This window comes from Shinella sp. M27, from assembly GCF_049199905.1.
GTDB lineage: Bacteria > Pseudomonadota > Alphaproteobacteria > Rhizobiales > Rhizobiaceae > Shinella.
In genome coordinates, this window is sequence record NZ_JBLZPK010000011.1 from 1 (window position 1) to 52,105 (window position 52,105).

The window sequence follows — 52,105 nt, forward strand, 5'->3', positions numbered from 1 at the left end:
CAGGAAAGGCCCTTCGTTGACCATCTGGTATCGCGTCGGCATGACGGCAACGGTGCGATAGCCACAGGTACCCATCGCCAGCGGCAGCGAATTCTTGATGTGCCCTTCCATGAAGATCGGCAGATACGGCCGCATCCAGCCAAAATCCGCTGCCGGCAGGCCCGTCATCAATGAGAGGGTTGTGGTCCAGGATGCGCCCGCGAAGGTCTCGACGCGCAGAGGCTTCCAGCTCGCGGTTTCGCTCCCAAGGTAGCCGTCCGGTCCGCCGTATTTCCAATCGGGATAGAGCGAAGGCGGGAACATCGATTCCATATGCACGACATAGAGATCCGGCGCCGATGTCATGTCGCCGCAGTTCTGCGCTGGGTTAAATCTCGCGGACACCTTCCGAGCGGCGACTTCGCGATTGAGTTCGATATCTTCGAATAGGAATGAGGCGTCGGAAAAGGAGACGAACAAAGATGAAGCGAAGTGCCCACCCATGTAATAGCCATGGTCGTTCGGCGCTCGAGGATAGGTCAGCGGCAAGAGCGCGAGGGTCGAGGCAAGTCCTGCCAGCCGCCAACCGGCAGCAAGGCGCAACGGCTTTTCGGCCCAAAACAGACCACGTACGACCCATCCTGTCAGGAAGAGCACGATCGGTAGGGGGATGAGCGTCTTCCAGTAATTCCCCAGCACGAAAAGCATGCTTTCTCGGTCGCCCGCAAACGTCATTAAGTCGAAGATATGCGCATTGAAGCCCATCAGCCGCTGTTTTGTCAGCGAAACTGCGGCAACGATGAAGACGACGCCCCAGGAAAGCAACAATGATGCTCCGGCCCGCCGTGTAAAACTGAAAAACAATGCGGCCATTGTCAGCACGACGGCGATTGTAAACGGAACACTGGCCGCGTCGCGCTCGAGGACGCAGAGAACACCAGTTCCCAGAAAACATATAAAGAAAACAACGGGTGAACGCGTCAAGAAATGGAACATTTAGGGATGATTTCCGTAAGTAGTATCTAGAATCGCTACAGTACAGAAAGCGCCTAAATTTCCGAGTCTATTATAATTCTAGGGTTAATCTAGACGCGCGCGCATAAATGTGAAAATATGCTACTTTAGATATGTTGAATTATAGGGGTCGAGCTATGTTAGTTCGGCCGAGACGTGATGTGCACCGTCCTCGTTGCCTAGGACGGTAACGGCGACGACCCGGCCGTACGAAACCATCCGGCCTTCATCGTCCTTTTCCTCCAGGAAGGCGTCCACGCGTTCCAGCGCCCGCTTGCAGACGCTGGAAGGTTGGCCCATCCAGATCGGCGCGCCCATGATGAGGATATCGGTCTCGAGAATCTTGCTGCGGATGGCGGGCCATGCGTCGCCATCGCCTTTGTTCGAGGTAACGCCGGGCTTGATGTCGAAATCAGCAAGCTGGAGGAACTCCGTTGTCACACCCAGCGGTTCCATCGCGACGGCGAGCAGCTTCAGCATGCGATCGGTGGAGGATGGGTCTTCGGCCCGCTTTGTCTTGAGTGTGCCGTTGAGCGCCAGCGCAGTCAGTGTCATGGTTGTCTCACGAGGTTGAGTTGAATACCCAACCGCTTCCCCTGCCGATTGTTTCCGCATCTCAAGACATTGGGATGCGCGGGCTGCATGTCGTTCGGCGAAGGCCAGCACGATTATCGCGCTGCCGGATCCTGACGCGCATCGCGCGCGGCGAAATAGGCGGCTAGCGCCGCAATATCCTCGTCCCGGAGATGGGCGGCTGCCTGCATCATCAGGGCCCTGAACGGGCCGCCACCGCGCTTCCTTCCGACAAAGAGCCGCAACTGATTGGCGAGATAGGCTTCGGTCTGACCGGAGAGCCGCGGATAGGCGGGGTTTGCATCTGCCTTGTCGTGGCAGGAGAGGCAGGCGGGAATGCGTTGCCCGGGATCCCCTTTCAGGGCGAGCAATTCTCCACGCCGCATGAGGATACCCTGCGCCGTCGATTGCAGGCTTGCCGAGGGTTGGCGCGCGAGATGGCCGGCGAGTGTTTTACGCTCGTTCTCACTCAATCCCTGGATTGCCACGGCCATCGTGCCGCTCGGCCGGGTTCCATCCGCATAGGCAGCGAGGGCCTGCTCGAGATAGAGCGCCGATTGTCCGGCGAGATATGGAATGAGGCTTTGGACTCCAAGGCGCCCCGGCATATGGCAGCCGTTGCATGCCTCAAGCGCCGTGTCCGCCGTCGTCGATTGCGTGGCCGCATAGCCCGCGAGAGCGCGGTATCGGTTCGCATCGAGATCGCCGTAGCGGCGCAGGAACGCGACCATGGCCCAGGCTTCATCCTCGCGATCCGCTACCGGCCAGGCTGGCATGCCGGTAAAACGGATGCCATGCTGCACGATCTGGAACAGCTCGGCGTCCGTCCAGGTCGCGATTTTGTCTTTCAGGTCGGGCGGCGCGGGCAGCATCCTGCCGACGCTTTCGGGCCGTGCCAAGGCCGGCGAACCGTGGCAGATGGCACAGCCAGCCTCGAAGTGGCCGGCCGCCATCGGCACCATGCCCTCCGTGAAGACAGGCACCTTCGTGCCGAGCGCTGCGGTGCGCACTGATGACCGCATGACCCAGTGCAGGAACCAGTCGGTCGCCTTCCAGTGGCCCGTGCTCGCGCCGACGCTGATGAAGCCTGACCAGGCGAGAAGAAACACGCCCAGGACTCCCGTAAGAAGGAGGCCGACGATGTGTTTGCGGCCGATCAGCATCGCGGTTTCTCCGTGGGTAGCGCTTCGCCGTCACGCAGCAGCCCGGCCAGAAGCACGATCCCTCCGAGAAGATAGGCGCAGGCGCCGACCATCAGCATGACGACCCCGCCGATCTGCTGGTCGGCGGCGGCCGAAATCGAAATGCCGAAGCAGGAGACATCGCCTTCGCCGTAGAGGGGACGCGGGGCGAGTGCCAGCAGGACGCCGAGCAGGGTCATGTGCATGGAGGTGAACAGCAGCCCGGCCGCGCCGGCAAGTCGGCCTTCCCCCGGCCGCAAGCAGACCCGCCAGAGCAGGATGCCCGCCGTAAGGAAGCTTGCCTGCTCGAGAAAGGAAAGTGTGAGACTCGCGTCGGCGAGCGCGCGCAACGCCGGCAGGTGCCAGAACCAGACTGCGACGAGCTCGAAGAACGATGCGAGCATGGGCGTCATCCGCGCCACGCCCAGTGCTGCATCGAGCCGGGTGCCGCGCATACCGTAGCCGATGAGCGGCGCGGCAACCGCGACGATGCCCATATGGACGATCATATGGACGGTGAACGAGCCGCCGCCGAAACTGGCCACGAGAACGGCGCAAAGCGCGATGAGGAGGAGAAGGCCGAGGAGGCGCGTGGATCTCTTCATGGCTGGCAGGCCTCGATGAAGACGAGCGGCACGGCGACGAAGACCACCCCCACGAAGCTGAGGCCGGAGAGCAGAAGCGTCGCGAAGCCCTGGAAGAGCAGGCGATCCCTGCGGGTCGGTTCGTCATGCGGCAGATCGCCGGAGCCGAAGCCTAATTGCCGCCAGGCGAGAAAGGCGGAGAGGACGATCCCGCCAAGGGCCAAGAGCGTGACCGCGCCGATTGCTAGGCGCATGGTTTCGAAGGAGAGCGATGTGGCGCTCGCCTTCGCGCAATAGGTCGCTGCGGTGATGTAGCAGGCAAGGAAATGCAGCGCCCAGATCGTCGGCGCGGTGAAGAGCGTCCAGAGGCTTTCGATTTCCTTGGGGATCAGACGCATGGCATTACCTCAAGCCCGGAAAGAGGCCGAGAACGCCGAAGGACGTGATCGCGGTGATGACGAGGAAATGCCAGTAGAGCACGACATTGCCCAGGTCCATGTCGTGGCGGGCGCTCATCCGGCCCGCAAGGCTCCGCGCCAGGCAATAGGCCTGCATGATCACGCCGACGCCGCCATGCACGACGGTCCAAAGCGTGACAACCCAGACGATGGCCGGATAGACATGCGCGGTCGGGTCCATCCCCGTGAGATAGGGGCCGGCAAGGCCGGCGCATCCTGCCGCAAGCGCCAACAGCAGGGAGGCGAGCAGCGACAGGCGGGTCAGTGCCGCGCGGTCATGTTCATTCGCCCGGCGCGCCAGCAGCATGGCGAGCCAGGCCAGCGTGAAGAGGCCGGCAGCGGTAAGCGGCCAGAGCATGCCGGGTCCGGCCTGGCCGCCGGTGAAGTCATCGTGGATGGTCCAATAGAAGAAGTAACCGAACATCAGGCTAGCATAGGCTGTGCCGTCGCCGGCCATGGTGATGAACATGGCCCACCAGCCGACCGATTGCGGCCCGGACGTATAGAGCGGCAGCGTCTTGCCCAGGCCGACATCGCGCATTTCCTCCCGGGGTATGACGGCGGTGCCCGTCCAGAGCCAGGCGACGATGGCGGCAAGCGTCATCACGGCTGAGGCGGCCGTCACGATCCACCAATGGAAGGTGAGCGCGATGAAGACACCGCCGAGCGAAAAAGCGGCGATGATGCTCAGAACAGAGGTGCCGCCGACGCGCAGGCACTGGATGGGCTCGGCGTCGAGCACGGAGGTGACGAGCGTCTCGCGCGCGCCGTCCTTCGCGTCGGGCAGATAGAAGCGCCCGGCCTTGATGTCTTCGATGATGTTTGGCTGATCCCAGATCGGATAGCGGCTCTTGATAATGGGAATGGAGCGTACGCCCCACTTCTCCTCCGGTTCGCTGATCCATTCCAGCGTGCCGGCGTTCCACGGATTCTGCTCGCCCTTCGGCTGGCGGTGCTTGGACCGCAGCACGTCGATCACCACGATGGCGACCCCGGCGGCAAAGACGAAGGCACCGATGGTGGAAATCAAGTTGAACCAGTCCCAACCGATCTCTGCGGGATAGGTGAAGACCCGCCGCGGCATGCCGCGAAGTCCTGCCAGATGCATGGGAAAGAAGGCGACGTTAAAGCCGACAAACGTCAGCCAGAAGGCGATTTTGCCGAGCCGGTCGGAGAGCTTTCGCGCGTTGAGCAGCGGATAGTAATAATAAACGCCGGCCACGACCGGAAAGAGCATGCCGCCGATCAGCACGTAGTGCAGGTGGGCGACAATGAAATAGGTGTCGTGCGCCTGCCAATCGAAAGGAACGAGCGCCACCATAACGCCCGTCAGGCCTCCGATGATGAAGATCGCGAGGCCCCCGGCGCCGAACAGCATCGGCACGGAGAAAATGACGCGGCCGGCGAGCATTGTGGCGATGAAGACGAAGATCTGCACGCCGGTGGGGATCGCCACGGCCTCGGAGGCGGCCGAGAAGAACGCGAGTGAAATTTGCGGCAGGCCCGTCGTGAACATGTGGTGTACCCACAGGCCGAAGCTCAGGAAGCCGGTGCCGACGGCGGCGAGCACGATCCACGAATAGCCGACGATGGGAAGCTGTGCGAAGGTCGGCACGATCATCGCCATGAGCGCGATGGCGGGCAGGAAGATGATGTAGACCTCGGGATGGCCGAAGATCCAGAAGAGGTGCTGCCAGAGCAGCGGATCGCCACCGCGCGTCGCATCGAAGAACGGCCAGCCGAACATCCGCTCCATTTCGAACAGGATGTCGCCGGCGATCAGCGGCGGAAAGGCAAAGAGGATCATGCCGGCGACGATCAGGAGGTACCAGGCAAAGAGCGGCATCATGTTGATGCGCATGCCGGGCGCGCGGCACTTCATGATGCCGACGATCAATTCCACCGCGGCGGCGATGGAGGCGACCTCGATGAAGGAAAGCCCGAGCAGCCAGATATCCGCGCCGATCCCCGAATATTCCTTGTCGGTGGCGAGCGGCGGGTACATGAACCATCCCGTATTGGGCGCCGCGCCGAAGAAGATGGAGCCACAGACGAAAACGCCGCCGAGCGCGAAGCTCCAGAAGCCGAAGGCGGAGAGGCGAGGGAAGGGAAGTTCCCGTGCGCCGAGCATCGAGGGCAGGAGGAAGATCGCCACCGCCTCGAAGATCGGCACGGCGAACAGGAACATCATGACGGTGCCGTGCAGGGTGAAGGCCTGGTTGAAGGTGTCGGCGGAGAGGAAGTCGTTGTCAGGAACGGCAAGCTGCACGCGCACCAGAAGGGCCAGCACGCCGGCGAACAGCATGAAGAGGAATGCGGCCGAGCCATACCACAGGCCGATCTCGGTATTGTTGACCGAGGTCCAGTAGCGCCAGCCGGAGGGCGTGCGCCAGACATCGCGGAGCTTTGCCTCCTGCGCCTTGCGTTCTTCGACGGAAAGCTCTGCCGTTTCGGTCATTTGAGCCCCACGAGGTAATCGGCGATAGCGTTGATCTCCGATTCGGGAAGCATGTCGAAGGCCGGCATTTTCGCGCCGGGCTTGACGACATCAGGGTTGCGGATGAAGCGCGTAACGTTCTCGACCGTATTGGCAAGCGTGCCGGCCCCGACCATCTGGCGCTGGCCGAAGAAGGTCAGGTCCGGGCCAAGGCTCGCGGCCTGTGTCATCCCCCTTATGCCGTGACAGCCGGCGCAGCCGTGGAAAGCAAAAAGCCGCTCGCCTTCGCTCCCGCGCGTTCCGTTGCCCGCAGCCTGCGCGCGTCGCCAGGCTAAGTAATCGGCAGGCTCCATGACGATGACGGAAAAGGCCATCAGCGCGTGGGATGTGCCGCAGAATTCGGCGCAGGGTGCGCGGAAGACACCCGTCTTCGTCGGCAGCAGCGAAGACGTATTCGTGCGGCCGGGGATCATGTCCATCTTTCCGCCAAGCACCGGAATCCAGAATGAATGAATGACATCGGCCGCCTCGAGCGAGAAGGCGACCCGCTCCCCCACTGGAAGGCGTAGCTCGTTCGCCGTCTCGAAGGCCGGCATGCCGTCAACGGCCGGATAGCGGATGCGCCACCAGAATTGTTCGCCGGTCACCTCGATCATTTCGGGCTGTGGTGCCTGCTGCGTGAACCACGGCCGGATCACCGGCATCAGCCAGACGGCGTGGGCGAGAAGCGCAAGCAGCATGACAACGGGAAAGGCAACGCCTCCGAACAGGATCAGCCGACCCGCCTGTTCTTCGGTCCACGGTGCTTTCCGCCGCCGTGCCGCGTGAAGGAGTAATCCAACGACGGCAAGCCACACCAATACCGCGCCAATCACCATGACGAGAAGGAGCTGATAGATCGCGGCCGCTTCCTCACCGGCGGGGGCGAGCGCCGACTGAACGCCGGAACAGCCGGTCAACGGCACCAGCAATATCGGAAAGATGCGCCGGAAAATTGCTCTCGCTCCCTTGAGGTCTTCTGAAGCGATATGGCCCGCATTTGCACGTCGGCAAGGGTGTGCCGGCGGTCGTGTCGCCAAGCGTCCGCGCCTTCAGCAGAAATCCCCAAACGGAACATTCCATCGCTTGGCGCGTAAGGTGAGAGTTCAAACACAAAAGAACCGCGCCGATGTCTCTTGACCACACCAAGCCCATGTCCCCCTGGCCGATGCGCGCCGCTTGCGGATTCTTCGCGTCGTTTCCGGTCGCCTGCTTCTTCCTCACCGTTCTGACTGACATCGCCTATTGGCAGACGTCGAACCTGCTCTGGCTTCATTTCTCCGAATGGCTGTTGTTGGCCGGGCTGATCTTCGGGCTTTTGGCCTTGGTCATAGCCGTGCTCGGCCGCGCCATCTGGAAGGACGGCCCGTCATGGTCCGCGCTTCTTGCCGGCGTATTCGTGCTTCTGGCGGCGACGTTGAACAGCTTCATCCACACTGCCGATGGTTGGACGGCTGTCGTCCCCTATGGACTGGCGGTGTCGATCGTCACGGTGCTGGTCATGGCCTTGGCTGCTTGGCTCGGCCGGCAGGAGGCTTCCCATGTCTAGGCGCGCAATCCTTCTTGTGGCTCTTCTGCTCGCCGGCTGCGGCGGCAACGACGATTTCGACGCCTCGCGCCAGATCGGCCCCGATCCGGTACTTCCCGAACCGTCGCAAAGCCTGTGGCCGGACCTCAAGGTGGCGACGGTCGTCGGATGGAAAGAAGGAGAGAAACCGGAAGTCCCAGCGGGTCTCGCCGTCACCGTCTATGCCAAGGATCTCGCCAATCCGCGCACCGTGCACACGCTTGCGAATGGCGACGTTCTGGTCGTGCAATCGAAAGCGCCTGAAGGCAAGCCGCTGAACCGGCCCAAGGATATCATCCGTGGCTGGATCATGGCGATGGCGGCCCACGGCGGAGGGGGAGGCAGCGAGACGAACCGCATCACGCTTCTGCGCGATACAAATCGCGATGGGGCGGTGGATGAGCGCCAGGATATTCTGGCCGATTTGAATTCGCCCTTCGGTGTCGCATGGCACGATGGAACGCTGTACGTCGCTGCGGCCGACGCCATCCTCGCCTATCCCTACGAACTCGGCGGCGGAAAGATTACGGCTAAGCCGAAGATTTTGACGCCGCTTCCCGGCGGGCCGATCAATCACCATTGGACGAAGGATCTCGCCCTCAGTCCTGACGCGCGGTTTCTCTTCGTGTCGATCGGCTCGAATTCCAACGCCGGAGAACGGGGTATCGAGGCCGAGAAGGGACGAGCGGCCATCTGGCAGGTCGACCGCCAGACCGGTGCGGCAAAGGTCTTTGCTTCGGGTTTGCGCAATCCCAATGGCCTCAACTTTCACCCGCAGACCGGCGAACTCTGGACTGTGGTCAACGAGCGTGACGAGCTCGGTTCCAATCTCGTTCCAGACTATCTCACCTCGGTGAAGGAGGGCAGTTTCTACGGCTGGCCCTGGAGCTACTACGGACAGCATGTCGATCCGCGGGTTCATCCGCAGCGTCCTGACATGGTCGAGCGGGCGATCGTGCCGGACTACGCGCTGTCGAGCCATGTCGCGGCGCTGGGCCTCGCCTTCACCGATGATTCCGCCATGCCGGAGGCTTTCCGCGACGGCGCCTTTGTCGGCAATCACGGCAGCTGGAACCGCAACGCCTTCAACGGCTACAAGGTCATCTTCATCCCCTTCGCCAACGGGCGCCCATCCGGCGCCGTTCAGGATGTCGTGACCGGCTTCCTGGCAGGGGATGAGGCCCGTGGCCGACCGGTCGGTCTTGCCATGGACGGAACGGGCGCCCTGCTTATCGCCGATGACGCCGGCAATACCATTTGGCGCGTCGCGGCCGCCGATGGGTCCATAACGGCGCAGCCGCTTTCGACGGACAAGGTTTCGGCATCGGTTGCAAATGATGCGACGTCGACGGGGACGCTGGACGAGAAGCCAGGGGATGCGGCGACCGCCGACGGATCTGCAACGCCCGCCCAGACCGATATCGCCCCCGCGGTTTCGTCGGAAGACGGACAATAGACGGTACAAGCGACAGGAGCGCACAATGTTCATCGTTCTGGGAGCAACGGGCCATATCGGGTCCGAACTCGTGAACCTGCTCGATGCGGCCGGCGAAACGGTCATTGCGATCGTGCACGACGCCGGCAAGGCCGACGACATCCGCACCGCGAATGTCGAGCCGATCGCTCTCGATGTGGGGAAGACCGCGCCGTTGCACGATCTCTTTCGTCGAGGCCGCCGCGCCTTTCTCCTCAATCCGCCGGCCGATCCGGGCGGCGATACGGATGCAACGGAAACGGCGACAGCGCGTGCCATCACGGACGCCTTGCCCGGTTCGGGCCTTGAAAAGGTCGTTGTCGCCTCGACCTATGGCGCCCAGCCGGGAGAGGGGATCGGTGACCTGTCCGTCCTGTTCGACTTCGAGCAGCAAGCCGAGGCAAGCGGCGTTCCCACGGCGATAAACCGTGCGGCCTACTACTACACGAACCTCGACATGCTGCTGGAGCCCGCGAGGGAAGGCGTCCTGCAGACACCCTTTCCGGGCGACATGCGTCTGCCGATGGTTTCGCCTGTCGACATCGCGAAAGCGGCCGCCAGCCGTCTTCTCTCCAAATCTGACGACGTCGGCATACGCTATGTCGAAGGGCCGCGTCGGTACACATTCGACGATGTCGCGACCGCCTTCTCGACGGCGCTCGGCCGCCCTGTGCGGCTGGAGACCATTCCACGCGACAAATGGGAGGAGAACTTTCGCGCCTTGGGCTTCTCGCCGGAAGCAGCCCGTGCCTATGCCCGGATGACCGCAGCGACGGCCGATGGGCCGCATCTGCCGGCCGATCCCCTGCGCGGTGACGTTGCCCTGCTCGACCATATCAGAAGCCTGAGCGGACAATAGGCACCCAAGCCTGCCCTCCGCCTCAATCCGGGTCACACGGCCGGGAACTTGTGGGGCGGCTGCGGGTTCTCACAAGGTCGAGATAGGGAGGTTACCATGAAAAAGCACATGATTATTGCCTGCGTCGGGTTATCGCTCGCCGCCTGTACCGCAACGGAACGGGGCGCCGGTGTTGGCGCCGCGACGGGCGCGGTTGTCGGTGGCGTTGCGACCGGCAATGTCCGCGGCGCCGCCGTTGGAGCAGCGGTCGGCGGTGTCGCCGGCGCGTTGATCGGCAATGTCGCGGATCAGCCAGGACGCTGCTACTACAGGGACCAGTACGGTAACAGATACGTCGATCGTTGCTAGATCAGGCTTCAGAGGCGTGGGCGCCGGACACGTTGCCGGCGCCAGTCTGTCTGGCGCTCATACCGTTTTACTTTCCGTAATCAGGTTTGGTCGGCTCGACCGCCGGTTTCCAGGTACTAGTTTGAAGGAACATCTTCATTGCCGCCGCGTTCGAAGCGAAAGCCGTTGTTGATGGAGACTAAGATGTCTGAAAGTGATGCGCGACGTCCAATGCCCCCTCAACCGGAGCAGGACCAACCCCCACCTGGTTTGACAGGCGTGATGAGGCCGATACCGGACCACGGGGAGGAGACCTATGTTGGTACCGAAAGGCTGAAGGGGAAAGTGGCGCTGATCACCGGAGCCGATTCTGGGATTGGCCGGGCCGTAGCTATCGCCTTCGCGCGCGAAGGCGCCGACATTGCAATTTCCTATCTCAGCGAAGATCAGGACGCCAATGAGACCGCCCGCTGGGTCGATGAAGCGGGCCGCAAGGCTCTCGTGCTCCCCGGGGATATAACCAGCGAGGATCACTGCCATCATCTCGTGCGTCAGTGCCTGGAAAACTTCGGCCAACTCGACATCCTGGTGAACAATGCCGCGTTCCAGCGGACCTATGCGGATATCGGCGATATTAGCACCGAGGAATGGGATCGCACGTTCCGGACCAATATCTATGCGCCGTTCTTCCTGGCCCGTGCAGCCATCCCGCATTTGAAGCCTGGCAGTGCCATCATCAACACGACATCGATCCAGTCGCGTCAGCCGTCGCCGCATCTTCTCGCCTACGCGGCGACGAAGGGAGCGATTTCAAACTTCACCGCGGGGCTCGCCGAAATGGTGGCGGAGAAGGGAATCCGTGTGAACGCCGTCGCGCCGGGACCGATCTGGACGCCGCTCATTCCTTCCACCATGCCACCCGAGAAAACGAAGGATTTCGGCAAGCAAACGCTCATTGGCCGCGCTGGCCAGCCCGCTGAACTGGCCGGGGCCTTCGTCCTGCTCGCCTCCGACCTCGGCAGCTACATGACGGGCGCGGTGATCCCCGTAACGGGTGGCGAGATCATGATCTGAGAGAGGAACGATGACCGATATACGCAAACATGGTTTCGAGAGCGATGCGCAATGGCGCGAATACCTGCAGGAGATCGAAGAGGCGGGACATCCGGCAAACATCCGGCCGGCAAGCGATCAGGATGTGCTTGACGACCTCGCCGCGCTGCGCGCTGACGTCGCCGCGCTGCGGGAGCGGATAGGCATGCGGCGCTGTGGCAACATGATGCGATGGAGGCGTATCGTCGGTGCGGCGGTCTTGCTTATGCTGGTCGCCGCTGCGGGCAGATAAGAAAAGCCAAGGGAAAGTCAACGGTCCACACTTGGAAAGCATCAAGCAGAACCACACCTGACAGGGGACGCGCGGCGCATGCGGGCCGTGTAGCGACGACCGCAACCGTCGGCGCCGCTGCAACGGCTGCGGGAAGCGACGCGGCGCCTGATCCTGCCACCGGATACTTTACGGACATGCTCCTCCGTCCGCAGGATGGGGCGGCGAGGGCACAATCTGACGATACGGCCGCGGCCGCGGAAGTCTCTGCATCCTAGTGCAGAGTGCAGCCAAGGGGGAGGTCGTCGAAGCGGATCGCGCCTATGTCGCCACCATCGTGGCGTCCCGTGCCAATATCCCTCCGGAAGAGGCCCGCGCACGCGTGGATCAGCGTCTATCGATCGCGAGACAACCACAAGCCCGCGGCATTTCCCATTCAAGGAAAGAGTGGTTTCGGTTGCCGTGGAACGAAACGAGCACGTTACAGTGATCGGGCGCCGATTTGTATGCAGCCTGATTTGCCCCTTACCCTCGTACTTTCCTTTATCGGAGACCCTGGGGGAAGGGGAGCGGCGTTCGGACTTCCAGCGCCTCATCGAGAGGTCGTGGAACGACCGTGGCTACTATGAGATCGAATATCGCACGACCGACAAGGCGAAAGTGGATATCAATATCGACGCCAAAAGCGGAACGCCGGTCGATCAGGAATAGGAGAACGTATAGAGACGATGGGTGTCAGGCTCATTCGCGATCAACTCCGTCCTCCGAAATCGTATTAAGCGTCTCGGAGCGCTTCTCTTTCAGCGAAATGCCCCCGTTCGCGGTTCAATGGGCAGGACATCGGTTCCGTCACCGGCATCGCATTGCGCTGAGAGCGGAATGCCGCCGACTTCTCATATGCCAATTTGCGTAGTCGCATGATTGAGCCGAGCGGCTGGTGGGCCTTGATACCGTTCCATGGACTGAACCGCATGCCGTCATCGACCGTGTTGGAGCGCTCTTCGCTCCATGCCTGTTGGGGATCCACGATGAGCCGGGCAACTGTGATAAATGGGCTGGTCTTCTCATCCCAGGGAGAGATGCCTTCGACGGGCATCGCATCAAGATCGGTACAAAGCTGGATCTGCAGATGCCAGATTGCCGTTTCCTCGACGAAGAACTGCTCGACTTCATGGCGTATGGCATCGGCATCCTTACCAATATCGACCTGTTTATTTGCGAGAGCCCGGAGATTGTCCGAGGCGGGTACGACGCCCACCTTCGCAACAAAGTCGCTGTATCGAATGGGCACTTGCGAATAGAAGCTCTCGCCGAGAATATGGGTTGGTGGATTATCTCCCAGCGACTTCAGCATCGAGCTCTGGCCGCCGACCGCCTCGACAACGGATTCCAGACCCCTGAACACCTTCGAGACAAGCTCCTTTAGGCCTTCAATCCGATCGGTGGTCAAAGCGAGCATCCTAAGGTTCTTCAGAAACGCCTTTCCGCTTGGCGAATTGAACTCCTTGCCGTTGGCCAGCACGAAGTCCTGATTGAATGATCCCTCGGAGCCAGCCAGCCGTGCGCCCTCGACATCAAGAACCTTTAAAGCCATACCGCGCGGCGTTGAGACGCTATCGTGCAGCAGATCACCGGGCGTCGTTGAAAGCCGCATGACGCAGTCGTAGGCCTGCGATTTGTCGAAAATGCCCTGTGCAAGTTCCGGTGGCAGATCGGCGAGCACCTCCAGACGCGCCGCAAGCAGGCCGTGGCGCTTGGCATGGACGCATCGCATTGCGTGGCCGCTGTCGGCATAGGTCTTCTGCGCGATAGACAGCATGGTCTCGGCAAGGTCGCGAGCGATTTGCGGTTCATCGGGTTCGATCTGCTCCAAGTCGGGACGGTAGCGGAGCGGGGTAACGGCAAGGCGTCCGGTCATTGAGCGGCCTCGCTTTGGAGAATCTTGTCTACAGTGATCGGCAGGTTACGGATGCGTTTCCCTGTGGCGTGGAAGATCGCATTCGACACGGCCGCGGCAACGCCGACGATCCCGATTTCACCGAGGCCCTTGACTCCGATCGGGCTTGCCATGTCGTCGTCCTCTTCCACGAAGATCACCTCGATATCGCGGATATCCGCATGGGCGGGCACATGATATTCGGCGAGATTGTGGTTCATGATCCGGCCGGTCCGGTGGTCGATCATGCCCTCCTCGTGGAGCGCCATGCCGATACCCATCACAATGCCGCCGAGAATCTGGCTACGGGCGGTCTTGGGATTGAGGATGCGTCCGGCGCCGATGGCGCTGACGACGCGGGTGACCCGCACGATCCCAAGCTCCTCGTCCACCTTCACTTCGACGAAGACCGCCGAATGGGTGTAGGAGGCATATCGCATCATGGTCAGCATATCCGGGCCGACCTTGGCATGCTCCTCGATCGCCTCGAGCCCCGCCGCCTGCAGGATGTCAGCCGTTGAAACGCCAATCTGGTGATTGCTTTCCAGGACGAGGCGGCCTTCGGCAATTTCGACCTGCTGCTCTTTCGCCTCCTTTAGCGGTGAATTCTCCATCGACTGAGCATGCGTGAGAAGCGTCTTGATGACCGCCTTCGCGGCGGCCTGCACAGCCGATCCTGTGGTCGCGGCCGTCCAAGAGCCGCCCTCGACGCCGGTCTTGGGAAGATCGGATGCGCCGATCTCGACCCTCACGGCGTTGATCGGACAGTCGAAAGCTTCCGCCGCGAGCTGGCCGAGGATCGTATAGGTGCCGGTGCCGATATCGGAAGCGGCGGCGCTGACGGTTACGCTGCCGTCGACCGACAGTCGGACCTTCGCCTCGCCCTTCGACATCATCGCCTCCCAGATGCCGCCTGCCATGCCCCAGCCGACGAGATCGTCGCCCTCGCGCATGGAGCGCGGCGCGGCAGAGCGCTCGGCCCAGCCGAACCGCGCTGCGCCTTCGCGATAGCAGGCGTGCAGCGCCTTGGATGTGATCGCCTTATCCTGGTTCTGGTCTCGGTGGATGAAATTGCGGATGCGCAGTTCCAAAGGATCGATGCCAACCGCATAGGCCAGCTCGTCCATGGCCGCTTCCAATGCGGTGACGCCGGTGGCCGCCCCCGGCGCGCGCATGTCGCCCGGCGTTGCGAGATCGAGCTTGGCGATCTCGTACGATATTTTGACGTTCTCGCATTTATAAGCGAGGCCCGACCAGTTCGCCACGTTCTCCTGATAGTCCTCATGGCGCGATGTGGCATGAACGGCATGGTGCATCACCGCCTGCAGATGCCCCTCGGCGTCGGCCGCGAGCGAGACGGTCTGGATACAGGACGGGCGCCATGTCAGGTAGAACATTTCCTGTCGCGTCATCTCTACCTTCATCGACCGGTTCAGATCGAGGCTTGCCATGACGGCGAAGAAGAGTTGGTGCTTAGGTCGCAGCGCCTGGCCGAAGGCGCCGCCAACAAAACTGTTTTTCACGACCACTTTTCCCGGGTCGAGGCCGAAGACGCCGCAGATGTAGTCGCGGCTATTCTGCGAGCCTTGCGTCTTGTCGTGAATGGTCAGCGCGCCGCCCGTGTCGAGGAGAACGGTGGAGGCAAAGAGTTCCATCGGGTTGTGGTGCTCCCCGGAAAGAACATAGTCAGCGGAGACCTTGTGGGCGGCGGCGGTGAATGCTGCCTCGGCATCGCCTCTTGGCGGTGGCGGCATGAACTGCTTCATGCGCGGGACGGGCGGTTCGTAGCTTTCGTGACGCTGCGCGACAATGTCGGTGTGCGGCTCCTCCGAGAGGTATTCGATCTGGATCAGCCCGGCGGCGTCGCGTGCCGCTTCTGGGCTTTCAGCGACGACGAAGGCAACCGGCTGGCCGTCGAAGAGCACGCGGTCGTTTTCGAGCGGGCGGAATGGATGACCGGGTAGCGCGACCGCATCCTTCCACTTGCTGTCCCGGTAGGCCGTCTTGGGCCGGTTCTCGTGCGTGTAGATCTTGACGACGCCCGGGAAATGTTCGGCTGCTGCCGTATGGATGGCGCGAATGCGGCCAGTGGCGATGGTCGCAGGCACCACATGCCCGTAGAGCATGCCCGGCCCGAAATGTTCCGCCGCATATCGTGCCTGGCCAGTCACCTTCAGCGGGCCGTCGATGCGCGAAACCGGCAGGCCGACGGTTTTGGATTGATTGAGCATGTTCGCCTCCTACTGGATCGCTTTAACGGTTTGATCCTGCGGATGGCCGCTCACGGCCTGCCGCAGCGCGCGCACAATGGCGCGGTGGGCGAGAGGAATCTTGAAGTCGTTATGGCCCCGGCCTTCCGCTCCTGCCAGCAAGCGATCGGCAAGGCGAATGAAGGCCTCTTCTCCGGCTGGCGCGCCGGCAAATTCCGCCTCGGCCAGTGGATCGCGCCATGGCTTGTGGGCAACCCCGCCGAGCGCGACGCGCAGTTCGACGAAACGCCCGTCGGCAACCTGCACGGCCGCGGCGACGGAAACGAGTGCGAAGGCGTAGGAAAGGCGGTCGCGCAGCTTCAGATAGGTGTGATGCCCGGCGAAATGGTTGGCTTCGAGCCGGACGCCAGTGACGATCTCGCCACGGCGGAGCGTGTTGTCCCGATCCGGCGTGTCGCCAGGCAGGCGATGGAAATCGGCGAAGCCGATCTCGCGCGCGCCATCCGGCCCCTCGACCTCCACCGTCGCGTCTAGCGCTGCGAGCGCCACGCACATGTCAGAAGGATGCACGGCAATGCAGGCATCGCTTGTGCCGAGGATTGCGTGAATGCGGTTAAGGCCGCCGATGGCCGGACAGCCGCTTCCAGGATCACGCTTGTTGCACGGCGATGCGGGGTCATAGAAATAATAACAGCGTGTACGCTGGAGCAAATTGCCGCCGGTCGTCGCTGCATTGCGCAGTTGCGGCGAAGCGCCGGCGAGGATGGCGCTCGACAAGAGCGGAAAGCGTTGCTTGACGCGCGGATCGTAGGCGACAGCCGAATTGCTGACCAGCGCCCCGATCCGCAGGCCGCCGTCGGGCAATTCGACGATCTCCTTCAACGGCAGACGATTGATATCGACCACGGCCTCTGGCTCCGCGACATCGTATTTGATCAGATCGATGAGATTGGTTCCGCCAGCCAGCAACTGCGCCTGCGGATTGGCCATCAGAGCCGCGACCGCCTCGCGAACGGATTCGGCGCGGGTGTAGGAAAAGGGTTTCATTCGGCGGCCTCCCGTTGGGCGGTTCCAGCCTGGGTGGAGAGCACCTCCTCAATGGCATCCGCAATGTTCGTGTAGGCGCCGCAGCGACAGAGGTTGCCGCTCATCAGTTCGCGGATCTCGTTGCGGCCTTGCGCATGGCCTTCGTTGATCAGGCCGACGGCCGAACAGATTTGACCGGGTGTGCAATATCCGCACTGAAAGGCATCGTGCTCGACGAAGGCCCTTTGCAAAGGGTGCATGTCGCCAGGTGTGCCGAGACCCTCGATCGTGGTAATTTCCGCGCCATCGAGTGTGACGGCGAGCTTGAGACAGGAATTCATCCGCTTGCCATCGATCAGCACCGTGCAGGCGCCGCATTGCCCGTGGTCGCAACCTTTCTTGGTGCCGGTCAGCTCAAGCTCGCTGCGCAACAGGTCGAGCAGGGTTGTCCAGGGGTGGACCTCTACGTTCTGAGCAATGCCATTGATATCTAGGATGAGCGAAGAGGTGGGGAGGCCCGATTGAGCGCGCGGAGTGTCCATGTCTTCTGCCTTTTCATTGCGGGAACTGTTCGCTAACGAGAGGCATCCTGTATTGTTCCGGTGCGCGCTATATGCTCGACGCGTATCCCGGCGGCACGTTCAATTCGGCCACGGATAAGCCTGTACTTGAGGCGACCGCAAGAGCGCACTACGGGCGTGACGGCGCATAGACCGCGCGCGCCGGTTCACGGTTGCCCGCTGGCCAAATGCCCTATGTCCCGTTGCCCGTAAGCACCAAGAGGAGGGCGACTTGAACAGCGAAAAATTGGATCAGCCTATCGATCGCGGAACAAAGGCACGCTGCCCTGCCGGTTCGGTCTGGGGCGACCCCAATGAAACGAAGAGGGTCGTGGAGGAAATGGCTGAGGCGGAGCGAAGAACGCGGCACGAGAAGACGCTGGCTTTGCGTGCTCTGCGCCTCTCTCAGGTCGCCTCCAAGAAGCCAAGGGAACCGACAGGATCGTAAACTCATTACTCTGTTGCACTGACCAAACCCCTTGCGCCGCCCACTGCGGGGCATTTCTTTGGAAGCTTGTAGGCAGGGCAAATCTTGCAGAGCGCGGCGTTACGCTGAGTTAAGTCACTCGAGGAAACAGAGCCTTCACACGGAACAGTGCTGCCTGCGCCAGCATTCTGATTGCGAAGATGGAGGCTGCCATGACCAAACCCGCAAATGACAAATCGACCATGTCGACGCCAACTGTCGAGGACCCCCATCCCGGCAGTATCTCTGATGGCACACATCCCGCAGCGACCGAGCATTCCCCACTGGGATCAGACCACAATAGCGGCAAGGCCGGATTACACATTACCGGCGTGGGCAAGCCCAAACACCGGCCTCATGTCAAAAATGGCAAAAGCCGTGTCAACACCGAAGCGCCAAGGCACCCCACCAAATCTGCTTATGGATCATGAGCGAAGGCTAGTTTGATGGGACGATTTTTTTTCAAAATCCAGGATCAAGAAGGCGTGCTACAGCCTGACCGCGGCTTCGACTTCCCAACCTTGGACGGTGCCATAGAAGAAGCTAGGAAACTACTGGCCGAGATGGCGGTCGATGGACTTCCCAACGGACCAGTCGACAGTATCGCGGTTGAGCTGCAGGATGCCAACCGAGTTCCGATTATTACCGTGCGATTGGTCCTCGAAACAATACCTCATGGCGATCGACAGCTGTAGACCGAGCTATGCAGACCTCGAAGACATTCTTTTCAGACGCCAGGACGACCGTCTTCGTTCAACAACGGGCGGATAACCCCTAGCACGTCGGACATGGACGGCGACCCGACACAATTCAGCCAAGCCCACTCATCAGACGACGATACTCTGCTTCCGGCCGTCCATAAGAATCATGCGCGAACTCCTCAAGTCCTGCACGATCCCTTATTACGACGCTGCCGCGTAATGAGCGAATGAAGCCGTCGCCTTCGAGAACGTGCAACGCGGTCGTGACACTCGGCCTTCTTACGCCCAGCAGCACGGAGAGGAGTTCGTGCGTGACCGCCATCTCGTCGCTCCGTGAACGGTCGTGGCACATGAGAAGCCAGCGCGCGAGCCGCTCGTTGACGTCGTGCACCGCGTTGGATACGGCCGTATGTGCCAGCTGCACGGCGAACCCCTCCATTGAGCGGTTCATGATTTGCACGAAAGGCTTGCTGTGGTCCATCCAGCGGCGAAAATCGTCAAAATCCATGCTGTAGCCCTCCGCGTCGATCTGGACCGCCACATCATAGGAACTGACGCGCGCGCCCGTGACGGCAGCTGTGGGAATGTAACCATCGAAACCGAAGATGCCCGCCTCCGCACGTCTGCCTTTCGGGGTCTTGATTACGACGGACCCTATGCCGGAGGTCAGAAAATATATGGCATCAATCGGCTGGTCCCGAATCGCCAGCATTGTCCCTCTCGAGAAGACGCCATATTTCAGATCGGGCGCCAGCATCTCGAAGTCGATAGCGGGCAGAAGCTGCAGGAGATTGTTAGCAGGGGCAGAGCGCAACGACGCGGACATGTCCATGCCTCCTGTTCTTGGATCGAAGCAATAACCAGCACCTTGATAAATCGTTTATGAATGGTGCCGCCAATCTGGCGATGATTACGCCGTCCGGTGGGAGACGCAAGAGCGAGCATGGGCGGTAGCAAATACGATTGGGCTAACGCAAATCAGCCGGCTCGAGTCTGGGAGCCGGCCTCTTAGCTCGGCGGCCTCGCGGGTCGAAAACGTCGCCCATAGGGTCTTCGTGATGGCATCGGACATGGCACCTTCTTCTCTTGTTCAGGGACAAGGCGATGGTTTCAGTTTTTGCGATCAGGCGCTGTCGCGGGTGTAGAACATGCGGGCGGAGGCCTCGATGATCGAACGGTGCTTGACCGGATCGAAGGTGACGGCGGGAAACGTCTCGAAAAGATACTTGGCAAAGCTCTCCCTGGCGTCCTCAGACGTATCGAACCACGGCTGCGCGGTGAGTTCGTCGAAGATCAACTTCAATGCGCCCAATTCGTCCGGTTCGAACGTTCCCTTGGAAGTGTAGTTGCCCATGCCCGCCTCCTATGTGCGATAGGCGCGAGTCTAGGATCGCATAGGCGCGTTTCAAAGCGGTATCATGGTACGAAATCGTACGGAGAAGTTCTCGTCCACCATGTCGGGGGTGGAAGGCTGTCGCATGCGCCGTTATTCCCGTCACTGCGCGCCGGGGCGGCCGATCTCGTCTTCGAGCATCTTGCGTGCACGATTGACCCGGCTTTTCACCGTGCCGATCTCGCAGTCGCATAGCCGCGCCGTATCGATATAGCTGACACCCATTGCCACAAGCAGCAGTGTACGGCGCGAGCGTGGCGGGATGCGGCCCAGCGCGCAACGCAGTTCGCTGCGGCGAACCGCCCACTCCTGCGGTGCCGTTATGCTGGCCCGTTCGAGAAGCCCATCATCCAGCCCAACAGGCTCCCGGCAGCGCCGACGATATTCGGTGTTGAAGGTGTTGCGCATGATTGTGAAGAGCCACGAACGGAGTTTCGTATCAGGGTGAAACTGGTGTGAGGAACGAAGCGCCCGCATGACGGTTTCCTGGACTAGGTCCTCCCGGTCGCTCGCCGAGCGCGTCAACTGCTGGGCGAACCGCCTCAATGCGGGCAACTGGGCCTCGATCCCGGTGTGAACCGTCTGAGGCACGGATAGAGAGACCACGGCGTCCATTCATTCCTCCATTTCGAAGGGGAACGACGCGGGGTCGCGGAGGTTGCCGTACGGTAGCGTACCGATGTCCGCAGAAAGAAAATGGAACACTTGGCGATTTCGCTGGTCCCTGTCGAAGCAATGACGCTGCGAGGCGACGATGACCCACTACTTTTTTCATATCTGCAGCCGGACGGAGCGGATCGAGGACCGGGAAGGCGCAGATTTCGACACGCTGGAAGCAGCCATAACGGAAGCCCGCCTTGCAGCACGCGAGATTCTGGCCGAGGACCTGCGCAAGGGGCATCTCGATAAAACACGCTTGTTCGAGATTTTCGATGACCGGGGAGATCTGGTGGCGCGGCTGCCCTTCCAGGATGCGTTCAGCTAGCGGGCCGCGACAGGGCGGCACCAATGAGCCGCTCGTATTCCTTCTCGCATTCGCCGTAGGCATCCCGCGCAAATGCCTCAAGGCCTCCCCTGTTTCGCACGCTGACCATACCGCGTTCGGAATAAATGAGCTTTTTGCCCTCAAGCACATGAAGAGCCGTCGTCACGCTTGGGCGCCGGACTGCAAGCATGACCGACATGAATTCATGGGTCAGGCTGATATCGTCTCCGTCCACCCGATCATGGCACATCAAGATCCACCGCGCGAGCCGTTCATCAATGTGGTGCGCCGCGTTGGACAACGCCGTATAGGCCTGCTGGACCGCTAGGGCCTGGGTGTATCGGGAGAAGAGGCTATGCACTTCGCGATCCTCCAGCAGGACCGCTTTCAAGGCTTGGGCGGGAATGCGATAGGCTTCGCCCTGAATCTGCATATGAACAAAAAAGGGATCGGCGTCCACGCCGAGTATTGCCGAAGCCGGACACATGCCATCACGCCCGATGATCCCGATTTCGCTGTGCTGACCTTCCGGCGATCGGACGACCACGGACGCAATTCCGCTCTCGAAGAAATAAGCGAACTCCATCGGCTGATGAGGTGATGAGAGGTGATACGAACGCGGGAGAGGTATCCGCTCCAACTGCGGGGCGAAGCGTTCGAGGCTCGTTTCTGGCAAACGCCGAAGCAGGTTGTTCCTAAACCTGCTCTGCCAAACGTCCACCATCCAACAATCCTATGCGATTCAGCGACCGCATATCTGCCAAAGGCTTCGGTCTCTCCTACACTCAATGGCTGTCCATCTATGATCATAAAATAGATGAGACAACCCGACGGCGGGCCTCGGTACGGAAGCGGACAAAGCATGATTGCCTGGCGCGGCAGATCGGCCCGGCGGCGCGGCACCGGGGTGGCATGCATCGCAGGGGCGGCGCTCATGCGCGCCTCCGGGTCTTCGGGTCGCATCGATCGACAAGGCAAGCTTCGGGAACTGGTTCAAGGAGAGGTACACAGAGACGGGGGTGACAAAGTTAGCGCATAGGCTGCGGAAGCTGAGCGCGACGCTGGCGGCCGAAGGAGGCGCGACACACCAACTGTTCGCCCAGTACGGCTGGACGAACATCGCGACGGCCGAGATTTACACGCGAGGCGTGGACCGGAAGCGGCTCGGCATTGCGGCCAGCCGCATCGTCGCAGATCAAATTGGGAACATAAAAACCCCTCACCCTGAATCAGGTGAGGGAATTATTCCGAAAAACACAATGAAAAAAACACCAAAATAGGTGAATGTTAGGCCGTCATCATCCACCACTTTTCGTAGTAGTTACGCCACATGCCCGTGGCATCGGTCGCGCGGGCGGGTAGGAGAAACCGGGACAAGATCGTGCGCTCGGCATGGCGGCCCACGACTTCCAGGACTTCTGGCGAGACCCGCTCCATCCAGGCGACTTTCCAGGGCGTGTCTTCAGCGAACATGCGCTGCATATCCACGCAGATATGTCGCCACTCGCCGTATCTCCACTCCCGTTGCTTCGCATCGGATCGGGCATCTTTCGCCGTGAAGGGGACGGGCGGAGAGCCGCTTCTCCGCCCGTTCCGCGTCATGCCGCCTTGGTCTTTCCTTCGCGGTTGACCTTGGCCTCTGCAAGCTGCGTCAGCGCCTGGTCGGTCTTGGTTTCCTCGGCGAGCGTCTGGTCGAGGAGCTTGGCGACGTCGTTCTTGCCAAGCTGAACGGCCCAGGACTTCAACGTGCCGTAGCGGGCGATCTCGTAATGCTCGACGGCCTGAGCGGCGGCGAGAAGGCCTGCATCGAGCGCGGGCGAGCCCTTGAATTCCTCGAGGATCTCCTGACCCTCTTCGAGAATGCCATCGATGGCCGGGCAGGTCTTGCCACGCGCCGGTTTGCCGAGAAGCTCGAACACCTGCACGAGCCGTTCGACCTGGCCCTCGGTTTCCTGGAGGTGCTTGTCGAATGCGGCCTTCAGGTCCTCGGCCTCGGCGCCGCGGATCATCTTCTTGAGGCCGGCAATGATCTTGCGCTCGGCATAATAGATATCCTTGATACCGTCGAGAAACAGGTCTTCCATTGTCTTGGTGGGCATCGATCTCTCCTATTTTGTGAACATTTGCCTAGATGGCAGGCGCGATCGCGCGGGGAGCTAACCAGCCTTGTGGACCTTTGTTCCCCGCCGATGCTTCAAGGCAGGCCATCTGCTATGCGGACGGAACGGATGCCTTGCCGAGCTTGACGCAAGGCTCGCGTGCCCAGGCGCAGCTTGCGGAGTTCCGCAACGAAGGCCGAGAGGCCTCCTTCGCCCGGCAGTTCGATCACGCCTTCATCAAGCTTGTCGGCGATCCCGGCCTTCTCCAGAAGCGGGAAGGCATCGGCGACGAAGTCGCGCGCGGTCGCCTCCTGCAGAAGGTCGTCCATCGCTGACTTGGCCGGCAGCAGCGCACCCGCATCGAAAAGCACGGAAGGGCCGCCGTCGATAATGAACTGCGCCGGCACCCATGATCCGTCGGACGCTGTCACGCCACCAACTTTCAGGGCGATCAGGGCGATCAGGGCGGCCTCGGCCTTTTCCGCCACAATGGCGTCCTGCAGGCCGGTCAAGAGGTCGATATCGACTCCGTCCGTGATGAGGATGCCGAGCTTGCGCCCCTCGAAGCGTTTCGGTCCCCGCTCCACGATGCTGAGCACCGGCGAGGGCTCGAGGTCCTGCCGTGTCGGCATTGCGGCATCTGCGGCTTTCGGCATGGATTGGAAGCCGAGCTTTTCGCCGCCGGCTGGTCGGCCACTATAATAGGGGCAGCAGCCGCGGCGATGATAATCTATCGGTGATGCTGTCAGAACGGTGCGATTTCGCGACGGATCAATCGAACGAGCCGATCGCGGTCACGACCTGTCTTCTTCATATTGTTCGGCGCCATCGATAGGCCGAAGCCAGGGTTCACGGCGCTTGACCCACAGTTCGTAGCTGGGGGTGAGGGGTGAAGGCGCATCGCACAGAATACCGAGCTTGACCTCTGCTTCGTGTGTATCGAGGGAGAAGACACGCCCGCCGCAGTGCGGGCAAAAGGACCGCCCGAAAAAGCTGGCGGTTTCTCCTGTATGTTCGAACTGTCCAGCAGGCCAGACCCCGAAAAACGTGAAGGCCGAGCCACTCTCCTGCCGACAATCGGTGCAATGGCAGATGCCGACCCGGTCGGGAGCGCCCCGTACTGTGATCCTTACCTGTCCGCAAAGACATGATCCGATGAGGAGCTTCACGTCGGTCGCCTTTCCGTGTGGCGGCCATCTGCGCCGCGCGGTAGCTTTGTCTCGGAAGCTTCCGGGTGGGTGCCGACCGATACGCTGCCGGGATGCGGGTCGGAAACCGCCTCACCGCCTGTTCGGGCGGCCTGCTCAGGGTTTCGGTGTTCAATCCCCGGATTTTTACTCTTGTTCATGGCCACCTCCTTTCAAGACCGGTCGGGTTGGCGGTCGTCGAAGCCGACGTCCCAATCCTTCTGGCGTTTCTTGCCAGGGGGATCGCGGTGCGCAGTGGCATCCTCGGAACCGGTGACGACCGTTGGCTTCGCGCTTGCGACGCCGTCTGCCGACCGGTCGGCCTGCAAGGGGGCATACTGGCCGGCGGCGTCGAGCCTGGGATCTTTCGACCCTTTTGCGGATTTGTGCGGATTCATTGGAATTTACTCCATGACCGAGCGCGCAATGGTGCGGGCTAGTCGTCCAGGTCTTCGGCCATTTTCAGGTGGTGTTCGAGGGCCGGAAGCGTCTTTGCGGCCCATGCCTTCAGGTCGGCGTTGTCACCTTCGGAAGCGTAGCGCTTGAAGACATCGACGGCGTCCTCATGGGCGTCTTCCTGATCGTCCTGGTAGGCATCGTCGAACTCCTTGCCCGAGAGATCCTTAAGCTCGTCGAACGATTTCTTCTGCGCGTCGGACATGCCCGTAGCCGCAGGCGCCTTCACCTTGCCGCCGTCGATCAGTTCCTTCAGTTCGCTCGTCGTCTTCTCGTGAGCGTCGATCATCTGCTGGGCGAAGGCTTTCGTCGCCGTGTTGCCCTTCTGCAGCGCGAGCTTGCTCGACTCGATCTCGAAGATGTCGCTCATCGAGACCTCCTTCACGAAATCCTCCGTTTTGGGAGGAATGTTCAAGGCGGAGTTGACGCCTGTGGTCTCGGCCGTCGATTGGGCAAAGGCGGTGGACGAAATCAGCAACAGGGCAAATGTGGCGGGTAGAGTTTTCATGGCAGGTCTCCTTTGTTGTTTGAACCTCGCAGCCCGCCGCTTGTTCCGAGCGCCTCGAGAGAAGAAGCCTAGTCACTGTTGCTCTTTATCGCGTCTGCCGTTGCTCCGAGCGTGTCGGCGACGAAGGCGCCACGTGCGCCCATGGCAAGCGGTGGACCTGTCGTGGTGTCCCGCGCCGTCTGATTTTCGATTTCCGCATTCAGCTCCGCCCCCACAATCAGAATGCCGACCGAAAGCCAAATCCAGATGAGGAGACCCATCAGGGCACCAAACGCACCATAGGCAGCGTTATAGTCGGCGAAATTGCTGAGATAGAAGGAGAAGCCGACGGACATGGCGATCCACGCGACCACCGTCAGCGCTGCGCCCCATGTCAGCCACCGTAGACGCGCCGGCGAGCGGCTTGGCCCATATCGGTAGATACAGGTCACGGCGGCAAAAGCGAGCCCCAGCAGGATCGGCCAGCGTAGGATCAGGAGAAGCCGCTCGTCGGCGCCGTCCAGCCTGAGATATGCCAGGATGGCCGGCAAGACAGCAACAACGCCGATCAAAGCGCTGAGCCCCAATACCCCGCCGATGGTGAACACCAGCCCGATCAGGTTCCGCTTGACGAAACCGCGCTTTTCTTCCTCGTCATAGGCGACGTTCATCGCGTCGAAGATCGCGAGAACGCCGTTTCGTGTACTCCAAAGTGCGATGATCAGGCCAACGAAGAAGATCAATCCGAGGGTTCGGTCCCGACTGGCGGCAAGATTGGCGATCTGATCGGCGACGATCTCGAAGGAACCAAGCGGAAGAAGCGAGGCCAAGGCGTTCAGGTGATCTGCCATGGTCGATGGATCGGCGACAAGGCCATAGAGCGACACCAAAGCCGCCAGGGCGGGAAAGATGGCGAGTAGCAGATGGAAGGTTGCACCGGCTGAGATAAGCATCACCCGGTCGGTCGAGACCTCATGGAACACCCGCCAGAAGACATCGCGAAGACCTCGGGCCGGGATTGATTCCGGAACCTCGGCTTCGCGGCCATGCGCATCGACTTCATGCTTATCAGGAACCAGTCCGGACGCCCGCCATGTCGGCGCAGCCACCCAGAGCGCCGCGCCGGCAAGTGCCATCAATGCGACTATCGATGTCAGCCGAGTCGAGCTGGCGCGATGACCTTTCGGCATCTCACTGACGACCGGGGCGGACTGTCATCGATAGTCTCTACTTCTGGCGCCATACCCGGCGCCGAGAATAAAAGACAGTGCGGTAGCGAGGCCGACGGTCACCAGAGGTCGTTCGCGCATTATCTGTTCGACACGGCGTTCGATCGCGCTGGCTTTGGCGCGTGCGGTGCCACTGACGTCGAAGGTAGTAGCACGGAAGCGGTCACGGAGGTTCTCCAGATCGCGTCGTATCTCGTGAAGCACGGCAGCATGATCATCTGTCGATGCCGAGGGATTGTTGGACGGGTGGAGCCCCAGACGTTCACTTTCGTGGGGCTCGGCCGGCGCCGCTATTGAATCGGTTGCAGTAGCGGTGTGCGTCACGGAAACCGGGTCGGATGCGGGAAAGGTATCCTCCAGTCCCTTGTCGAGCCTGGTCTTGCGTTTTGCCGTCTGTTCCGCCCGCTCGTTCAGCAACGATATCACGGCGGGTGAAACGGATTCATTGTCCATGCGTGCCTCCATAAATTCGAGTGGTCAGATCAGCTTGAGAACGGTCTGCCCTCGACAGAAGAGAGTTTTGAAACCGGCGGCGCGTCGCTTTGCAAATCGGGGAACGCCCATGCCTGCCAGGCGGCGGTGCTGGTTGTCACGAAACTGGCCCATGCGAGGGCGGGAAGGAAGGCGAGGCTCAAGCCGATATCAGCCAGTTCGTTCCAAGCCTGCAGCCCGCTTGGTGAGACGGCTTCCTGCGCATCGGATGTGGTGTCGGGGGAGGGGTAGGCTATCACACCGCGGGGGATGGTCTCACCGATTGGGTTTATGGTCATCGTCTGGTCTCCATCTCATGATCGCAAAGGAACCAAGGTCTTGGATCGGAAGTTCCCCACCGGGCAAATTTTGCGAGCAACGATCGCTGGCGCAGAGGGTTATTGCGCTTGCTCCTTGCGTCTGGGCGACGCTGTCCCGTCAGCGGATGTCAGTTGGATCAGACGTGTCGATAGAGCGGTGCGCGATGTTGTAGACTGGTCCTGCACTGTCTATCTGTCGTTGGGTATTTCAGAGGTCACGACATTGGCGAAACGCGCAGGAAGCGCCGATCTTCCCCTGCATGGCGGGAAAGTTCCGAGATGGCTCGGGGATCGTATGACGCGGCTCGGTGCGGTCATCACCGAGGCGATCGTTCATCACTATGGGCGTGATGACTATCTGCGCCGGCTGGCCAATCCGTTCTGGTTCCAGTCCTTCGGCGCCGTCATGGGAATGGACTGGCATTCCTCGGGGATAACGACCAGCGTTCTCGGCGCCTTGAAGCGCGGCCTGGTTCCGCTCTCCGGTGAGCTGGGCCTTCATGTCTGCGGCGGGCGCGGCGCCCAGTCGCGCAAGACGCCGGGCGAACTGATGAGCATCGGTGATCGCGTCGGCCTTGACGGTGTGAGACTTTCTACGACGAGCCGATTGGTCGCAAAGGTCGATAGTGCCGCAGTGCAGGACGGGTTCGACCTCTATTTGCACGGATTTGTGGTTGCCGACGACGGGAAATGGGTTGTCGTGCAGCAGGGCATGAACGGCGACAGACGTCAGGCTCGGCGGTATCACTGGCTATCCGAGGGGCTGAACGGTTTTCTCGACTCGCCGCATGCCGCCATCGAGGGGAGGGACCAGGGGGAAATCGTCAATCTTGCCGACACGCGCGCCAAGCCCTCGCGCGAGAGGCAACTCGATCTTCTTGCAACGCTCGGGCCGGACCGTATCATCCGCGAGCTGGCCTTGATCGAAAAAGCACCGGCAATCAGCGTGAAGAAAGGCGACGCCCAACTCACCTTGCCGCATCTTGTTATGCCGGCGCACCACGATGTCCGCGAAAGCGACATCAACATGCGGCGTCTGCATGGCAATCTCGCTGCGGCAGCGGAGCGCGGACCGGTCGACTTCGAGGGGCTACTCCTCACGCCGGGCGTGGGTGCACGCACCCTTCAGGCTCTCGCACTGGTGGCCGAGGTTGTGCACGGAGCACCCTGCCGCTTTTCTGATCCCGCCCGGTTTTCGCTCGCACATGGTGGTAAGGATAGACACCCGTTTCCGGTGCCATTGAAAGTGTATGACGAGACGATCGGCGTGATGAAATCCGCGGTCCGCAAGGCGAGGTTGGGGGTGGAAGAGGAATTGGAGGCGCTGAAGCGGCTTGACGAGCAAAGCCGTCAACTCGAACGCTATGTGACGGGGCCGGATTTGAAGGAGATCGTCGCCGGGGAATTTCGCCGTTCGGCCGCCATCGACGGACGCAGCGTGTTCGGCTGGGAACGTGATTTCGGGAAGTCGAATTCAGACGATTAGGCTTTTGTGAGCGCGATGTTGTCCATGCGACGAGGGATACTTCGGTCTGTCAGCATTTTTCCTGCCGGCAGTCTCGGAGAAAGAATGCAGTCAATGCTTCCGCCAGGTCCTCCGGCGCTTCTTCGGCTACATGGTGTGCACAATCGATGCCGTGGCCCGTTACCTGCAATTCCGCCCAAGGTTGCCACACGGCAAGGACATCGCCGTAGATTTTTCACAGGTCGTCTCGTAGCGACCAAATGACGTGCAACGGGCAGGCCAACTTCCGTCCTGCGGTCCGATCTTCGCGGTCATGAATATGGTCGATGAACAGACCAGCGCGATAGTCCCCAAGCATGCCCTTAACGGTGTCAGGGTTATTGATCGCTGCCATGAAGTCCGCGAAATTTTCCGGTCCGAGCTCATCCTTTGAGCCACCGTACCATGCGGCAGGGTCCGCCATGATCGCCTGCTCGGGCTTGTCTGGCTGTCCGAAAAAGAACCAGTGCCACCAGCGCGACGCAAACTCTGCGTTGCAGCGCTCGAGCGCCTCCAGGATCGGCACGCCGTCAAGGATTGCCAGCTTTGCTATGCGGTCAGGTCCATTGCGGCCCGAAACGCCGTGTAGCTACCCCGGTCGTGGCCAGCTAGGTTGAACGTTGGAAAGCCGAGGTGATCCATGAGCGCGATACAGTCGCGCGCCTTTGCGCGCTTCGAGGATGCAACGTAGTTATGTGCATCACTTGGCTGGCTCGATTGGCCGAAGCCGCGAAGATTAGGGCAGACTACAGTGAAATGCCAGCGAGGAACGGCGCGACCCGATATCAGGTCGTATGGGTACGTGGATGGCCATGCAAGAGGAGAAGAGGCGGGCCCGAACCTCCATATCGAACGCGTAGGGTCGCTTCCGGCAATGTGATCATCTCGAGCGTGAAAGTTAAACATTTATGGGCGACCCGTTGGATGAGTGCAGATTGTCGTGCGGCAGCAGGACGACCGGAGCGCCCACGTGTCTATCCCGGCTATCACAGTCCTTTGGTGCCTGATGCGTAAGTCCATGCTTTGCCTCCAATTGGAGGAGCGCAAAGCATGGCAAATGGTTCCGGCGAGCGCACTTGTGAAGGTGCACAAAGATCACTGATGCCCAATTGTGTCTTCCGCTGCCTCGACTATCCTGACACTGCAAAAGGAGGACGCATGACAGGGCACCTCATCTATTCCATCAGCGTCGCGAGCGTTTACCCCCACTACATCACGAAGGCGGAAAAGAAGGGACGCACGAAGGACGAGGTCGACGAAATCGTCTGCTGGCTCACCGGCTACAGCCGTGAAGCTTTGAACGAGCATCTGGTACAGAAAACGAGTTTCGAGGATTTCTTTGCCGAAGCGCCGGAACTGAACCCATCCCGGTCCTTGATCAAAGGCGTGATCTGCGGAATCCGTGTCGAGGATATCCAGGAGCCGCTCATGCGGGAAATCCGATATCTGGACAAGTTGATCGACGAACTCGCGAAGGGAAAGGCGATGGAGAAGATCCTGCGCGCATAAGGATCGGCCCGGAACCTGTGGGTGTCCTTACCGCTCCATGCATGGAAAACCCATTCAGGGAGAACACCATGCCCAAACAGGAAGGGTCCGGCGTGCCCGCGCCATTCATGTGCGAACCGATCGGTGGCTTCGATGTGGTTTCGGACGAGGAATGGAAGGCCGCTCGAGAGGCGTTGCTTGTGGAGGAGATGGCCTTGATGAAGGCCAAGGATCGCCTGGCGGCCAAGCGCTGGCGCTTGCCGGTCACTCAGATCGACCGCGACTACAAATTCCAAGGCGCCAATGGCGACGTGGATCTGCTCGGCCTGTTCAAGGGACGGCGACAGCTTATGTCGATCGCTTCTTCTATGCACCCGATGTCGAAAACTGGCCGGATGGCGCTTGTAGCGGCTGCTCGTTGTTTGCGGATACCATCGTCCATCCAGCCCATGTTGCCGCCCGCGACACAACTCTCGTCTTCGTCACCGCAGCGCCCATCGAGATGATCGAGCGCCTGCGCGAGCGAATGCGGTGGGGCCACATCCCGTTCTTCTCGCTCCCGGACGACAGCTTCTCCTGGGATTTTGGTGTTGAGGAACAGTTCGGCATCAATGTTTTTATCCGGCGCGGCGACCGTATCTTCCGCACCTACTTTTTGAATGGCCGCTGTATCGAGGATATAGGACCGGTCTGGTCATTTCTCGATATGACGCCGCTCGGCAGGAGAGCTGGCAAGATGTTCCAAGCGGGCGCCCCCAAGGCGATCCCTACATTTGGTGGCGTCTCCACGACAACTACGGCTCGGTTGCCGAGCCCCGGTTAGGCGAGACCGGCCGGACCGCGTGAAGGCATCAACCTCGGCAATGCCTGAGGCGCGCAATTCGGACAGCACGTCCAGGGTGCGACCGTCGCCTACCGGTGGACTGACAGGTGATTTTATCCGTCGCGGGTATAGAAGGTGCGCGCGGTCGCTTCCACGATTGGTCGGTGCTTTTGCGGATCGAACGTGACCGCCGGAAACGTTTCGAAGAGATATTTTGCGAACTCTTCTTTCGCTTCTTCCGTCGCTTCGAACCATGGTTCTGCGACGATCTCGTCAAAAACCTGTTTCAGTGCGGCAAGCTCTTCCGGCTTAAACGTGCCTTTGCTCAAATACGATTCCATTGCCGCACCCCACAGCGGTCCATAGCGCACGAGTTACTGTCGGCCCAAGGTTCAGGTGCTGGGCTGACGTCCCTAGAATATGCTCTTCCAGAGCAGAGTCCAATCCTTCCGGGATCTTGCATCGGTATCCTCTCTATCGGCGCGCCGTAGCCCTCCATCACTGCGTGAATTTCAGCAGAGGGTTGTGCAAGGCAAACGAAACACCCTTACGTATATCGGGCTATTTTCCCTAATTTCCGAGGAACTCTATTCTCCGGTGAAACCCATCACCGCCGTTCGCGTTACAGACCTGTGCCTCCGACAGTCGGGAGGCCGCTCGGCGATGTATGCTGATGCCAACGGAGGTTCATGTGCGATGACGATTGAGCTGCGCAACCGCGATGAACTTGGCCCTATCATCGACGAGAAAATAACGGCGCTCGTCCGGGAGATGGTGGATGCGAACTGGAGCGCGGAGGACGTCGCCTTTTCGATCGAGGACGTTCTGCGACGGAAATGGCTCAATCAGGCGGACGCGTTGCGCCGGGCTCGCACGGCGCTTCCGGACGATTTTGTTTCGGACGGAAATGAAGGCTAGCGGGATGGGCGCGAAAACGGGAAATCCCATGCCATCGACCTTCCAGGTCATCGCCCTGAGTTCGCTCGATCCAACCGGGGCCGACACGCACGACGAACCCAAGCTGGTCTTTCCGGACGCTCTCAAAACCGCGCAGGAGCTCAAGGCGCAGGGCAAGGCATTTCGTGTCGTGGCAGAGGGCGAATATGCCGCTGAACAGCGCGAGGCGTTTCACGATCTCGGCGCGCTTCTCGAATAGAACATCGCGGGTAAACCTGCGTAATGCCGCACTAAACGACGGCGTGGCCTTACAATACGCGCAAACCGCGCTACGTGGTTGTATCTCGTGTCGTGGTTGAGTTCGCGCAGGCAAGATCCGCTCGGGGACGATGCGGTCCCGGAGGTACGATATTGATGGAAAATGACGGTCGCGACGGCAATATTCCCCATGACGATCGATGGATCGCCGATAGTCTGCAAATGTCGGAAGCCTCCGCATGGCTTGCCGCCATCGTCGAGAATTCCGATGACGCTATTCTCAGCAAAACGCTCGACGGCATCATAACGACCTGGAATCGGGGCGCTGAACGTCTATTCGGCTACGCGACCGACGAGGCGATCGGAAAACCCATCACACTGGTTATCCCGGAAGATCGGCACCATGAGGAGGAGGGCATCCTGCGCCGGCTGCGCGCCGGTGAGCGTATCGACCATTTCGAGACGGTTCGCCGCCGCAAGGATGGGGAGCTCATCGAGGTCTCGCTGACTGTTTCGCCTGTTCGCAACGCGGCCGGCGAGATCCTCGGCGCCTCCAAGATCGCCCGCGATATCACGGCACGAAAGAGGGCGGCGGCGCAGCAATCGATCCTGCTGCGCGAGATGCACCATCGCATCAAGAACCTGTTCACAATGGCGGCCTCGCTGATCTCGTTGAGCGCCAAGGCATCGACGACCACGGCGGATCTTGCCGCCGATCTCAGCGCCCGCATGCAGGCCTTGGCGCGCGCCCATTCGCTGACGCTTCCCGACCTGAACAACGATCCCGGCGCCGAGACGGAGACGAGCTTCATCGCGCTGTTGAACGCCATCCTCGCGCCACACGAGCACCACCTCGGCTCGCGCATCTCCGTTTCCGGCACAGACGTTCCGATTACCGGCAATGCCCTGACATCCGCGGCGTTGCTGCTGCATGAACTGGCCACCAACGCTGCCAAGTACGGCGCCCTTTCTACGACCGACGGTCATCTGACAGTTTTGCTGGAGGTCTCCGATGACCTCTTGCACATGACCTGGGACGAACGCGGAATCCAAGCCGGCGAGCAAGACAGGCACGAGGGCTTCGGCTCGACCCTGGAGCGCGCCTCGCTTCAAGGACTTCGCGGCCAGCTGTCTCGGAACTGGCGGCCGGACGGACTTTCTCTCAGCCTAGAAATTCCCTTGCAACAGCTGTTCCCTCGGACCTGATCGCTATCCCGACTAATTCGCTGGCTATCGACATGAACAAACGCCCAAGATCGGTGTTTGTGGAATATGTCAAACTCCCAGACTGCTCCATACGCGCTCGTCGTCGATGGCGATGTCTTCATCCTTCTCGATGCCTGCGACATGTTGCGAGACGCTGGATTCCGCGCGCTCGATGCGTCGAGCGTTGCGGCGGCGGTGACGCAGCTCGAAAGGCACGAGGGCGACATCGTGCTTCTGTTCACGGACGTCCAGATGCCTGGCGGGCGAGACGGCTTCGTCTTGCCCGCGAGGTCGCCGAGCGTTGGTCTTCGGTCAAGATACTTGTCGCCTCCGGCCGGATGATGCCGGAGCCCGGCCAGCTCCCCGATGGCGCAGTCTTCATTCAGAAGCCGTTTAGCACGGACGTCGTCCATCAACGCTTGCTGGAAATCCTGCCGGATGGCGAAAAGCCGGAGCCGCTCAAACGCAAGGAAGCGTGAGCTGAACCCCAGTGGGCGCGGTTCGGAGCGCCGCGTGGTCAAGAGGAGATTGAGATGGCCGACCAAACGAGACCCTTTGATCTTTCGGGCAAGGTTGCGGTCGTAACCGGTGCGGCGCGTGGGATCGGTCGCGCAGCAGCCACCGCGCTTGCCGCCGCGGGCGCGAATATCGCCGGAATCGACATTGCCGGACCAGTCAGCAAAACGCTGGACTATTCGCCTGCGACTGAAGCGGACCTTGATGAGACCGGGCGGATGGTCGAAGCGCTCGGACGCCGCTGGAAGGCGTACCGGATTGATCAGAGGGACCTTTCCGCATTGCGCGACGCTGCTGCACGCATCGAGCAGAAATTCGGTTGGATCGACATCCTTTTCGCCAATGCCGGCATCCAGGCATTCAAACCGATCCTCGACATGGAGGATGCGGACTGGCACGACCAGATCGACGTCAACCTCACCGGGACCGCGAATGCGATCCGTGCCTTTGGTCCGGCCATGGTCCGGCGCGGTGGTGGCCGCATGATCCTGACGTCATCGACGCAGGGACAGCACGGCACTAAGAGTGGCGCGGCCTATTCGGCATCGAAATGGGGTGTTATCGGATTGATGAAATCGGCCGCAACGGACCTTGGCGAGCACGGCATCACTGTCAACGCTCTGATCCCAGGCCTTATCGACACCGTGCTGACCCGCCATGAAGATCGCTATGCGCAGGCGATCGACGTTGCCGGCGGCAAGCCGACGGGAAACGAGCGGAAGGACGAACAGACCGCACTGGAGGGTTTAGCTAAAAAGTCGCCGCTCGGCGTTCCCATGATCCAGCCGGAAGACGTTGCGCCGATGGTGGTCTTCCTCGCCTCGGACGAAGCGCGCATGGCGTCGGGTGCGACCTATTCGATCACTGCAGGCGACAGCGCAAACGCGCAAGGCTGAAGGCGTTTCGGGTCCTTTCGCTATCGGCTCGGCAAGACTTGAGGATCTCCGACAGGGGGCGGAACTAAACGACGTCTGCGAAGTTTCTGCAATGCCTTCAATGGCCTGACAACGAGGACATCACTATGAAGAAGCTACTGCTCGCCGCCGCCTTCGTCGGCGCATCGACCTTTGCTGCTCTTGCGCAGACTTCGACCACGCCTTCGACGGATGGCGACACGCCCGCGGTCGCCACCCCGGACAGCAAGAACGCCAACGCGCCGGTCGAAGGAGCCAACAGCTTCACTGAGGACCAGGCGAAGGAGCGCATCGTCGAGGCAGGTTATGCCGACCTCGCGGGCTTGAAGCTCGACGACAAGGGCATCTGGCGTGGCACGGCCACCAAGGACGGCAAGTCCGTCACCGTCGCACTCGACTACCAGGGCAACATCGTCACCGAGTGACATCGCAATTCGAGGATATCTCCCATGACCAAGACCGTAACCGGACTCTATGACGATTATTCTGATGCGCGCGCCGCTGTGAGCGCGCTCGAAGCACGCGGGGTTCCCTCCGACGATATCAGTATCGTCTCGAACAACGCCGATGATCGCTATTCTAAGGACACCAATGCTGCCGAAGGCGCTGGTACCGGTGCGGGGATCGGCGCGGCCGTCGGCGGCGTCGGCGGCCTTTTGACCGGCCTCGGCATCATGGCCATTCCGGGCGTCGGTCCGGTGGTCGCGGCCGGCTGGCTTGCCGCCACGGCGGCGGGTGCGGTTGCCGGCGCTGTCGCCGGCGGCGCAGCCGGCGGCCTGATCGGGGCCATGACGGAATCGGGCGTTCCGGAAGAACATGCACATGTCTATGCCGAAGGCGTTCGTCGCGGCGGCACGCTCGTCACCGCGCGCGTTGACGAAAGCCTCTATGCGGAAGCAGAAGCGATCCTGCGCCAGTCAAACTGGGTCGATCCCGCCGAGCGCCGCGCCGCCTATGCCGAGCAGGGCTGGACGCGCTTTGACGACACGCTCGATCCCTACGGTCCCGCCGAGATCGAGCAGGAGCGTCTGCGCTACCGGCGCTGACCGAGCCGGAAATTATATGATTTAGAAGGAGCGGCCGGTCGGCCGCTCTTTTTGTTCCAGCCGTTCTGCCAGAACATCGGGTAACGCCACAGATTTTCCACCTGTTGCCCGCGCTATTCGTCGTCGTCGACTACCCCGTCAGTCGTGCGCGCTCTGTGCAAGTCTTCTTCCGAGATATGAAGCGGGCCGGCGTCGGTTGGGTTGCGTCGATCGAATTTTTCGCTGGCGATGGTTTCCAGCAAAGCCCTATGCCGCTTGAGCAATCCGACCGAGCCGACCGGATCGGCATCGAACCATTGCAGCGTGCTGGCGTAGACATAGACGTCGATGGTCTTTCCCTCGAGCGTCTGCATCGGCCAAAACAGTCCGAGTTCCTTCGGCGCCGTTGCGCCATTTTTCGTGTTGAGAGGCATTTCGTATCCTGCATGCAAGTCTGTTGATGGGGAGATCCGATGCAGCGGGGGCTGCCTGGATCTCCCCGGTTCATCCACTTGAGGAGGACGAACGGTGATGATCTGGTGCGGCGGGGTCGGAAGTCAAACGCTCGAGCGGAATGAATGTGTGCGGTTTGACGACACAAAAAACCGCCCGGAACAACGAAGGGCGCTCGACCCTTTCGGGGAGCGCCCTTGTGACCCGGAGGACTACGAACGCGCGACGGAATAACCATCGCTGCAGGCAGTCATCGATTACGGGCAGTGATCGATAGATGGGGGAGGGCAGGGGGAAATTCAAGTCCGTCCGGATCGGCGACCGCGCGAGCGGGCAAACCCAGGCATGTGTCGCAAATTCCACAACCGTCGTCGTCCATCGGTTGATCCGAACGCTCGCAGCAGAAGCAAATGGCGGAGCATCGAGTGCCAGTCTCCCTTTTCTTCGGCGTAATGATTTCGATCCCGTCATCCGATGCGATATCTTTGAAAAACTGTCGCATTGCGTTTCTCCGCTGACCCCTACGCCAAAAGATGGGAGCGGTGTGCCGCTTTGCAATGGCAAGCGTTCGCGAGGTTGGTTTCCTTTACGGCAAAGATGGACTCTGAGCGGTGCCCATGGTTTCTTTGGCGACGGAGGGACTTTGTATGGCGTATGAATGGAATCCTCGGCGCGCGCGGCGCGCCCGCATCATCAGGCTTGTGACGGCCTTGGCGATCAGCGCGTCGGCTATCACTGTGCCGGTCGCAGTGCTGCTGGCAGCCGCGCCGATCTAACAGCGACATCGAAAGCGGCGATCGATGGCAGAGAACGATCCGTTTGAGCTTTCCCGCTTCGTCCCTGCGCAGGATCTCGTCTTCGATGCGGTCCTTGCCGAGCTGAGAGCCGGGCGCAAGCAGACCCATTGGATGTGGTTCGTCTTTCCGCAACTGCGCGCGCTCGGCAGATCTCCGACTGCGGACTTCTACGGGATCGGCTCAATCGAAGAGGCGCGAGCCTATCTTCTGCATCCCCTTCTTGCTAAACGACTGGCGCAGGCGGTGGATGCGGTCATCGGAGTATCCGACCGTTCGGCCCACGAGATTTTCGGATCCCCCGACGATCTCAAATTCCGCTCGTCAATGACCCTGTTCAACGAGGCCGCCGGCGCGACGGAGGACAGGTTTCGGCTCGCCCTTCAGCGCTTCTTCGCCGGCGAACCGGACCCGCGAACCCTTGAACTGCTTGGCGGCGGCATCGATTAGCCGCCGCCCTTAGCCCGCGCCGATCAGATCGCGCGAACGTTTTCCGCCTTCGACTTGCCGGTCTTGCGGTCCTGGCCGAGATCATAGCTGACCTTCGAACCATCGCGCAGCGGCCCACCCGAGATCACTCCGGAGACATGGACAAAAACATCCTGCCCGCCATCATCGGGCGTGATGAACCCGAAACCCTTGTCCTGATTGAAAAACTTGACCGTACCCGTTGCCATGAAGATCCTCGTAAGCTTAGCGGCATTGCGCCCGTGGCGAGCATATTCGCCACGCGAGATACTCGCAACCTAACATGCGCGACGCGGCGGGAACAAGAATCCTTCGCGCGGGGTTTTCGACTCGACGTGGCCTGACCTTCTGTCGGGATCGGCAATGCGAAATCGAACGAGGTCGATGATGGCGGCTGATAAGCTCTCAACCTACAAGAAGAAGCGGGATTTCAAGCAGACGCAGGAACCGAGCGGTTCAACGGAGGTCAAACCCTCGAAGCGTTTGCGCTTCATCATCCAGAAACACGATGCGACCCGTCTCCACTACGATCTCCGTCTCGAACTCGACGGAGTGCTCAAGAGCTGGGCGGTGACGAAAGGCCCTTCACTTGACCCGGGCGACAAACGGCTCGCGGTCGAGGTGGAAGACCACCCACTCGACTATGGCGACTTCGAAGGCACGATCCCGAAAGGGCAATATGGCGGCGGGACGGTCATGCTCTGGGATCGCGGTTATTGGGAGCCGGAGGGCAACAAGTCGCCGGAAGAAGCACTCAAGAAGGGCGACTTCAAGTTTGTGCTGCACGGCAAGCGCCTGCAGGGCAGTTTCGTGCTGGTTCGGATGCGCCACGACCGCGACGGCGGCAAGCGCACCAACTGGCTGCTGATCAAGCACCATGACGACCATTCCGTGGAGGAGAACGGCGCGGCCATCCTCGACGAGAACATGACCTCCATCGCCTCCGGGCGAACGATGGACCAGATCGCCGCCGGCAAGGGCCGCAAGCCGAAGCCATTCATGATGGCGAGCGGCGATGTCGAGGCAGATGCTGTCTGGGATAGCAAGACCCGCCTTGCCGCCGACGAACGCAAGAAAAATCGACCCAGCAAAAAGGTGGCGACGTCCACGGCTGTGGATCTTCCAGAGTTCATCCCGCCGCAGCTCTGCGAAACGCTCGATCGTCCGCCCGCCGGCGATAACTGGCTGCACGAGATCAAATTCGACGGCTATCGCATCCAGATGCGCGTCGCCGATGGGACGGTGACGCTGAACACCCGCAAGGGCCTCGACTGGACCGCCAAATATCCAGAGGTCGCCGAGGTTGCCTCGTCGCTACCAGACTGCATCATCGACGGCGAGATTTGCGCCCTCGACGATAATGGCGCGCCGGATTTCGCCGCGCTGCAGGCGGCACTGTCGGAGAAAAACACCGGCAATCTCGTCTATTTCGCTTTCGACCTGCTGTTTGATGGCGGCGAGGATCTGCGGGAGAAGCCTCTGAGCGATCGGAAATCGCGGCTTCAGGGTCTTCTGACCGATGCCACAGACGACCCCCATCTGCGCTTCGTCGAGCATTTCGAAACCGGCGGCGACGCGGTGCTGCGCTCTGCCTGCAAGCTCTCCCTCGAGGGTATCGTCTCAAAACAGGCAGATGCACCCTACCGATCCGGCCGGACAGACACCTGGGCGAAATCCAAATGCCGCGCCGGCCATGAAGTGGTTATCGGCGGCTACGCCAAGACAAAAGGCAAGTTCAGATCGCTGCTGGTCGGCGTCAACCGCGGCGACCACTTCGTCTATGTCGGCCGCGTCGGCACGGGCTACGGCGCGAAGAAGGTCGAGACCCTGCTGCCGAAGCTGAGAGCGGTCGAAACGGAAAGGTCCCCCTTCACCGGGATCGGCGCGCCGAAGAAGGAAAGGGAAGTCTTCTGGCTGAAGCCCGAACTCGTGGCCGAAATCGAGTTCGCCGGCTGGACCGCGGACGGCCTTGTCCGTCAGGCCGCGTTCAAGGGCCTGCGGGAGGATAAGCCGGCGGCCGAGGTCGAGGCGGAAAAGCCGGCCTCTCCCGCAAAGACCCCGACGCCAGAACCCGAGGTCGTGGCGAAGGCAAAACCCAGCCGTCGCAAGGGCGCGAAAGCCGAGGTTATGGGCGTGCTCATTTCCAATCCGGACAAACCGCTTTGGCCGGACGCCGGCGATGGCAGGCCGGTCTCCAAGGAGGATCTCGCCCGCTATCACGAGGCCGTTGGTTCCTGGCTCATCGACCATGTGAAGGGCCGGCCGTGTTCGATCATCCGCGCGCCCGACGGTATCGGTGGCGAACAATTCTTCCAGCGTCATGCGATGCCCGGGACGTCGAACCTGCTGGAGCTGGTCAAGGTCTTCGGCGACAAGAAGCCTTACCTTCAGGTTGATCGCGTGGAAGGTCTCGCCGCCATCGCCCAGATCGGCGGCATCGAGCTTCACCCCTGGAACTGCGAACCCGGCCAGCCCGAAGTGCCCGGGCGGCTGGTATTCGATCTTGATCCCGGCCCCGATGTGGATTTCGCCACGGTGGTTGCCGCTGCGCGCGAGATGCGCGACCGGCTGGACGATCTCGGCCTGATCAGCTTCTGCAAGACCACCGGCGGTAAGGGTCTGCATGTCGTCACACCGCTCGCCGTCAACAAACGCAAGCCGCTGGCTTGGGCCGAGGCCAAGGGCTTTGCTCATGACGTCTGTCAGGAAATGGCCCGCGACAATCCGGATCTCTATCTGATCAAGATGACGAAGAGCCTGCGCGGCGGGCGAATTTTCCTCGACTATCTGCGCAACGATCGCATGGCGACCGCCGTGGCGCCCTTCTCACCGCGCGCGCGAGCGGGGGCCACCGTGTCGATGCCACTCACCTGGACACAGGTCAAAGCCGACCTTGATCCGAAGCGCTTCACCGTCCGGACCGTGCCGGCGCTGCTGGCGAAAACGAGCGCTTGGAAGGATTATTGTGACGGACAGCGTCCGCTGGAGCAGGCCATCAAACGGCTTGGCAAGCAGAAAGCCACAGCATGAGTGCGAGACAGGGCAGGGGACCTCGATCGGGTATGAAGCATGACATTCCGATCGAGCACTTGATGCGTCTTCGCCGGATACGCGGCTTGGCGAGATTGATGGATACGGCGCTCCGAATTCCCGGCACGGGCGTCTCTCTCGGCGCCGACTCCGTTCTTGGCCTTATCCCCGGCATGGGCGATTTCGGCGCCGCCGCGGTCAGCCTCTTCATCGTCAACGAGGCGCGTCGTCTCGGCGTGCCGAAGGAGACGCTCTTCAAGATGCTTGTCAATGTGGGCTTCGATACGGTGGCAGGCAGCGTCCCGGTGCTCGGCGACGTCTTCGACGTCTATTTCAAGTCCAACCGCCGAAACTTGCAACTGGTGCTGGATCACTTCGGCCTCGATCATGCCGACCTTGACCGCTAGAATCCGTCAGCGTCGGTGATATCGAACCGCGCGGGCGGCACCTAGAGTAGAGGTGGGTCGTTGGAAAACCAGCAAACGGCACTTGAGAGATTTCGGCGGCTGCCGCCGATTGAGCCGCACGACCTCGTCGGCCTATGGAAAGGGCGGGGCATCCCGTCGGACCATCCGCTCGATGGCGTGCTGGAGAATCTCGGCTGGTTCGGCAAGCGGTTTACCCCGGAGATGCGAGCGGACGCCTTACTATTCTCGTCGGGAGAGCACCGTTTGATCGCGATCGATCCCAGGCGAATTCCCCTTCGGTTGGCGCTCCGCTTTCACAAGTTCGGCAGGACGCGCATCGCACGAAACCTGTTCTCCTATCTGGTTCGCGGGTTGCGCGCGAACGGTCCTGTCGCCTCTGTCAGAATGCTTGCCTTCGACGGCATTGCGAGCGCCGCCATGATCTACGACGAGCAGCTGATCGTCGACCATTTCCGAAGGATCGACGACAAGCGCCTCATGGGAGTGATGGTAATGAGGCATGACGATCGGCAATTCTTTTTCGAGCTTGAGCACGTCGACGGTTCGACATAATTGATCCGATCACCCGTGTTGGTGCCGATTATCACCACAGCTCATGTGCTGCGGCGTCCTGGTGAAAAGGCACCCCGACAGGATCACGCGCCCTATCCACCGGCCAGCTAGTCCCTGATCTCGAACACCGCGGCATTGTCCTGGAGTTCGCGCAGTCCCTTGTAGGAGGCGTGGCGCAGATTTCCGTCGTCCGTCCAGCCGCGAAACTCGATCTCGGCGATGAGCGTCGGCTGGGCGAAGACGTAGTTCTTGCCCTTCAGCGGCACGACGGGCCTTTTGGTCTTCAGCTTGTCGAGCGTCTTGCGCAGGTATTCCGCGTCGGCGGCCTTGAATCCCGTCCCGACTGAACCGACAGACACCCAGCCGTTGCCCTTGCGTCCCGCCAGCAGCAGGCTTCCGATGCCACCGCGCGCAGCGTCCGACTGCTCGTAACCGACGACCATGAAGCTCTCGCTCTGGACGCACTTGATCTTGATCCAGTCACCGGTGCGGCCGGATCGATAGGGACTGTCGCGGTGCTTGGCGATGATGCCTTCGAGGCCCATCCTGCATGCGTTCGCGAGGAGCGCGGCTCCGTCCCCATGAGCTTCTTCCGAGAGCTGCACCGCGCCGACCGCGTCGTCGAGAAAGTCCTCGAGCAGGTGCCGGCGAACGGCGAGCTCCGTCCTGGTCAGGTCGTGGCCGTCGAAATAGAGGAGGTCGAAGGCGAAGAACACCGCCTCGGTCGAGGCGCGCTTACCACCTCGCCCGCCGAGCGAGCGCTGAAGCGCCCCGAAATCCGAATACCCGTCCTTGTTGAGGACCACGGCCTCGCCATCGAGAATGGCGGTCCCCACACCGAGGTTGCTGGCGGCCTCGGCGATCTTGGGGAAGCGATGGGTCCAGTCGTGTCCGCCGCGCGTGATGATCCGTACGCCCTTCGGTTCGATGCTGATCGCCAGGCGATAGCCGTCCCATTTGAGTTCGTAGAGCCAGTCCGATCCTTCCGGCGGCGCGGGCCGCCGCAAGGCGAGACACGGCTCGACGCGATCCGGCATCGGATCGAACGGCAGGCTCGGCTGCTCGGGATCCCGCTTGCGCACCGGACGCGACTGGAGCGTCTCGTGGGACTCGTCGTAAAGGGGGATGGCGGATTGGCGCTTTCGTTTCATCGGTGTCCATCACATGCGGAGAGTCCGAACATAGGTGTCTTCCGTGAAGAATTCAGGATGCGCGCTTGCCTTTCTCGCCGGCTGCCAAGCTTTTGCGCAGCGCATCCATGATGTCGATGACATTGTCGCCGGACGGGCGATCCTCACCCTTGGCCTTGCCCCTCCGCGACGATTTCAGCGCCTTCTTCTTTTTGGCGATGATATCGAGCAAGGCGTCCTGCACCGGGTCGGACACCATGTCCGCTGACCATTTCCTGGTGTGCTGTTTGATGAACTTCTGCACCAGCGGAGTAAGCTCGGGGTCCGCCTTGTCATCGATGTCTTCGAAGTAGGATTCCTCCGGCCGGACTTCGTCGCCGAAGCGCAGCGTCCAGAGCACGATGCCCTCGCCGCGCGGCTCGAGCACGACAGCCCGTTCGCGCCGACCAATCACAAGCCTGGATATGCCGAACACCTTGTCAGCGGACATGGCGTCACGGATGACGGCGAAGGCCTCGTGTCCGACAGGATCGTCCGGGACGAGGTAATGCGGCTTCTCCAGATAAATCCATTCGATGCTGTCGCGCGGAACGAACTTGTCGATATCGATCGTTTTGACCGTGTCGAGGGCGACGGCATCAAGCTCATCATCGGTAAGAAGCACGTAGTCGTTCTCGCCGCGGGCGTAGCCCTTCATCTCGTCCTCATCCTTGACGGGTTTGCGTGTGACCGCATCGACATATTGCGAGACGACCCGGTTGCCCGTTTCCTTGTTGAGAGTATGAAACCGCACCTTCTCGCTTTCGGACGTCGCCGGCGACATCGAGACCGGGCAGGTCACGAGAGAGAGCTTGAGATAGCCTTTCCAATAGGGGCGGGGCGCCATCGTCTCTCTCCTCAACTGGCTTTACGCTGGGCAGCCGCGTCACGGCTCGACTTCGAGGCATGCGTGCGTGTTGCGGGCTTTTGGCCGGCGCCCTTGTCGGCATTGGCAGCTGCGCGCTTCGGCTTGTCGTCGCCAGCCTTCAGCATCTTGGCGCTCTCGCGTAGGGCCGCGAGCAGATCATCAGGCTTCGAGACCTTGACCTCCTTGCGCTTCGGCAGGGCCTTGCCCTCGATCTTCGCCTTCACCAGTTCGGCGACGGCCGCTTCGTACCGATCGTCGAACGCGGCCGGATCGAAAGAGCCCTTTTTTGTGGCAATGATGTGCTTGGCGAGGTCGAGCATCTCGCCCTTGATGCGTAGCTTCGGAATCTCTTCGAACGCCTTTTCCGACGAGCGGACCTCATAGTCATATTGCATGGTGGTCGCGATCAGGCCTTTGCCGTGCGTCCGGATCAGGACCGTGCGCATCCGCCTGAACAGCACCGTGCGGGCGACTGCGGCGACCTGGGATTTCTCCATCGCCTCGCGCAGCGCCGTGAACGCATCGGACGAGACACGGTCGGTCGGGACGAGATAGTAGGGCTTGTCGAAATAGACGTCGTCGACATCGGAGCAGGGGATGAAGGCTTCGACCATGAGCGTCTTGTTGCTTTCCGGGATCGTGGCCGCGACCTCCTCAGGATCGATCATGAGGTATTGTCCGTTCTCGATCTCGAAACCCTTTGTCTGGTCCTCGCGTTCGACCTCCTTGCCCGTGTCACTGTCGATGAAGATGCGGTTGACGCGGTTCCCTGTCCGTTTGTTGATCGTGTGAAACGAAATGCGTTCGGAGGTGCTGGCGGCCGTATAGAGACCCACCCCGCAACTGACTTCGCCGAACTTGATAAAACCCTTCCACTGGGCACGATGACCGACCATCTCGATACTCCCGACTCGACGCAACCAAAGCGAGTCAAGCGAATCACTTGCGATTTTGTTCCGCCTCTAAAATGAATCAGAAACCAATGGCTTAGGGTCCGCGCCGCTCGACTAGTGCGAGTCCGGAATATGCTTTTGATTCGTTGCATCTTTTGCCTGGAGCCGGGCGTTCTTCCAACATCGCAATCGGAAAGGAAGAAGTCATGACAAAGCGTGAGACCATCGATACAGGGACCGACAAACGCTATGTTCGCCGAGACGAGAAGGGCCAGTTCAAGGAAAGCGTCGATGTCAGCCGCTCCCTGTCTGCCGACCGTCGCTACAAGGCCAAAAATGAGGCCAAGCCAGGAGAAGGTGACCACGGCGACCGGCCTACCGAGCATTGACGAATGGCGGATGCATCCTTGGATGAGACAATGGGCGACAATGTCGAATCGGAGATGGTTGATGGTGAAGGCGGCGACGAGCGTGCCGCCGTCTCGTTTCCGTTTGACCGGATGACGGTCCAGCGATTTCGGCAGGAGTTTCCGCGCGCTCGCTGGAGCGATCGGCGCAAGGCTTGGCTCGTCCCTGGAAAGACGGCCCGGCGGCGCTTCGACCGCTGGAGAGCCAAGGAGGAATCCCGCGCCGATCCGTTTGCAGAGGAGAAGGGAAGAGACGCTTTCGCCTTCGAGCCGATCCTTAGTCCCTATCTGAGCGTCGACAAGGAAGGGTTTCGCCTCAGGACGCCCTATTCGCGAAAGATCGTGGAAGAGATCCGGCAGGTGCCCTTCGCGCGATGGGATGGAGATCACAAGATCTGGCGTGTTCCGTTCGCCTCCTACGACGAGCTCCTCCATCACTGGCAGGCGATCGAAGCCGAGGCGCAGCGCTGCGAGCCGGAGGAACGGCGCAAGCGTGCCGAGGCGCGAAAGGGCACCGAGGAAGAACGGAAAGCCCGTAGTCGCAAGGGCGAGCGCCGGCGTCGGCGCATTCCCCTTCCGGCGGGAGACCTCCCGCCGCTGGACCGGCCCATCACCACCGAAGCCTATGGCATTGTCATCGTCAGCGATATCACCGGTGAGCTGATCGAGCACGATGAGATCGCCGATCTCTATCCGGCCTTCGGTGAAGACCGGGTTTGGGGGTTTTGGCGCGTTCCGTCGTTGGAGGCACTGGTGCAGACGTGGCCGTCGAAGACCGCGCCTCAGGATGACGAGCGCCGACGTGGCTGGTGGCTGCCGACCATAGAGGAGCTTCGCGAAGCACGACGAGCCGCGCGGTCGCGTGAACGACGAAGCGCACAGCCGGCCTCGGCCTAGCCCGCATCGGCAGACGGCTCGATTTCGATCATGACTGGTGCGTGGTCGCTTGTGAGGTCCCAGCCGCGCGGCCGGCGCCGCACGCTCGCCGAACGCAGCCAGGGGGCGACAGCGGGACTGAGCAGGAAGTGGTCGATCCGCAGGCCCGCGTCGCGTTCGAAGGCATGGCGCCAATATTTCCAGAATGTATAGATCCGCTCGCCGGGATGGAGGTGACGAATGGCATCGGTCCAGCCTTGCGAAACCAGTTCGGCGTAAGCCTTGCGAACCTCCGGAAGAAACAGCGCATCGTCCCGCCAGCGCTCCGGAGCATACACATCCAGATCCGTTGGCATGACGTTAAAGTCGCCCACCAGCAGGGCGGGGACGTCGAGATCGATGAGCTCGCCGGCATAGGCGTGCAGGCGCTGAAACCAACGGAGTTTGTAGTCGAATTTCGGGCCGGGCGCGGGATTGCCGTTCGGAAGATAGAGGCAACCGATCAGCATGCCGTCGATGGCCGCCTCGATGTAGCGGCTATGGGTGTCGTCGGCGTCGCCGGGCAAGCCACGCCGCGTCAGGAGGGGAACAAGGTCTTTGGCTAGGATCGCCACGCCGTTCCAGCTTTTCTGGCCGTGCCAGACCGCGCCATAGCCGGCGCGCTCAAGTTCTGCGCGTGGGAACCGATCGTTCGGTGATTTCAGCTCCTGCAGGCACACCACGTCAGGGGAATCCTCCTTCAGCCAACGCAGCAGAACGGCGAGGCGCCCGTTGACCCCGTTGACGTTGTAGGTCGCGATCTTCATCGACGACCATTAGAACGGCGCTAGCGAAAAGCCGGTCGGCGGGCGAGCTTCGGCCGAATCGTTTGCCGGATCGGGGTCTTCGCGATAGGCCGTCGCCTGACGTTCGGCAGCGCGCTGGATCGCCTCAAATGCCACTTTGGGCGGCCAGCCGGCGATGACGGCATGATCCACAAGCTCGCGCACCGCGCCATCAATCGCGTTTTCGCACTCAAGCCTGACATCAGGACCGGTTGTCGGCTGTTTCGGAGGAGATATTCTGACATTCATGGCGGACCTCCTGTACGGCTCCAAAAAGACGCCCCGCTACAGTGGCGGGGCGGCAAGCCAACATCGTGAGGCGGAGAAATGCCGAGAGCGGCGGATTCGTTCCGGTCGATTGAACAGGCATACACCAGCCGTGGGTACGAGCCTTAGCGAACGACCGGCACGTTGGCTTCCCGCGCTGCGGCGAGGAATGCCAACCGGGCTCTGGATGGCGAGCATTTTCCTTCGATTGCCTTGGCCCAAAACGCGAGCGCCCGCTGGAACGCGCGTCCGTAGGTCACCGGCCACCTTTCCGCGAGGACGAACATGGCGTTCCGCGGGTCTTTGATCTCGATTGCGCGGGGCATACCTGGAAGGAGGATGGCGAGTGCATTGTCCCAAATAACAGAAAGCATTTCATTATTCCCAATCTGACCGGGGCGATAAACGCGGTTCAGGCAAAGTGGTTCCCTTCGGATCGAGGAAATTTTGGCGGCTTTCTGCATGGACGACTTAATTGCCCATCTTCGTCGGGACTTCCTCCCCCGGAACGGGCGTGACGTCGGGAGCTTCCTCCGGAACGACATCCGGTCCGGGTTCTTCAATTGGGCGATCGGGAATATCCGGTAGCGAGTCCGGCGTTTCTCCCGGAGGCATTTCCTGAGGTTTTTTCGGGTCTTTTGGATCGTCGGTCATGTTGGGCTCCTTTCTTGTCGACCAACCGTGACGATCCGGGGAATGTTCCGTCCGCTGGGTGGCAGGTACGTCAAAGTTTAAAGCGCCGACGAGGAATGGATGTAGAATGGCTCATCCGGGGGTGGGCTGTCGTCGGAATGTGTGTGTTTGCTTCAGCCAGCGACAGCCAAAAGCGAAAGGCCCGGCGGATGCTCGGGCCTTTCGTTTCTCATCGCGCCTCGAGGCCAATAGGCCCAGGCTCCGTTTGACAGCGGTCGATCCGGTTCAGGGACACCGCTTCGAGCGCCAGCGACCCTGCTGGTCGTAAACCAATCGCCAACGCCGGGCATCGCCGTCCGGATGCCAGTCTCCGAGCATCGCGACGCCGTCGCCAAATTCCACCACGCATTTTCCTTCGGTTGCTTCGGCATCCTCGATCCGGACTTCACCGCCCGGAAATGCATGGCTGTGAGGAAAGGCGAAGCGCATCAGCCGACCTGCTCCACCGAGAGTGATCCGGCCGGAAGGGGCTTGATCAGTGGTTTGGCGGACACCGAAGGATCGAGCCAATCGGCCCAACTGTCCCGTTCGAGAATGACGATCTGGCGGTCGTGATAGGGTGCGATGTCCGGCCCTGGCTCCATCGTCAACATTGTGTATGCCTCTCCCATGTCCTCTGTTTCACGCCATATGCCGGCAATGGCAAAGATCGGCTCACCGACCTTGCGGAACAGCCACTTGTCCTTGCGCTTCTTTTTTGGGTCAGCCGGAGTTGTGAACTCATAAAAACCGTCGGCGACGATGAGGCAGCGATTGGAGGTGAACTCTCGGCCTTCAGAGCGAAAATTATAGACCGGCTTTCTGGTCGGACTTGGCCAGCTCCATCGCCGCTGGACCAGTTCGCCGATGCCACGCTCGCCTTCGACGGTCCGGACGATAGGCCCGGTATCGGTGATCTTGATATCCTCGCGCGCCTCGATATTTGGGCGCCCCTCGGGAAACCGGATCTTGATCTTCAAGTGCTCGAATTCCTCGATGACCGAGGCCAGTTCGACCATCAGGCGATAATCGTTGCACATGGCTCCTCCGATTGGCGGGCTTCGTTGCGATGCAATGGCAATGTAAGGCGGCCCGGCCGAATTTCGACCGACGGGGCCTGAAGTCGACCAAACTAGATCTGCAGTTCGAGCTGGCCCGCCTCGCTCACCTCGTCATCGATGAAGGACGACAGCGTAATGCCGAGCAGGCGAATACCTTTTGCGGTCGGGAACAAGGGATCGAGCAGCAATTGCGCGATGGCTTCAAGATCGTCCATCGTGGCGATCGGCGCCGTCGTCGTCTTGCTGCGCGTGATGATCTGGAAGTCGGCATATTTGACCTTCAGCGTCACCGTGCGCCCATGGAGCCTCTTCGCCTCGCATTGACGCCAGACCTTCGTGGCGATTGGGGTGATTTCGGCGCGGGCCGCCGCGTGATCGAAGATGTCGATTGTGAAGGTGTCTTCCGCGCCGAGCGATTTGCGCGGTCGATCCGGCTGGACTGCCCGGTTATCGATGCCGCGCGAGATGTTGTAGTACCAGGCGCCAGACTTGCCGAAATTTTGCTGTAGGAAGGCCAGCGATTTCGCCTTAAGGTCTGCGCCGGTGAAGATGCCGAGCTGTTCCATTTTCGATGCGGTGGACGGCCCAACACCATGAAATTTCTTGACCGTGAGAGACTCGACGAAAGCAGGTCCGCTTTTTGGCGTGATGACGGCCTGACCGTTCGGCTTGTTCAAATCCGACGCCATCTTGGCCAAGAACTTGCAATAGGAAATACCGGCCGAGGCGTTGAGGCCGGTGACTTCCTTGATGCGCGCCCGGATGATTGTCGCGATCTCGGTGGCGATCGGGATGCCCTGCTTGTTTTCGGTGACATCAAGATAGGCTTCATCGAGGGAAAGCGGCTCTATCAGGTCCGTGTGCTCGGCAAATATCTCCCGGATCTGCGCGGAGACAGCGCGATAGGTTTCGAAGCGCGGCGGCACGAAGATGAGGTCCGGGCAGCGTCGTTTGGCGGTGACGGACGGAAGGGCGGAACGAACACCGAAAGCGCGTGCCTCGTAGCTCGCTGCGGCGACAACGCCGCGCGCCGCGGAGCCGCCGACGGCGACGGGCTTGCCGCGCAGTTCCGGATTGTCGCGCTGTTCGACGGAGGCGTAAAAGGCATCCATGTCGACATGGATGATGCGTCGGACCCGCTGCTCGCCATCCGCACCCATCGCCATCGTCTCGGTCGGGTCCTGTCTATCCATCGCCTTTGGCCGCGTACGCTCGCATCCTGCCCGCGTGTGTCACGTCCACATCGATCGCATTCGCGCGCCGACATCGATCCGGACGTTTCGCGTGCTCCGTTCAGTGGCCGATGTGCCGACCTTAGGCCAGCTCGTCACCTCGAAATACTGCAGGAGGGTCGCAGGAATGAAACGTGTCTTCTGCGCGGAGACGTAACGATCCCCCTGCGAATTCTGACCGTAGGTGTAGAAGCGCTGCGGCGTGATGAGGGCGAGACTGTCGCGCGCCCGCGTCATGCCGACATAAAGCAGCCGGCGCTCCTCTTCCAGTTCGGCTGTCGTGCCCGCGCCAAGGTCGGACGGGATGCAACCGTCGATGACGTTGAGCATAAACACCGAGCGCCACTCCTGACCCTTGGCCGAATGAATGGTCGAAAGGATCAGATAGTCCTCGTCGAGCAGCGGCACGCCAGCCTGGTCGCTGGTTGCGTCGGGTGGATCGAGCGTCAGCTCCGTCAGAAAACGTTCCCGGCTCGGATAGCCGCCGGCGATCTGTTCGAGCTGAAGGAGGTCGCCCTTGCGCGTGTCGGCATCCTCGTGGATGCGGTCGAGATGCGGCTCGTACCACGTCCTGACCGTTCCGATCTCCGCCGGCCAGCCGGCCTCGGCCTTGCGCAGGGCGGTAACCAGCGTGACGAAGGCGGGCCAGTCGTCGCCGCTCTTGGGCGGCGGCGGGATCTCGGCGAGCGACTGGAGCGGCTCGGGATCGGCCGCGATCGTGTCGAGGATTTTGCCGGCCGTCTGCGGACCGATGCCCGGAAGAAGCTGGAGCAACCGAAATCCGGCAACGCGGTCGCGCGGGTTTTGGGCAAAGCGCAGGACGGCGAGCAGGTCCTTGACATGAGCAGCGTCGAGAAACTTCAAGCCGCCGTACTTCACGAAGGGCACGTTCCGGCGGGTCAGCTCGATTTCCAGCGCGCTGGAGTGGTTCGAGCTGCGAAACAGCACGGCCTGCTGTTTGAGGGCGACGCCGACCTCGCGGGCGGCCAGAACCTGCTCGACGATATAGGCAGCCTGGTCGATCTCATCCTTCACCGTCACCAGCATCGGCCGCTGTTCGGAGGTGCGATCGGTCCAAAGGTTTTTGGTATAGCGCTCGCGCGCAAGGCCGATGACGCCGTTGGCGGCCGCCAGGATCGGCTGCGTCGACCGATAATTGCGGTCGAGCGTGATCACGTCGGCCGGCCGCGGTGAGAATTCCTGCGGGAAATCCAGGATGTTGCGGATGGTGGCCGCCCGGAACGAATAGATCGATTGAGCATCATCGCCGACGACAGTCAGACCGCGGCCGCCCGGCTTCAGCGACATCAGGATGGCCGCCTGCAAGCGGTTGGTGTCCTGATACTCGTCGACCAAGACATAATCGAAGCGACCGCCGACGTCGTCGGCCAGATCCGGGTCCGAGACCATCTGCGCCCAGTAGAGGAGGAGGTCGTCGTAATCCAGGACGTTCTGCGCCTGTTTGGCCTCGACATAGCCTGCGAACAGCGCCTTCAATTCCTGTTCCCATTCTTGCGCCCAAGGATAGGCGGTCTTCAGAACCTCGCCGATCGAAGTCTTAGCGTTCACCACCCGGGAATAGATCGCGATGCAGGTGGCCTTGGTGGGAAACCGGCTTTGCCTTGAGGAAAAACCAAGCTGATGGCGAACAAGATTCATGAGGTCCGCGCTGTCTTCGCGGTCATGGATCGTGAAATCGGCACCAAGCCTGATCTGTTCGGCATACATGCGAAGCAGTCGCGCGCCGATGCCATGGAACGTCCCCGCCCAGGCGAGCGCATCGGTCATGATCGCGGCATTGTCACCCAGCGCCTGCCGGCAGATCCGTTGCACCCGCCGCGTCATCTCGGTTGCCGCGCGGCGGGAAAACGTCATCAGCAGAATGCGGCGCGGATCGGCGCCATTGACGATCAGATGCGCGACGCGGTGCGCCAGCGTATTGGTCTTGCCACTCCCGGCGCCTGCGATGATCAGCAGCGGGCCGCCGATCTGTCCATCGGGAAGGCCGACGCCATGTTCGACCGCCTCGCGCTGGCGATTGTTGAGTTTTTCGAGATGAGCCGCCGCCATTTGTCCCCAGCACGCATAAGAAAATTTTCCTGACCCTCCATCGGCCAGATATCCCCTTGATGCAGCTA

62 protein-coding genes and 6 pseudogenes are annotated in these 52,105 nt (G+C 61.1%); 27 read left to right on the forward strand and 41 right to left on the reverse strand.

Annotated elements, in window-relative coordinates:
* The 7 genes and pseudogenes from ACOZK4_RS03110 to coxB form a co-directional block, all read right to left on the reverse strand.
* Positions 1-975 (reverse strand): annotated as a pseudogene (locus ACOZK4_RS03110) (hypothetical protein); the annotation flags it as partial.
* 159 nt (positions 976-1,134) lie between these two features.
* Positions 1,135-1,548 (reverse strand): annotated as a pseudogene (locus tag ACOZK4_RS03115) (flavodoxin family protein); the annotation flags it as partial.
* 113 nt (positions 1,549-1,661) lie between these two features.
* The gene (locus tag ACOZK4_RS03120) at positions 1,662-2,729 is read right to left on the reverse strand and encodes a c-type cytochrome (protein ID WP_421590400.1); all 1,068 of its coding nucleotides are present in this window, start codon (positions 2,727-2,729) and stop codon (positions 1,662-1,664) included.
* Positions 2,723-3,352 (reverse strand): cytochrome c oxidase assembly protein, encoded by a 630-nt coding sequence (locus tag ACOZK4_RS03125; RefSeq protein ID WP_421590402.1) that lies wholly within the window; start codon positions 3,350-3,352, stop codon positions 2,723-2,725. The genes ACOZK4_RS03120 and ACOZK4_RS03125 overlap by 7 nt, the downstream gene beginning before the upstream one ends.
* Positions 3,349-3,729 (reverse strand): hypothetical protein, encoded by a 381-nt coding sequence (locus ACOZK4_RS03130; RefSeq protein ID WP_421590404.1) that lies wholly within the window; start codon positions 3,727-3,729, stop codon positions 3,349-3,351. The genes ACOZK4_RS03125 and ACOZK4_RS03130 overlap by 4 nt, the downstream gene beginning before the upstream one ends.
* Before the next feature lie 4 nt (positions 3,730-3,733).
* Positions 3,734-6,247, reverse strand: coding sequence for a cytochrome c oxidase subunit I (ctaD, locus tag ACOZK4_RS03135; RefSeq protein ID WP_421590406.1), 2,514 nt, complete (start codon positions 6,245-6,247; stop codon positions 3,734-3,736).
* Positions 6,244-7,305 (reverse strand): cytochrome c oxidase subunit II, encoded by a 1,062-nt coding sequence (coxB, locus tag ACOZK4_RS03140; RefSeq protein ID WP_421590408.1) that lies wholly within the window; start codon positions 7,303-7,305, stop codon positions 6,244-6,246. Before coxB ends, ctaD begins: the two co-directional genes overlap by 4 nt.
* Positions 7,306-7,394: 89 nt before the next feature.
* Between coxB and ACOZK4_RS03145 the strand changes: the two genes are divergently transcribed.
* The 7 genes from ACOZK4_RS03145 (at position 7,395) to ACOZK4_RS03175 (ending at position 12,527) form a co-directional block, all read left to right on the forward strand.
* Positions 7,395-7,814, forward strand: a complete 420-nt coding sequence (locus ACOZK4_RS03145) for a DUF2231 domain-containing protein (RefSeq protein WP_421590410.1) — start codon at positions 7,395-7,397, stop codon at positions 7,812-7,814.
* Positions 7,807-9,288: a PQQ-dependent sugar dehydrogenase gene (locus ACOZK4_RS03150; RefSeq protein ID WP_421590411.1), complete on the forward strand. Its 1,482-nt coding sequence runs from the start codon at positions 7,807-7,809 to the stop codon at positions 9,286-9,288. The genes ACOZK4_RS03145 and ACOZK4_RS03150 overlap by 8 nt, the downstream gene beginning before the upstream one ends.
* Positions 9,289-9,313: 25 nt before the next feature.
* Positions 9,314-10,165, forward strand: coding sequence for an NmrA family NAD(P)-binding protein (locus ACOZK4_RS03155; protein WP_421590413.1), 852 nt, complete (start codon positions 9,314-9,316; stop codon positions 10,163-10,165).
* 96 nt (positions 10,166-10,261) lie between these two features.
* Positions 10,262-10,513 carry a glycine zipper domain-containing protein gene (locus ACOZK4_RS03160; RefSeq protein ID WP_313529706.1) on the forward strand — a complete coding sequence of 84 codons (252 nt, stop codon included), beginning with the start codon at positions 10,262-10,264 and terminating at the stop codon, positions 10,511-10,513.
* A 210-nt stretch (positions 10,514-10,723) separates the two neighbouring features.
* Positions 10,724-11,566, forward strand: coding sequence for an SDR family oxidoreductase (locus ACOZK4_RS03165; protein WP_421590654.1), 843 nt, complete (start codon positions 10,724-10,726; stop codon positions 11,564-11,566).
* 10 nt (positions 11,567-11,576) lie between these two features.
* Complete coding sequence (locus ACOZK4_RS03170; protein ID WP_313529709.1) at positions 11,577-11,837, forward strand: hypothetical protein; 261 nt, start codon at positions 11,577-11,579, stop codon at positions 11,835-11,837.
* 426 nt (positions 11,838-12,263) lie between these two features.
* On the forward strand, positions 12,264-12,527 hold the full coding sequence (locus ACOZK4_RS03175; RefSeq protein WP_313529711.1) for a PepSY domain-containing protein: 264 nt from the start codon (positions 12,264-12,266) through the stop codon (positions 12,525-12,527).
* A 64-nt stretch (positions 12,528-12,591) separates the two neighbouring features.
* Here ACOZK4_RS03175 and ACOZK4_RS03180 read toward each other — a convergent pair whose 3' ends face one another.
* The 4 genes from ACOZK4_RS03180 to ACOZK4_RS03195 are packed head-to-tail and all read right to left on the reverse strand — an operon-like array spanning position 12,592 to position 17,530.
* Positions 12,592-13,734: a catalase family protein gene (locus ACOZK4_RS03180; RefSeq protein WP_421590415.1), complete on the reverse strand. Its 1,143-nt coding sequence runs from the start codon at positions 13,732-13,734 to the stop codon at positions 12,592-12,594.
* Complete coding sequence (locus ACOZK4_RS03185) at positions 13,731-15,983, reverse strand: xanthine dehydrogenase family protein molybdopterin-binding subunit (protein WP_313529716.1); 2,253 nt, start codon at positions 15,981-15,983, stop codon at positions 13,731-13,733. The genes ACOZK4_RS03180 and ACOZK4_RS03185 overlap by 4 nt, the downstream gene beginning before the upstream one ends.
* A gap of 9 nt (positions 15,984-15,992) precedes the next feature.
* Positions 15,993-17,009, reverse strand: a complete 1,017-nt coding sequence (locus ACOZK4_RS03190) for a xanthine dehydrogenase family protein subunit M (protein ID WP_313529718.1) — start codon at positions 17,007-17,009, stop codon at positions 15,993-15,995.
* Positions 17,006-17,530: a (2Fe-2S)-binding protein gene (locus ACOZK4_RS03195; protein ID WP_313529721.1), complete on the reverse strand. Its 525-nt coding sequence runs from the start codon at positions 17,528-17,530 to the stop codon at positions 17,006-17,008. The genes ACOZK4_RS03190 and ACOZK4_RS03195 overlap by 4 nt, the downstream gene beginning before the upstream one ends.
* A 250-nt stretch (positions 17,531-17,780) precedes the next feature.
* Between ACOZK4_RS03195 and ACOZK4_RS03200 the strand changes: the two genes are divergently transcribed.
* From ACOZK4_RS03200 to ACOZK4_RS03210, 3 genes are all read left to right on the forward strand, one after another.
* On the forward strand, positions 17,781-17,996 hold the full coding sequence (locus ACOZK4_RS03200) for a hypothetical protein (protein WP_313529724.1): 216 nt from the start codon (positions 17,781-17,783) through the stop codon (positions 17,994-17,996).
* 191 nt (positions 17,997-18,187) lie between these two features.
* Entirely contained in the window at positions 18,188-18,445 is a 258-nt protein-coding gene (locus ACOZK4_RS03205) for a hypothetical protein (RefSeq protein WP_313529727.1), read from the forward strand.
* A 15-nt stretch (positions 18,446-18,460) separates the two neighbouring features.
* Entirely contained in the window at positions 18,461-18,709 is a 249-nt protein-coding gene (locus tag ACOZK4_RS03210; RefSeq protein WP_409530388.1) for a DUF6894 family protein, read from the forward strand.
* A gap of 115 nt (positions 18,710-18,824) precedes the next feature.
* Here the strand turns inward: ACOZK4_RS03210 and ACOZK4_RS03215 are convergent, their stop codons facing one another.
* The 3 genes from ACOZK4_RS03215 to ACOZK4_RS03225 all read right to left on the reverse strand — a co-directional run bounded on the left by ACOZK4_RS03215 (position 18,825) and on the right by ACOZK4_RS03225 (position 20,723).
* Entirely contained in the window at positions 18,825-19,541 is a 717-nt protein-coding gene (locus tag ACOZK4_RS03215) for a Crp/Fnr family transcriptional regulator (protein WP_313529730.1), read from the reverse strand.
* A 297-nt stretch (positions 19,542-19,838) separates the two neighbouring features.
* Positions 19,839-20,069, reverse strand: a complete 231-nt coding sequence (locus ACOZK4_RS03220; protein ID WP_421590416.1) for a hypothetical protein — start codon at positions 20,067-20,069, stop codon at positions 19,839-19,841.
* Between the two features lie 141 nt (positions 20,070-20,210).
* Positions 20,211-20,723 carry a sigma-70 family RNA polymerase sigma factor gene (locus ACOZK4_RS03225; protein ID WP_313529736.1) on the reverse strand — a complete coding sequence of 171 codons (513 nt, stop codon included), beginning with the start codon at positions 20,721-20,723 and terminating at the stop codon, positions 20,211-20,213.
* Positions 20,724-20,862: 139 nt separating this feature from the next.
* Between ACOZK4_RS03225 and ACOZK4_RS03230 the strand changes: the two genes are divergently transcribed.
* Positions 20,863-21,093 carry a DUF6894 family protein gene (locus tag ACOZK4_RS03230; protein WP_313529738.1) on the forward strand — a complete coding sequence of 77 codons (231 nt, stop codon included), beginning with the start codon at positions 20,863-20,865 and terminating at the stop codon, positions 21,091-21,093.
* On the opposite strand, the gene ACOZK4_RS03235 is transcribed toward ACOZK4_RS03230, so the two are convergent.
* Complete coding sequence (locus tag ACOZK4_RS03235) at positions 21,086-21,817, reverse strand: Crp/Fnr family transcriptional regulator (protein WP_421590418.1); 732 nt, start codon at positions 21,815-21,817, stop codon at positions 21,086-21,088. The two genes, ACOZK4_RS03230 and ACOZK4_RS03235, sit on opposite strands and share 8 nt — an antisense overlap.
* 295 nt (positions 21,818-22,112) lie before the next feature.
* Between ACOZK4_RS03235 and ACOZK4_RS03240 the strand changes: the two genes are divergently transcribed.
* Positions 22,113-22,373, forward strand: coding sequence for a hypothetical protein (locus tag ACOZK4_RS03240; protein ID WP_313529744.1), 261 nt, complete (start codon positions 22,113-22,115; stop codon positions 22,371-22,373).
* 13 nt (positions 22,374-22,386) lie between these two features.
* On the opposite strand, the pseudogene ACOZK4_RS03245 reads toward ACOZK4_RS03240, so the two are convergent.
* From ACOZK4_RS03245 to ACOZK4_RS03290, 10 genes and pseudogenes are all read right to left on the reverse strand, one after another.
* Positions 22,387-22,575: pseudogene (locus ACOZK4_RS03245) on the reverse strand (cysteine hydrolase); the annotation flags it as partial.
* Between the two features lie 116 nt (positions 22,576-22,691).
* Complete coding sequence (locus ACOZK4_RS03250; RefSeq protein WP_421590420.1) at positions 22,692-23,192, reverse strand: ferritin-like domain-containing protein; 501 nt, start codon at positions 23,190-23,192, stop codon at positions 22,692-22,694.
* A gap of 112 nt (positions 23,193-23,304) precedes the next feature.
* A pseudogene (locus ACOZK4_RS03255) lies at positions 23,305-23,869 on the reverse strand (catalase HPII); the annotation flags it as partial.
* A gap of 117 nt (positions 23,870-23,986) precedes the next feature.
* Positions 23,987-24,361, reverse strand: coding sequence for a GFA family protein (locus ACOZK4_RS03260; protein WP_421590422.1), 375 nt, complete (start codon positions 24,359-24,361; stop codon positions 23,987-23,989).
* Positions 24,358-24,540 (reverse strand): hypothetical protein, encoded by a 183-nt coding sequence (locus ACOZK4_RS03265; protein ID WP_421590423.1) that lies wholly within the window; start codon positions 24,538-24,540, stop codon positions 24,358-24,360. Before ACOZK4_RS03265 ends, ACOZK4_RS03260 begins: the two co-directional genes overlap by 4 nt.
* A gap of 12 nt (positions 24,541-24,552) precedes the next feature.
* The gene (locus tag ACOZK4_RS03270) at positions 24,553-24,777 is read right to left on the reverse strand and encodes a hypothetical protein (RefSeq protein ID WP_313529752.1); all 225 of its coding nucleotides are present in this window, start codon (positions 24,775-24,777) and stop codon (positions 24,553-24,555) included.
* A gap of 38 nt (positions 24,778-24,815) precedes the next feature.
* A complete protein-coding gene (locus ACOZK4_RS03275; RefSeq protein WP_313529755.1) occupies positions 24,816-25,343 on the reverse strand; it encodes a DUF4142 domain-containing protein in 528 nt (175 codons plus the stop codon).
* Positions 25,344-25,411: 68 nt separating this feature from the next.
* A complete protein-coding gene (locus tag ACOZK4_RS03280; protein ID WP_421590424.1) occupies positions 25,412-26,458 on the reverse strand; it encodes a YihY/virulence factor BrkB family protein in 1,047 nt (348 codons plus the stop codon).
* A gap of 78 nt (positions 26,459-26,536) precedes the next feature.
* Positions 26,537-27,004 carry a hypothetical protein gene (locus tag ACOZK4_RS03285; protein WP_421590426.1) on the reverse strand — a complete coding sequence of 156 codons (468 nt, stop codon included), beginning with the start codon at positions 27,002-27,004 and terminating at the stop codon, positions 26,537-26,539.
* 29 nt (positions 27,005-27,033) lie between these two features.
* Complete coding sequence (locus tag ACOZK4_RS03290; RefSeq protein WP_313529764.1) at positions 27,034-27,321, reverse strand: hypothetical protein; 288 nt, start codon at positions 27,319-27,321, stop codon at positions 27,034-27,036.
* 244 nt (positions 27,322-27,565) lie between these two features.
* On the opposite strand from ACOZK4_RS03290, the gene ACOZK4_RS03295 reads away from it, so the two are divergent.
* The gene (locus ACOZK4_RS03295; RefSeq protein WP_421590655.1) at positions 27,566-28,828 is read left to right on the forward strand and encodes a DUF763 domain-containing protein; all 1,263 of its coding nucleotides are present in this window, start codon (positions 27,566-27,568) and stop codon (positions 28,826-28,828) included.
* Between the two features lie 49 nt (positions 28,829-28,877).
* Here the strand turns inward: ACOZK4_RS03295 and ACOZK4_RS03300 are convergent.
* Positions 28,878-29,730: pseudogene (locus ACOZK4_RS03300) on the reverse strand (alpha/beta fold hydrolase).
* Positions 29,731-30,004: 274 nt separating this feature from the next.
* Here ACOZK4_RS03300 and ACOZK4_RS03305 point away from each other — a divergent pair.
* Positions 30,005-30,355: a DUF2200 domain-containing protein gene (locus ACOZK4_RS03305; protein WP_421590657.1), complete on the forward strand. Its 351-nt coding sequence runs from the start codon at positions 30,005-30,007 to the stop codon at positions 30,353-30,355.
* A gap of 188 nt (positions 30,356-30,543) precedes the next feature.
* A pseudogene (locus tag ACOZK4_RS03310) lies at positions 30,544-31,157 on the forward strand (DUF899 family protein).
* 113 nt (positions 31,158-31,270) lie between these two features.
* Here ACOZK4_RS03310 and ACOZK4_RS03315 read toward each other — a convergent pair.
* On the reverse strand, positions 31,271-31,486 hold the full coding sequence (locus ACOZK4_RS03315) for a hypothetical protein (protein WP_313529766.1): 216 nt from the start codon (positions 31,484-31,486) through the stop codon (positions 31,271-31,273).
* A 367-nt stretch (positions 31,487-31,853) separates the two neighbouring features.
* Here ACOZK4_RS03315 and ACOZK4_RS03320 point away from each other — a divergent pair, with 367 nt between their 5' ends.
* From ACOZK4_RS03320 to ACOZK4_RS03330, 3 genes are all read left to right on the forward strand, one after another.
* Positions 31,854-32,075 carry a hypothetical protein gene (locus ACOZK4_RS03320; RefSeq protein WP_421590427.1) on the forward strand — a complete coding sequence of 74 codons (222 nt, stop codon included), beginning with the start codon at positions 31,854-31,856 and terminating at the stop codon, positions 32,073-32,075.
* Between the two features lie 28 nt (positions 32,076-32,103).
* Entirely contained in the window at positions 32,104-32,313 is a 210-nt protein-coding gene (locus ACOZK4_RS03325) for a hypothetical protein (protein ID WP_421590428.1), read from the forward strand.
* Positions 32,314-32,468: 155 nt separating this feature from the next.
* Positions 32,469-33,518, forward strand: a complete 1,050-nt coding sequence (locus tag ACOZK4_RS03330; protein WP_421590429.1) for a sensor histidine kinase — start codon at positions 32,469-32,471, stop codon at positions 33,516-33,518.
* A 69-nt stretch (positions 33,519-33,587) separates the two neighbouring features.
* Here the strand turns inward: ACOZK4_RS03330 and ACOZK4_RS03335 are convergent, their stop codons facing one another.
* Entirely contained in the window at positions 33,588-33,734 is a 147-nt protein-coding gene (locus ACOZK4_RS03335) for a hypothetical protein (protein WP_313529776.1), read from the reverse strand.
* Between the two features lie 317 nt (positions 33,735-34,051).
* On the opposite strand from ACOZK4_RS03335, the gene ACOZK4_RS03340 reads away from it, so the two are divergent.
* The 3 genes from ACOZK4_RS03340 to ACOZK4_RS03350 all read left to right on the forward strand — a co-directional run bounded on the left by ACOZK4_RS03340 (position 34,052) and on the right by ACOZK4_RS03350 (position 35,994).
* Entirely contained in the window at positions 34,052-34,930 is an 879-nt protein-coding gene (locus tag ACOZK4_RS03340) for an SDR family NAD(P)-dependent oxidoreductase (RefSeq protein WP_421590431.1), read from the forward strand.
* Positions 34,931-35,055: 125 nt separating this feature from the next.
* Entirely contained in the window at positions 35,056-35,373 is a 318-nt protein-coding gene (locus ACOZK4_RS03345; RefSeq protein ID WP_421590433.1) for a PepSY domain-containing protein, read from the forward strand.
* A 24-nt stretch (positions 35,374-35,397) separates the two neighbouring features.
* Positions 35,398-35,994, forward strand: coding sequence for a general stress protein (locus tag ACOZK4_RS03350; protein ID WP_421590434.1), 597 nt, complete (start codon positions 35,398-35,400; stop codon positions 35,992-35,994).
* Between the two features lie 113 nt (positions 35,995-36,107).
* On the opposite strand, the gene ACOZK4_RS03355 is transcribed toward ACOZK4_RS03350, so the two are convergent.
* On the reverse strand, positions 36,108-36,407 hold the full coding sequence (locus tag ACOZK4_RS03355; RefSeq protein WP_421590435.1) for a hypothetical protein: 300 nt from the start codon (positions 36,405-36,407) through the stop codon (positions 36,108-36,110).
* Positions 36,408-37,226: 819 nt separating this feature from the next.
* Here ACOZK4_RS03355 and ACOZK4_RS03360 point away from each other — a divergent pair.
* A complete protein-coding gene (locus ACOZK4_RS03360) occupies positions 37,227-37,670 on the forward strand; it encodes a DUF1810 domain-containing protein (protein WP_313526273.1) in 444 nt (147 codons plus the stop codon).
* A 23-nt stretch (positions 37,671-37,693) separates the two neighbouring features.
* Here the strand turns inward: ACOZK4_RS03360 and ACOZK4_RS03365 are convergent, their stop codons facing one another.
* Positions 37,694-37,897 carry a cold-shock protein gene (locus ACOZK4_RS03365; RefSeq protein WP_112803963.1) on the reverse strand — a complete coding sequence of 68 codons (204 nt, stop codon included), beginning with the start codon at positions 37,895-37,897 and terminating at the stop codon, positions 37,694-37,696.
* Between the two features lie 178 nt (positions 37,898-38,075).
* On the opposite strand from ACOZK4_RS03365, the gene ligD (ACOZK4_RS03370) reads away from it, so the two are divergent.
* Genes ligD (ACOZK4_RS03370) through ACOZK4_RS03380 form a run of 3 tightly spaced genes read left to right on the forward strand, consistent with a single transcriptional unit; the run spans position 38,076 to position 41,698 of the window.
* On the forward strand, positions 38,076-40,718 hold the full coding sequence (gene ligD, locus ACOZK4_RS03370; protein WP_421590437.1) for a DNA ligase D: 2,643 nt from the start codon (positions 38,076-38,078) through the stop codon (positions 40,716-40,718).
* Positions 40,715-41,125: a DUF4112 domain-containing protein gene (locus ACOZK4_RS03375; RefSeq protein ID WP_313526266.1), complete on the forward strand. Its 411-nt coding sequence runs from the start codon at positions 40,715-40,717 to the stop codon at positions 41,123-41,125. The genes ligD (ACOZK4_RS03370) and ACOZK4_RS03375 overlap by 4 nt, the downstream gene beginning before the upstream one ends.
* Positions 41,126-41,185: 60 nt before the next feature.
* Positions 41,186-41,698 carry a DUF4334 domain-containing protein gene (locus tag ACOZK4_RS03380; protein WP_313526263.1) on the forward strand — a complete coding sequence of 171 codons (513 nt, stop codon included), beginning with the start codon at positions 41,186-41,188 and terminating at the stop codon, positions 41,696-41,698.
* Positions 41,699-41,805: 107 nt separating this feature from the next.
* On the opposite strand, the gene ligD (ACOZK4_RS03385) is transcribed toward ACOZK4_RS03380, so the two are convergent.
* Genes ligD (ACOZK4_RS03385) through ACOZK4_RS03395 form a run of 3 tightly spaced genes read right to left on the reverse strand, consistent with a single transcriptional unit; the run spans position 41,806 to position 44,631 of the window.
* Positions 41,806-42,849 (reverse strand): non-homologous end-joining DNA ligase, encoded by a 1,044-nt coding sequence (gene ligD / locus ACOZK4_RS03385; protein WP_421590439.1) that lies wholly within the window; start codon positions 42,847-42,849, stop codon positions 41,806-41,808.
* 52 nt (positions 42,850-42,901) lie between these two features.
* Positions 42,902-43,714, reverse strand: coding sequence for a Ku protein (locus ACOZK4_RS03390; protein WP_313526257.1), 813 nt, complete (start codon positions 43,712-43,714; stop codon positions 42,902-42,904).
* An 11-nt stretch (positions 43,715-43,725) separates the two neighbouring features.
* Entirely contained in the window at positions 43,726-44,631 is a 906-nt protein-coding gene (locus ACOZK4_RS03395; protein ID WP_421590441.1) for a Ku protein, read from the reverse strand.
* A gap of 203 nt (positions 44,632-44,834) precedes the next feature.
* Between ACOZK4_RS03395 and ACOZK4_RS03400 the strand changes: the two genes are divergently transcribed.
* The gene (locus ACOZK4_RS03400; RefSeq protein ID WP_313526252.1) at positions 44,835-45,017 is read left to right on the forward strand and encodes a hypothetical protein; all 183 of its coding nucleotides are present in this window, start codon (positions 44,835-44,837) and stop codon (positions 45,015-45,017) included.
* Between the two features lie 18 nt (positions 45,018-45,035).
* Positions 45,036-45,932 (forward strand): hypothetical protein, encoded by an 897-nt coding sequence (locus ACOZK4_RS03405; RefSeq protein WP_409530358.1) that lies wholly within the window; start codon positions 45,036-45,038, stop codon positions 45,930-45,932.
* On the opposite strand, the gene xth is transcribed toward ACOZK4_RS03405, so the two are convergent.
* The 8 genes from xth to ACOZK4_RS03445 form a co-directional block, all read right to left on the reverse strand.
* Positions 45,929-46,717 carry an exodeoxyribonuclease III gene (gene xth / locus ACOZK4_RS03410; RefSeq protein ID WP_313526247.1) on the reverse strand — a complete coding sequence of 263 codons (789 nt, stop codon included), beginning with the start codon at positions 46,715-46,717 and terminating at the stop codon, positions 45,929-45,931. The two genes, ACOZK4_RS03405 and xth, sit on opposite strands and share 4 nt — an antisense overlap.
* A 9-nt stretch (positions 46,718-46,726) precedes the next feature.
* Complete coding sequence (locus ACOZK4_RS03415; RefSeq protein ID WP_313526244.1) at positions 46,727-46,984, reverse strand: hypothetical protein; 258 nt, start codon at positions 46,982-46,984, stop codon at positions 46,727-46,729.
* 143 nt (positions 46,985-47,127) lie between these two features.
* Positions 47,128-47,466 carry a DUF982 domain-containing protein gene (locus ACOZK4_RS03420; protein ID WP_421590444.1) on the reverse strand — a complete coding sequence of 113 codons (339 nt, stop codon included), beginning with the start codon at positions 47,464-47,466 and terminating at the stop codon, positions 47,128-47,130.
* A 7-nt stretch (positions 47,467-47,473) separates the two neighbouring features.
* Positions 47,474-47,656 carry a hypothetical protein gene (locus ACOZK4_RS03425; RefSeq protein WP_313526238.1) on the reverse strand — a complete coding sequence of 61 codons (183 nt, stop codon included), beginning with the start codon at positions 47,654-47,656 and terminating at the stop codon, positions 47,474-47,476.
* 264 nt (positions 47,657-47,920) lie between these two features.
* Positions 47,921-48,124 carry a hypothetical protein gene (locus tag ACOZK4_RS03430; RefSeq protein ID WP_313526236.1) on the reverse strand — a complete coding sequence of 68 codons (204 nt, stop codon included), beginning with the start codon at positions 48,122-48,124 and terminating at the stop codon, positions 47,921-47,923.
* Positions 48,124-48,714, reverse strand: coding sequence for an SOS response-associated peptidase (locus ACOZK4_RS03435; protein ID WP_313526234.1), 591 nt, complete (start codon positions 48,712-48,714; stop codon positions 48,124-48,126). Before ACOZK4_RS03435 ends, ACOZK4_RS03430 begins: the two co-directional genes overlap by 1 nt.
* Positions 48,715-48,806: 92 nt before the next feature.
* A complete protein-coding gene (gene dinB, locus ACOZK4_RS03440) occupies positions 48,807-49,928 on the reverse strand; it encodes a DNA polymerase IV (RefSeq protein WP_421590446.1) in 1,122 nt (373 codons plus the stop codon).
* A 39-nt stretch (positions 49,929-49,967) separates the two neighbouring features.
* Entirely contained in the window at positions 49,968-52,037 is a 2,070-nt protein-coding gene (locus ACOZK4_RS03445; protein WP_421590448.1) for an ATP-dependent helicase, read from the reverse strand.
* Positions 52,038-52,105: the final 68 nt, after the last annotated feature.

Coding starts and splice junctions, on each gene's coding strand:
- ACOZK4_RS03120 (WP_421590400.1), bottom strand. CDS start 2,729: ATGCTGATCGGCCGCAAACACATCGTCGGCCTCCTTCTTACGGGAGTC.
- ACOZK4_RS03125 (WP_421590402.1), bottom strand. CDS start 3,352: ATGAAGAGATCCACGCGCCTCCTCGGCCTTCTCCTCCTCATCGCGCTT.
- ACOZK4_RS03130 (WP_421590404.1), bottom strand. CDS start 3,729: ATGCGTCTGATCCCCAAGGAAATCGAAAGCCTCTGGACGCTCTTCACC.
- ctaD (WP_421590406.1), bottom strand. CDS start 6,247: ATGACCGAAACGGCAGAGCTTTCCGTCGAAGAACGCAAGGCGCAGGAG.
- ACOZK4_RS03145 (WP_421590410.1), top strand. CDS start 7,395: ATGTCTCTTGACCACACCAAGCCCATGTCCCCCTGGCCGATGCGCGCC.
- ACOZK4_RS03150 (WP_421590411.1), top strand. CDS start 7,807: ATGTCTAGGCGCGCAATCCTTCTTGTGGCTCTTCTGCTCGCCGGCTGC.
- ACOZK4_RS03155 (WP_421590413.1), top strand. CDS start 9,314: ATGTTCATCGTTCTGGGAGCAACGGGCCATATCGGGTCCGAACTCGTG.
- ACOZK4_RS03160 (WP_313529706.1), top strand. CDS start 10,262: ATGAAAAAGCACATGATTATTGCCTGCGTCGGGTTATCGCTCGCCGCC.
- ACOZK4_RS03165 (WP_421590654.1), top strand. CDS start 10,724: ATGCCCCCTCAACCGGAGCAGGACCAACCCCCACCTGGTTTGACAGGC.
- ACOZK4_RS03170 (WP_313529709.1), top strand. CDS start 11,577: ATGACCGATATACGCAAACATGGTTTCGAGAGCGATGCGCAATGGCGC.
- ACOZK4_RS03180 (WP_421590415.1), bottom strand. CDS start 13,734: ATGACCGGACGCCTTGCCGTTACCCCGCTCCGCTACCGTCCCGACTTG.
- ACOZK4_RS03185 (WP_313529716.1), bottom strand. CDS start 15,983: ATGCTCAATCAATCCAAAACCGTCGGCCTGCCGGTTTCGCGCATCGAC.
- ACOZK4_RS03190 (WP_313529718.1), bottom strand. CDS start 17,009: ATGAAACCCTTTTCCTACACCCGCGCCGAATCCGTTCGCGAGGCGGTC.
- ACOZK4_RS03195 (WP_313529721.1), bottom strand. CDS start 17,530: ATGGACACTCCGCGCGCTCAATCGGGCCTCCCCACCTCTTCGCTCATC.
- ACOZK4_RS03205 (WP_313529727.1), top strand. CDS start 18,188: ATGACCAAACCCGCAAATGACAAATCGACCATGTCGACGCCAACTGTC.
- ACOZK4_RS03210 (WP_409530388.1), top strand. CDS start 18,461: ATGGGACGATTTTTTTTCAAAATCCAGGATCAAGAAGGCGTGCTACAG.
- ACOZK4_RS03215 (WP_313529730.1), bottom strand. CDS start 19,541: ATGTCCGCGTCGTTGCGCTCTGCCCCTGCTAACAATCTCCTGCAGCTT.
- ACOZK4_RS03220 (WP_421590416.1), bottom strand. CDS start 20,069: ATGGGCAACTACACTTCCAAGGGAACGTTCGAACCGGACGAATTGGGC.
- ACOZK4_RS03225 (WP_313529736.1), bottom strand. CDS start 20,723: ATGGACGCCGTGGTCTCTCTATCCGTGCCTCAGACGGTTCACACCGGG.
- ACOZK4_RS03230 (WP_313529738.1), top strand. CDS start 20,863: ATGACCCACTACTTTTTTCATATCTGCAGCCGGACGGAGCGGATCGAG.
- ACOZK4_RS03235 (WP_421590418.1), bottom strand. CDS start 21,817: ATGGTGGACGTTTGGCAGAGCAGGTTTAGGAACAACCTGCTTCGGCGT.
- ACOZK4_RS03250 (WP_421590420.1), bottom strand. CDS start 23,192: ATGCCCACCAAGACAATGGAAGACCTGTTTCTCGACGGTATCAAGGAT.
- ACOZK4_RS03265 (WP_421590423.1), bottom strand. CDS start 24,540: ATGAACAAGAGTAAAAATCCGGGGATTGAACACCGAAACCCTGAGCAG.
- ACOZK4_RS03270 (WP_313529752.1), bottom strand. CDS start 24,777: ATGAATCCGCACAAATCCGCAAAAGGGTCGAAAGATCCCAGGCTCGAC.
- ACOZK4_RS03275 (WP_313529755.1), bottom strand. CDS start 25,343: ATGAAAACTCTACCCGCCACATTTGCCCTGTTGCTGATTTCGTCCACC.
- ACOZK4_RS03280 (WP_421590424.1), bottom strand. CDS start 26,458: ATGGCACTTGCCGGCGCGGCGCTCTGGGTGGCTGCGCCGACATGGCGG.
- ACOZK4_RS03285 (WP_421590426.1), bottom strand. CDS start 27,004: ATGGACAATGAATCCGTTTCACCCGCCGTGATATCGTTGCTGAACGAG.
- ACOZK4_RS03290 (WP_313529764.1), bottom strand. CDS start 27,321: ATGACCATAAACCCAATCGGTGAGACCATCCCCCGCGGTGTGATAGCC.
- ACOZK4_RS03305 (WP_421590657.1), top strand. CDS start 30,005: ATGACAGGGCACCTCATCTATTCCATCAGCGTCGCGAGCGTTTACCCC.
- ACOZK4_RS03320 (WP_421590427.1), top strand. CDS start 31,854: ATGACGATTGAGCTGCGCAACCGCGATGAACTTGGCCCTATCATCGAC.
- ACOZK4_RS03325 (WP_421590428.1), top strand. CDS start 32,104: ATGCCATCGACCTTCCAGGTCATCGCCCTGAGTTCGCTCGATCCAACC.
- ACOZK4_RS03330 (WP_421590429.1), top strand. CDS start 32,469: ATGGAAAATGACGGTCGCGACGGCAATATTCCCCATGACGATCGATGG.
- ACOZK4_RS03340 (WP_421590431.1), top strand. CDS start 34,052: ATGGCCGACCAAACGAGACCCTTTGATCTTTCGGGCAAGGTTGCGGTC.
- ACOZK4_RS03345 (WP_421590433.1), top strand. CDS start 35,056: ATGAAGAAGCTACTGCTCGCCGCCGCCTTCGTCGGCGCATCGACCTTT.
- ACOZK4_RS03350 (WP_421590434.1), top strand. CDS start 35,398: ATGACCAAGACCGTAACCGGACTCTATGACGATTATTCTGATGCGCGC.
- ACOZK4_RS03355 (WP_421590435.1), bottom strand. CDS start 36,407: ATGCCTCTCAACACGAAAAATGGCGCAACGGCGCCGAAGGAACTCGGA.
- ACOZK4_RS03360 (WP_313526273.1), top strand. CDS start 37,227: ATGGCAGAGAACGATCCGTTTGAGCTTTCCCGCTTCGTCCCTGCGCAG.
- ACOZK4_RS03365 (WP_112803963.1), bottom strand. CDS start 37,897: ATGGCAACGGGTACGGTCAAGTTTTTCAATCAGGACAAGGGTTTCGGG.
- ligD (WP_421590437.1), top strand. CDS start 38,076: ATGGCGGCTGATAAGCTCTCAACCTACAAGAAGAAGCGGGATTTCAAG.
- ACOZK4_RS03375 (WP_313526266.1), top strand. CDS start 40,715: ATGAGTGCGAGACAGGGCAGGGGACCTCGATCGGGTATGAAGCATGAC.
- ligD (WP_421590439.1), bottom strand. CDS start 42,849: ATGAAACGAAAGCGCCAATCCGCCATCCCCCTTTACGACGAGTCCCAC.
- ACOZK4_RS03390 (WP_313526257.1), bottom strand. CDS start 43,714: ATGGCGCCCCGCCCCTATTGGAAAGGCTATCTCAAGCTCTCTCTCGTG.
- ACOZK4_RS03395 (WP_421590441.1), bottom strand. CDS start 44,631: ATGGTCGGTCATCGTGCCCAGTGGAAGGGTTTTATCAAGTTCGGCGAA.
- ACOZK4_RS03400 (WP_313526252.1), top strand. CDS start 44,835: ATGACAAAGCGTGAGACCATCGATACAGGGACCGACAAACGCTATGTT.
- xth (WP_313526247.1), bottom strand. CDS start 46,717: ATGAAGATCGCGACCTACAACGTCAACGGGGTCAACGGGCGCCTCGCC.
- ACOZK4_RS03415 (WP_313526244.1), bottom strand. CDS start 46,984: ATGAATGTCAGAATATCTCCTCCGAAACAGCCGACAACCGGTCCTGAT.
- ACOZK4_RS03420 (WP_421590444.1), bottom strand. CDS start 47,466: ATGCAGAAAGCCGCCAAAATTTCCTCGATCCGAAGGGAACCACTTTGC.
- ACOZK4_RS03425 (WP_313526238.1), bottom strand. CDS start 47,656: ATGACCGACGATCCAAAAGACCCGAAAAAACCTCAGGAAATGCCTCCG.
- ACOZK4_RS03430 (WP_313526236.1), bottom strand. CDS start 48,124: ATGCGCTTCGCCTTTCCTCACAGCCATGCATTTCCGGGCGGTGAAGTC.
- ACOZK4_RS03435 (WP_313526234.1), bottom strand. CDS start 48,714: ATGTGCAACGATTATCGCCTGATGGTCGAACTGGCCTCGGTCATCGAG.
- dinB (WP_421590446.1), bottom strand. CDS start 49,928: ATGGATAGACAGGACCCGACCGAGACGATGGCGATGGGTGCGGATGGC.
- ACOZK4_RS03445 (WP_421590448.1), bottom strand. CDS start 52,037: ATGGCGGCGGCTCATCTCGAAAAACTCAACAATCGCCAGCGCGAGGCG.